Source organism: Fulvivirga lutea (genome assembly GCF_017068455.1).
In the GTDB taxonomy this organism is placed as follows: Bacteria; Bacteroidota; Bacteroidia; order Cytophagales; family Cyclobacteriaceae; genus Fulvivirga; species Fulvivirga lutea.
This window is the reverse complement of record NZ_CP070608.1, coordinates 2,097,301-2,154,971: the sequence shown is the minus strand read 5'-3', so window position 1 is coordinate 2,154,971 and position 57,671 is coordinate 2,097,301. Positions and strand designations below refer to the sequence as shown.

The 57,671-nt window shown below is 37.0% G+C and carries 44 protein-coding genes; 17 read left to right on the top strand and 27 right to left on the bottom strand.

Features of this window, described 5'->3' with window-relative positions; genetic code table 11:
• Positions 1-44: 44 nt before the first annotated feature.
• Positions 45-398: a DUF2116 family Zn-ribbon domain-containing protein gene (locus JR347_RS09745; RefSeq protein WP_205720415.1), complete on the top strand. Its 354-nt coding sequence runs from the start codon at positions 45-47 to the stop codon at positions 396-398.
• Between the two features lie 70 nt (positions 399-468).
• On the opposite strand, the gene JR347_RS09740 is transcribed toward JR347_RS09745, so the two are convergent.
• Together JR347_RS09740 and JR347_RS09735 are read right to left on the bottom strand one after the other, a co-directional pair.
• Positions 469-1,869, bottom strand: coding sequence for a sigma-54-dependent transcriptional regulator (locus tag JR347_RS09740; RefSeq protein ID WP_205720414.1), 1,401 nt, complete (start codon positions 1,867-1,869; stop codon positions 469-471).
• 111 nt (positions 1,870-1,980) lie between these two features.
• A complete protein-coding gene (locus JR347_RS09735; protein WP_205720413.1) occupies positions 1,981-2,436 on the bottom strand; it encodes a DUF2383 domain-containing protein in 456 nt (151 codons plus the stop codon).
• Between the two features lie 331 nt (positions 2,437-2,767).
• Here JR347_RS09735 and JR347_RS09730 point away from each other — a divergent pair, with 331 nt between their 5' ends.
• From JR347_RS09730 to JR347_RS09715, 4 genes are all read left to right on the top strand, one after another.
• Positions 2,768-3,607, top strand: a complete 840-nt coding sequence (locus tag JR347_RS09730; protein ID WP_205720412.1) for a universal stress protein — start codon at positions 2,768-2,770, stop codon at positions 3,605-3,607.
• Between the two features lie 22 nt (positions 3,608-3,629).
• A complete protein-coding gene (locus JR347_RS09725) occupies positions 3,630-3,926 on the top strand; it encodes a GNAT family N-acetyltransferase (protein WP_205720411.1) in 297 nt (98 codons plus the stop codon).
• A gap of 16 nt (positions 3,927-3,942) precedes the next feature.
• Entirely contained in the window at positions 3,943-4,419 is a 477-nt protein-coding gene (locus tag JR347_RS09720) for an MgtC/SapB family protein (protein ID WP_235689629.1), read from the top strand.
• A gap of 280 nt (positions 4,420-4,699) precedes the next feature.
• Positions 4,700-5,854, top strand: coding sequence for a baeRF7 domain-containing protein (locus JR347_RS09715; protein WP_205720410.1), 1,155 nt, complete (start codon positions 4,700-4,702; stop codon positions 5,852-5,854).
• Between the two features lie 256 nt (positions 5,855-6,110).
• On the opposite strand, the gene JR347_RS09710 is transcribed toward JR347_RS09715, so the two are convergent.
• The 6 genes from JR347_RS09710 to JR347_RS09685 all read right to left on the bottom strand — a co-directional run bounded on the left by JR347_RS09710 (position 6,111) and on the right by JR347_RS09685 (position 8,848).
• A complete protein-coding gene (locus JR347_RS09710) occupies positions 6,111-6,482 on the bottom strand; it encodes a SpoIIAA family protein (RefSeq protein ID WP_205720409.1) in 372 nt (123 codons plus the stop codon).
• An 11-nt stretch (positions 6,483-6,493) separates the two neighbouring features.
• Positions 6,494-6,886, bottom strand: coding sequence for a hypothetical protein (locus tag JR347_RS09705; protein ID WP_205720408.1), 393 nt, complete (start codon positions 6,884-6,886; stop codon positions 6,494-6,496).
• Between the two features lie 174 nt (positions 6,887-7,060).
• The gene (locus tag JR347_RS09700; protein WP_205720407.1) at positions 7,061-7,558 is read right to left on the bottom strand and encodes a DCC1-like thiol-disulfide oxidoreductase family protein; all 498 of its coding nucleotides are present in this window, start codon (positions 7,556-7,558) and stop codon (positions 7,061-7,063) included.
• Between the two features lie 11 nt (positions 7,559-7,569).
• Positions 7,570-8,109 carry a YceI family protein gene (locus tag JR347_RS09695; protein WP_205720406.1) on the bottom strand — a complete coding sequence of 180 codons (540 nt, stop codon included), beginning with the start codon at positions 8,107-8,109 and terminating at the stop codon, positions 7,570-7,572.
• A 41-nt stretch (positions 8,110-8,150) separates the two neighbouring features.
• Complete coding sequence (locus tag JR347_RS09690; RefSeq protein WP_205720405.1) at positions 8,151-8,453, bottom strand: hypothetical protein; 303 nt, start codon at positions 8,451-8,453, stop codon at positions 8,151-8,153.
• Positions 8,454-8,473: 20 nt separating this feature from the next.
• Positions 8,474-8,848 carry an arsenate reductase family protein gene (locus JR347_RS09685; protein WP_205720404.1) on the bottom strand — a complete coding sequence of 125 codons (375 nt, stop codon included), beginning with the start codon at positions 8,846-8,848 and terminating at the stop codon, positions 8,474-8,476.
• A gap of 329 nt (positions 8,849-9,177) precedes the next feature.
• Between JR347_RS09685 and JR347_RS09680 the strand changes: the two genes are divergently transcribed.
• The 3 genes from JR347_RS09680 (at position 9,178) to JR347_RS09670 (ending at position 15,956) form a co-directional block, all read left to right on the top strand.
• Positions 9,178-10,017, top strand: coding sequence for a universal stress protein (locus JR347_RS09680; protein WP_205720403.1), 840 nt, complete (start codon positions 9,178-9,180; stop codon positions 10,015-10,017).
• Positions 10,018-10,317: 300 nt separating this feature from the next.
• Complete coding sequence (locus tag JR347_RS09675; protein ID WP_205720402.1) at positions 10,318-15,393, top strand: T9SS type A sorting domain-containing protein; 5,076 nt, start codon at positions 10,318-10,320, stop codon at positions 15,391-15,393.
• A 110-nt stretch (positions 15,394-15,503) separates the two neighbouring features.
• Entirely contained in the window at positions 15,504-15,956 is a 453-nt protein-coding gene (locus tag JR347_RS09670; RefSeq protein WP_205720401.1) for a hypothetical protein, read from the top strand.
• Here the strand turns inward: JR347_RS09670 and JR347_RS09665 are convergent.
• Both JR347_RS09665 and JR347_RS09660 read right to left on the bottom strand, forming a co-directional pair.
• Positions 15,953-16,156 carry a YgaP family membrane protein gene (locus tag JR347_RS09665; RefSeq protein WP_205720400.1) on the bottom strand — a complete coding sequence of 68 codons (204 nt, stop codon included), beginning with the start codon at positions 16,154-16,156 and terminating at the stop codon, positions 15,953-15,955. The two genes, JR347_RS09670 and JR347_RS09665, sit on opposite strands and share 4 nt — an antisense overlap.
• Before the next feature lie 156 nt (positions 16,157-16,312).
• Positions 16,313-18,094, bottom strand: a complete 1,782-nt coding sequence (locus tag JR347_RS09660; protein WP_205720399.1) for an OmpA family protein — start codon at positions 18,092-18,094, stop codon at positions 16,313-16,315.
• Between the two features lie 97 nt (positions 18,095-18,191).
• Here JR347_RS09660 and JR347_RS09655 point away from each other — a divergent pair, with 97 nt between their 5' ends.
• Positions 18,192-18,941 (top strand): carboxypeptidase-like regulatory domain-containing protein, encoded by a 750-nt coding sequence (locus JR347_RS09655; protein WP_205720398.1) that lies wholly within the window; start codon positions 18,192-18,194, stop codon positions 18,939-18,941.
• Between the two features lie 103 nt (positions 18,942-19,044).
• Here the strand turns inward: JR347_RS09655 and JR347_RS09650 are convergent, their stop codons facing one another.
• The gene (locus JR347_RS09650; protein WP_205720397.1) at positions 19,045-21,858 is read right to left on the bottom strand and encodes a CHAT domain-containing protein; all 2,814 of its coding nucleotides are present in this window, start codon (positions 21,856-21,858) and stop codon (positions 19,045-19,047) included.
• A gap of 97 nt (positions 21,859-21,955) precedes the next feature.
• Between JR347_RS09650 and JR347_RS09645 the strand changes: the two genes are divergently transcribed.
• Positions 21,956-22,702, top strand: a complete 747-nt coding sequence (locus tag JR347_RS09645) for a lysophospholipid acyltransferase family protein (protein WP_205720396.1) — start codon at positions 21,956-21,958, stop codon at positions 22,700-22,702.
• 45 nt (positions 22,703-22,747) lie between these two features.
• The gene (locus tag JR347_RS09640; protein WP_205720395.1) at positions 22,748-23,914 is read left to right on the top strand and encodes a glycosyltransferase family 39 protein; all 1,167 of its coding nucleotides are present in this window, start codon (positions 22,748-22,750) and stop codon (positions 23,912-23,914) included.
• A 21-nt stretch (positions 23,915-23,935) separates the two neighbouring features.
• Here the strand turns inward: JR347_RS09640 and JR347_RS09635 are convergent, their stop codons facing one another.
• Positions 23,936-27,382 carry a pyruvate carboxylase gene (locus tag JR347_RS09635; protein WP_205720394.1) on the bottom strand — a complete coding sequence of 1,149 codons (3,447 nt, stop codon included), beginning with the start codon at positions 27,380-27,382 and terminating at the stop codon, positions 23,936-23,938.
• Positions 27,383-27,498: 116 nt separating this feature from the next.
• On the opposite strand from JR347_RS09635, the gene JR347_RS09630 reads away from it, so the two are divergent.
• Both JR347_RS09630 and JR347_RS09625 read left to right on the top strand, forming a co-directional pair.
• A complete protein-coding gene (locus JR347_RS09630) occupies positions 27,499-27,951 on the top strand; it encodes a heme-binding domain-containing protein (RefSeq protein ID WP_205720393.1) in 453 nt (150 codons plus the stop codon).
• Positions 27,951-28,535, top strand: coding sequence for a hypothetical protein (locus JR347_RS09625; RefSeq protein ID WP_205720392.1), 585 nt, complete (start codon positions 27,951-27,953; stop codon positions 28,533-28,535). Before JR347_RS09630 ends, JR347_RS09625 begins: the two co-directional genes overlap by 1 nt.
• Here JR347_RS09625 and JR347_RS09620 read toward each other — a convergent pair.
• The 13 genes from JR347_RS09620 to JR347_RS09560 form a co-directional block, all read right to left on the bottom strand.
• Positions 28,532-30,037 carry a tetratricopeptide repeat protein gene (locus tag JR347_RS09620; protein ID WP_205720391.1) on the bottom strand — a complete coding sequence of 502 codons (1,506 nt, stop codon included), beginning with the start codon at positions 30,035-30,037 and terminating at the stop codon, positions 28,532-28,534. The genes JR347_RS09625 and JR347_RS09620 overlap by 4 nt on opposite strands.
• A gap of 116 nt (positions 30,038-30,153) precedes the next feature.
• Entirely contained in the window at positions 30,154-31,524 is a 1,371-nt protein-coding gene (locus tag JR347_RS09615) for a pyridoxal-phosphate dependent enzyme (protein WP_205720390.1), read from the bottom strand.
• 132 nt (positions 31,525-31,656) lie between these two features.
• The gene (gene rpsA / locus JR347_RS09610; RefSeq protein WP_205720389.1) at positions 31,657-33,759 is read right to left on the bottom strand and encodes a 30S ribosomal protein S1; all 2,103 of its coding nucleotides are present in this window, start codon (positions 33,757-33,759) and stop codon (positions 31,657-31,659) included.
• Positions 33,760-34,077: 318 nt separating this feature from the next.
• Positions 34,078-34,476, bottom strand: coding sequence for a DoxX family protein (locus tag JR347_RS09605; RefSeq protein WP_205720388.1), 399 nt, complete (start codon positions 34,474-34,476; stop codon positions 34,078-34,080).
• A gap of 23 nt (positions 34,477-34,499) precedes the next feature.
• Complete coding sequence (locus tag JR347_RS09600; RefSeq protein WP_205720387.1) at positions 34,500-35,831, bottom strand: TolC family protein; 1,332 nt, start codon at positions 35,829-35,831, stop codon at positions 34,500-34,502.
• A gap of 7 nt (positions 35,832-35,838) precedes the next feature.
• Positions 35,839-36,528 (bottom strand): ABC transporter ATP-binding protein, encoded by a 690-nt coding sequence (locus JR347_RS09595; RefSeq protein WP_205720386.1) that lies wholly within the window; start codon positions 36,526-36,528, stop codon positions 35,839-35,841.
• A gap of 149 nt (positions 36,529-36,677) precedes the next feature.
• On the bottom strand, positions 36,678-38,789 hold the full coding sequence (locus JR347_RS09590) for a tetratricopeptide repeat-containing sensor histidine kinase (protein WP_205720385.1): 2,112 nt from the start codon (positions 38,787-38,789) through the stop codon (positions 36,678-36,680).
• A 69-nt stretch (positions 38,790-38,858) separates the two neighbouring features.
• On the bottom strand, positions 38,859-41,306 hold the full coding sequence (locus JR347_RS09585) for an ABC transporter permease (protein ID WP_205720384.1): 2,448 nt from the start codon (positions 41,304-41,306) through the stop codon (positions 38,859-38,861).
• A 1-nt stretch (position 41,307) separates the two neighbouring features.
• A complete protein-coding gene (locus tag JR347_RS09580; RefSeq protein ID WP_205720383.1) occupies positions 41,308-43,704 on the bottom strand; it encodes an ABC transporter permease in 2,397 nt (798 codons plus the stop codon).
• A 10-nt stretch (positions 43,705-43,714) separates the two neighbouring features.
• A complete protein-coding gene (locus tag JR347_RS09575) occupies positions 43,715-46,108 on the bottom strand; it encodes an ABC transporter permease (RefSeq protein WP_205720382.1) in 2,394 nt (797 codons plus the stop codon).
• Positions 46,109-46,110: 2 nt separating this feature from the next.
• The gene (locus JR347_RS09570; RefSeq protein ID WP_205720381.1) at positions 46,111-48,537 is read right to left on the bottom strand and encodes an ABC transporter permease; all 2,427 of its coding nucleotides are present in this window, start codon (positions 48,535-48,537) and stop codon (positions 46,111-46,113) included.
• Between the two features lie 141 nt (positions 48,538-48,678).
• Positions 48,679-50,001: a DUF5723 family protein gene (locus JR347_RS09565; RefSeq protein WP_205720380.1), complete on the bottom strand. Its 1,323-nt coding sequence runs from the start codon at positions 49,999-50,001 to the stop codon at positions 48,679-48,681.
• A complete protein-coding gene (locus JR347_RS09560) occupies positions 49,998-51,971 on the bottom strand; it encodes a hypothetical protein (RefSeq protein ID WP_205720379.1) in 1,974 nt (657 codons plus the stop codon). The genes JR347_RS09565 and JR347_RS09560 overlap by 4 nt, the downstream gene beginning before the upstream one ends.
• 151 nt (positions 51,972-52,122) lie before the next feature.
• On the opposite strand from JR347_RS09560, the gene JR347_RS09555 reads away from it, so the two are divergent.
• From JR347_RS09555 to JR347_RS09545, 3 genes are all read left to right on the top strand, one after another.
• Positions 52,123-52,653, top strand: coding sequence for an RNA polymerase sigma factor (locus tag JR347_RS09555; RefSeq protein ID WP_205720378.1), 531 nt, complete (start codon positions 52,123-52,125; stop codon positions 52,651-52,653).
• On the top strand, positions 52,643-53,197 hold the full coding sequence (locus tag JR347_RS09550; RefSeq protein ID WP_205720377.1) for a YciI family protein: 555 nt from the start codon (positions 52,643-52,645) through the stop codon (positions 53,195-53,197). The genes JR347_RS09555 and JR347_RS09550 overlap by 11 nt, the downstream gene beginning before the upstream one ends.
• A gap of 86 nt (positions 53,198-53,283) precedes the next feature.
• Complete coding sequence (locus JR347_RS09545; protein ID WP_205720376.1) at positions 53,284-55,152, top strand: DUF885 domain-containing protein; 1,869 nt, start codon at positions 53,284-53,286, stop codon at positions 55,150-55,152.
• A 37-nt stretch (positions 55,153-55,189) separates the two neighbouring features.
• Here the strand turns inward: JR347_RS09545 and JR347_RS09540 are convergent, their stop codons facing one another.
• Together JR347_RS09540 and JR347_RS09535 are read right to left on the bottom strand one after the other, a co-directional pair.
• Positions 55,190-55,567 (bottom strand): DoxX family protein, encoded by a 378-nt coding sequence (locus tag JR347_RS09540; protein ID WP_205720375.1) that lies wholly within the window; start codon positions 55,565-55,567, stop codon positions 55,190-55,192.
• A 61-nt stretch (positions 55,568-55,628) separates the two neighbouring features.
• Positions 55,629-56,087 carry a MarR family winged helix-turn-helix transcriptional regulator gene (locus JR347_RS09535; RefSeq protein ID WP_205720374.1) on the bottom strand — a complete coding sequence of 153 codons (459 nt, stop codon included), beginning with the start codon at positions 56,085-56,087 and terminating at the stop codon, positions 55,629-55,631.
• Between the two features lie 113 nt (positions 56,088-56,200).
• Here JR347_RS09535 and JR347_RS09530 point away from each other — a divergent pair, with 113 nt between their 5' ends.
• A complete protein-coding gene (locus JR347_RS09530) occupies positions 56,201-57,562 on the top strand; it encodes a sigma-54-dependent transcriptional regulator (protein WP_205720373.1) in 1,362 nt (453 codons plus the stop codon).
• Positions 57,563-57,671: the final 109 nt, after the last annotated feature.

The window sequence follows — 57,671 nt, the reverse complement described above, 5'->3', positions numbered from 1 at the left end:
GTTTGTAAACGACTATAGTATTGATTTTCAATTAATTACATAAAATGGAAGAAAAAGAGTGTATTGAGTGCGGAACCAAAATATTTGGTAGAAATGATAAAAAATTCTGTTCTGACCAATGCAGAAATTCCTACAATAACAGACTAAATAGCGACTCTAATAACTACATAAGAAAGGTTAACAATACCTTAAGAAAAAATCGAAGGATTCTTGAAAAGCTCACCCCTAACGGCAAGAGTAAAGCTCCAAAAGCAAAGCTTCTAGAACATGGGTTCGACTTCAATTTTCACACGAATACTTATATAACTAAGGCAGGAGCAACCTATTATTTTTGTTACGAATATGGATATCTGGAATTAGAAAATGATTGGTTGGCTCTCGTAAAAAGGGATGAGTAACTTTGGAATAAACGGCTTTTAATACGTAGTATTTTTTGGGTTGTAACTACAGTTATGAACAATAATTTGATCAAGCATTTTCTACAATCTTCAAAGACTTCATTTTATTGTACAATGTTTTACGATCAATTTGTAATAATGAAGCAGTTTTGGTCTTATTATAATCGGTTTGCCGAAGTACTTCGAGTATGGCGCCTCTTTCGGCTCTTTCGGTAATCTCTCTTAAACTGATGGCTTCTGTGCCATTAGCCACCATAATACTTGTACTAAGATCATTGAATGATTTCAGTTGTGTAATTTCTGGAGGCAAGCAGGATATTTCAATTTTATCGCTTTTACAAATGAGCACGGCTCGCTTAATCATGTTTTGTAACTCCCTCAGGTTACCTGGCCAATCATACATCTTAAATTTTTCTAAAACGTCTACACTAAAGCCTGTAATGTTCTTTTTTAGTTTGGTATTTGCCAGTTTTAAAAAGTGTGCTGCAAATATTTCAATGTCTTCATTTCGTTCACGCAAAGGTGCTAAGTCAATTTTAAATTCATTCAATCGATGGTAAATATCCTCCCTGAAATTGCCTTTCTCCACCAACATCTTTAAATCTTCATTGGTGGCAACCAAAACACGAACGTTTACCCTTATTTCTTTTGAACCTCCCACAGGCCTTATAACACCTTCTTGAAGTGCTCTTAATAACTGTACCTGATTTTCATAGCTGAGATTACCTATTTCATCCAAAAACAATGTTCCTCCATGAGCACGTTCAAAACAACCTTTATGATCGGAAAGAGCTCCTGTAAAAGCTCCTTTCACATGTCCAAACAGCTCGCTACCTGCTAATTCATGGGGTAGCGTTCCACAATCAACAGCCACAAATGGCATGTTGTTTCGTTTGCTTTTCATGTGAATTCGCCTTGCCACATATTCTTTGCCTGTGCCTGTTTCCCCAGATATAATCACTGACATATCAGTAGGTGCAATAAGGTCGATGTGCTTTTCTACTAACTGCGATTGATAGCTTGAACCATTAATGTATTTGGGTACAACTTTATTTGATTTTCGATTTGAAACCTTTGGCTGTTCCAGTGCTTCTAATCGTGCCTCCAGTGCATTGTTGATAGTGTCTAAAATTTCATCGGGAAATAAAGGTTTAGTAACATAATCAAAGGCACCTTTTTTAAGAGCTTCAACGGCTAAACGAATTTCAGCATAAGCGGTAACAATAATTACCTGAATAGCAGGGTTGTAAATCTTAACCTTTTGCAATAACTCAATGCCAGTATATTTAGCCAGCTCAAAATCTGTAATTACCAGATCTATTTTTTCCTTTTTGATTAGCGAAAGAGCACTTTGAACACTATCTTCTACAAGAACATTGAATCCCTTTTTTGAGAGATACTTATTCAACTTAATGCTAATACTTTCGTCACCGTCAATGATGAGAATACTTCTGGAAGCGGGTTTGATCATTAATTCCTCCTATATTCTTCGTTAAAAACTGAAGATTTTGATTGGAAACAAAATATACTAAAAATGAATGATAATTCCCGTTTATTATTCCGGAACTCTGGCTAGCTAATACTAATATTTATATTCATAGGTATCTTTTTTCTCATTAAGCCTAATGAGTATGTCTTTAGAGTATACTAATTGATCCAGTATCATTTTCTCAACAAAATCTTGATCGTCATATTCGTTCAGCACGTTTTGATACATTGATACAAGTTCTTCCTCACGCTTAATGCAGAAATCCATCAATTCAAACTCATTGAGCCTTATTAAAATACTATTCACTTCAATACCTATTTTCTCCATTTCAACACGAAAACGATCTTTTACTCCAATAGACACATTTTCTTGACCTAATTGAGAGTTGGCAACCAATGTATCAATGAATCCATTTTTCTTATTGGCCAAAGCTGCAAAATATTCTGTCATAGGTCGATCATGAACTTTGATAGACGCTCTTTTATAAATTTCTTCAGCCATTTTTAATTTTTTAATCAGCTGCTTTATTTTCGTTTTCTTGTTATTCATAACGTCTTTTTTTAGGGCTTGCTACTTTAGGATAGTATATAAGGGTTAATTTATTGACTACTAACCCGTTACAACAGGATTGCCTTTTCTATAATATTCGCCAAAAGTTATGCCTACTATTTATTTCGCTGTTATAATAAGAAGAGAGTTAAATGTGTGCACTTCTGAGAAGTTATTTCTACGACTGCATTACTAAGATGGGTACATTTTTCTACAGGAGTTTGTGGCTAAAAGGGCAAAACACTCTAAATGATTACCAGACCTTGTTCTGCATTAGTGGTATAGTGCTTGTACTTAAAAGACTGTATAACAGAACACAATTAAACTAAATATGATTAACAATATTCTAGCACTAATCGATCTTACCGATCAATTATCATCACATTTAAAACCGACAATTCAACTTACAAAAAAGTTGAATGCGCGGTTAATTTTGCTGAAGTGCTATCCTATTTATACTGAGGAATTTACAACGGAGCAATTTGGAGGATTAACGGCACCGATTGAACCATTCGATGAAGATAAAATTCGTGAAAGCACAGAAAAGAGATTAAACGAACTTTCTGAGTTACAAGATATTGAATATCAATTATTAGTGATGCCGGGATCAGCGCATACGCTATTGTCGAATATGCCAGAAGAATTTACTCCTGACTTGCTTGTGCTAAACAGTGAAGAATCTACCGATTTGGAAGCATTTTTTGGAACAAAAGCTGAATTGCTTTCTAGAGAATCTAATTGCTCAGTATTAATAATTCCGGAAAATTATAAATACCAACCTTTAAAAAGAGTAGGGTTAGCACTTGATGAAGGTGAAACAAAAGATGAAATATCGTTAGAGGACTTACAGCCCTTTATAGTTCGCTATGAAGCTTCTGTGGAAGCATTTCATGTTACAGAAAAGAAAACTGAAGAGCTGACAACAGCCCAAAAAGATATTTATCAGTCACTGAAAGAAAAAATGCTAAATAATGATATTCATCATTTCAAATACCACACTATAATAGAAAGCGATATTACCGAAGGAATTCAAGAATTTATTGATGCTCAAAACATGGATTTACTGGTATTGCTCTACAGAGATCATGGATTTTTCAAGCGATTATTTAGCCCAGGTACTCGAAAGCAAATGATCCGAAAGGCAGGTATTCCAATGTTAATTTTAAAGTAAGTAACTATAAAAATAAAAAACTATGGTATTGAATAATCTAAATGTAGAACACAGTCAGAAAAATGAAAGATTCTTTGTGAATTTGAAAAATTCCCAGGCATACGTGCAATATGAATCTGAAAATCTGGATATACTGGATTTGAAGGAAACATACGTACCAAAGAAAGCTAGAGGAAAAGGGGTTGCTACCTCTATTGTAGAACATGTATTAGAACATGCCCAGAAAGAAAATTTACAAATAATACCTTCATGTCCTTTTGTACAGGATTATATCGATAGAAATCCTGAATATAAAGAATTGATTATAGAATCAGCGTAAATAAGCTCCTAGATTCATGGAACCGATGTTAAACCTTGTGGGTGAACTCATACATCCTGAAGAACTTGCCATTTTTGGCGATGTGGTTATTGCCACATTACTTACAATGGTAGTAGGTTATGAAAGGGAAAAGGCTGATAAAGAAGCGGGGTTACGCACCAATATGATAGTTGGTGGAGCAACCTGTCTCATTATTTTACTAAGCAAGCCAATCATCTTATTCTTGGAATCCAATTATCCAAATTCTATTAATGCCGACCCCATAAGACTATTTGAGGCAATTGTAGTAGGTATCAGTTTTTTAGGTGCCGGTACCATACTTAAAAAGAAAGATGAACATAATATTTATGGAATAACCACAGCAGCCACCCTACTCTACTCGAGCGGTATTGGCATTTGCGTGGCACTCCATCACTATCTGTTAGCTGTATTATTAACAGTTTTTATTCTTATTGTAAATTATGTAGTTCATCGCTTCTCAAAGGGCATTTAAATATAATTAAGGCTATGCTCTTCAATTGGGTAAAAGATAAACTGCACTACATCAGATTTCTAAAGTCGAGATACCTACTTATAAAGTGTGTAACAATTTCACACTTTGGGTACACAATGTAGAAATATCTTCCGCAAAAGGTAGTAGGTTAAAATGCAACTCCTGCATTATCTACCATTAGGTGCTCCTACGTGGCAATTTTCGTTTCTGGTCAATTAGAAATTATAAGGAACACTTCTTGTGATATATGACAGTGAAAGTCTAAATAAAAATGAAAATTATGAATTATATAAGTAAAGAAAGATTTAAAGAACTAGCCAATGTAAGAGCTCCACATTGCATATCAATTTACATGCCTACGGAAGTAGAACATATCGATGCTAACAAGATAATGCTTAAAAACTGCTTGAAGGAAGTAACAAGTAAGCTTGAAACATACGAACTAAAATCAAGAGAAATTTCCAAAGTTAATGAGACAATAGAGGGTTTGATTAATGATGTTGAATTTTGGAGAAATAGATCCAATGGTTTAGCACTGTATTATTATGACAACAAATTAGAGAGCTATTTTTCAGATGAAAAATTTACACAGCAAACATATGTTGGTGATCATCTGAACTTGGTGCAGCTAGTATCAGATCTCGACAAGAAAAAAGAATTTTACTTATTGGTATTAGGTGAAAATAATATCAGATTCTTCAAAGGCAGTAACGATCAACTTAATGAACATAATATACTGCCAGAAAGCCTTGAAGATGTTGTAGGTTCAGATTATGAACAAAAGGCATTGCAATATAGAAGTGGCCAAGGAGAAACCGGTGGTGGTATGTATCACGGCCAGGGTAGCGGTGGTGACTCTGAAAAGAAAAGAGAACTTAAAAAGCTATTTGAAGAAATAGATGAAAATTTGATGGCACAGGTCGAAACGTCCAGTGAAATTCCTCTTATTATAGCCAGTGAAGAACGATCTTTTCATCTATATAAAAGCGTGAATAATTACGATGGAATGTTGGATAAGCCGATCCAGGGAAATCATGAAGAAACAAAGGAAAGCGAACTCCATGAACGTAGTTTGAAAATGCTGCGCGAACAGCCCAACAATAACTTGAAAAATTTGATGAAATCTTATAATAGCTTACTCAATAAAGGTGAATCATCAAGTGACATAGATAAAATAGTGGCGGCAGCTTACAATGGCCAGATAAACACGCTTTTTGTGAAAGAAAACACTAATTTATATGGGCATTATAATCTTAAAACAGGAGAAGTGGACACTCATAAGGAAGAATCAATCAACAATGCGGATTTAGCTAATTTTTCAGCAGTTCATACGATTCTGAAAGACGGGCGCGTATTCGTTCTTGAAGGTGAAGAAATGCCAGATTCTACTTCTCCACTTAATGCTATATTTCGTTATGAGGTGGTAACTCCATAACATTTATAATTCCTTATGAAGTGGGTTAATCAGTAATTTTCGAATTATTACCGCTTGTAAAAGTTAATAAGACCTAACAGTGATGCAATATATGATTGCCCATTGTTAGGTCTTCTTTGTAACATATTCAGCTAAAGCAGACAACGATTGTTGTGCTCAATCCATTTTAAGATGGCTTTATCTCTTTTTTACATTCAGATCGTTGTCATGAATCTTTTAATGAATTGAGGTGTCCAGGTTGAGTGACAATAAATACTTATGTGCTCACCCAAGCTTTAGCCATTTCTCGTTCACCAGGCTTGAACACTTTTTCTTCAATACTAGATATTAGTTTATTTTCAATTTTGGTAGCTCTTTCGAACCAACCTATATTTGTAACAACTGCAATTTTATCTACCTTCTTTAAGTAGTCGCCCAAATGGCTTAAACCAAGTTTAAGGCTATCAAATAACACTTGAAATTCGACACCTGATAGTGATTCAATCTCAAGGTATATGTTAAAGTGACTGTCATCTTCCAGGGCGTCTAATATCTCAAGAGCACTTTCCTTGAATGATAGGTCATCTACTTTTCCTTTTACCTTGAAGCCAATAACATTATCATTTTTTAAATCTATTTTATCAATCATAGTAAAAGTTTTTAAACAGTGTATTTGGCAATAATTCCTACAATAAGAATGATAATTACAACCCAGAATAATATACCTAAAGCTATTGCCGTTCCAGGATTTCGATCTTCCTTATTGTCTTTAAGAATTATTTTGCGCTGTCTTCTTAATTGTGGCGGTGTAACTGCAGCAAGTAAGATTGCCATTATTACACCAGCAAATATTATTGGCACCCACGATACTCCATAATAAACGGGCCCTACAGGTTCCGTCCATAATGATACTACCCAAATGAATAGAAAAGTTAAAAGAAAAGACGGCCAGTATGAGCCCCAAGGGCCGTGTGTTTTAAATGCCAATCCGGAAATGGCCGTAATTAAAAGTGCAAAAACGAATAAGTATAAAATAATTGCTAATACATCCATAATTTAATTGATTTGATTTGATACATAAAGGCCAAAATAGATGCCAATTTTCTAGTGTTGAATAAAACATGTTATTACCTGTTTATTATTCATTTTATCATTTTGATGGGGAATATTTTACCCGTTAACCTTGAATTATGTAGAATTTTAAAGAGTAGAATTTTGCACACATTGTTATATAATACTCAGCGTGCTTACAACCAACCAAGTGAGTAGAAGTGTAACTATTATTAGATAGATCAGCCAATATTTCTTGAGCTTTACAGGGTTTTTACCCCAAAATAACTTTGTGAGGAAGAACATACACCTTCTATTTTTGGAGATAAATGAATAGCTGTGATCACTCATATACCTGAAAAACGATCGGTGGTTATACATCCTAATTAGTCGCGTGTTACTTTTAGAATTAGTGTAGGTGTATGCCTGATAAAAAGCTGAAGCACCGCTAAATACTGAACCATCTGTTTCAATAAATCTAACAGCCTCGCGAAATGCCCATTTAGGAAGGCCTGGTATGCTATCAGCTATTTTCTGGTAAGGTTCATGATTAATACGATCACCTGTTTGGTTTAGAAGCCAAAGCAACCAGTATTGACAAAAACCGCAGTCGCCATCCCACACCAGTAATGGTTTGGCTGGTTGAAATGGCGTGTTTTTATATTTGGTTATCAAAAATGTCTAACTTAATTGTTGAGCGACTTTTCCTTTGATATATCTGCTTTCACATATGTTTTTAAATGTATGCTTTCAATCGGCTCGCCATCATATTTTTGAGTTATCTTATCAGTAATCGCTTTGTTTACATCTGACAACTTAAAGGAGCTTTCAGCAACTATACCATTTTTTTCTATGTCAATTTTGCCTGTGGTATTTAATCCAAAGGCTTTTTCTTTCATTTTCAGTATTCCAAAAATTGTATGTTCAGCGTCTTTCTCGGTTATTTCCTTAATTTCATACTCTGCGAAAGGATATTCATCAACATTGAAAAAATCTTCAGAAGCTAAATGATTTAGGAAATCTTTCTCCTGATTTTCATTTATATCGTCATTAGAAGCCAATTTTATAGATTTAAGGTCAATTTTTAGTTTACCTACGAGTTTACCATCCAACTCAACAAAAAAATTTCCTTTTTCAAATTCAACTTCACCATTAATAGTCATCTTTTTGTTTTTTCCTGTCCAAAGTATCTTACTTCTATCTGTATCTAGCTTATATTTTTTCATGGCGTTATAGTTTAAATTTTTAATCTTAAAAAATTCTTTTTTCAGTTTACTATTGGGTTCTTAGCCTCATCACAAAGGCGATTTATTTTCGCTTTTGACTTATGAATAAGTCGTTCTGACTTTTCTATTGTTTTTTCCCAATTCTCTGATTTCAGCATAGTATTCAGGATGCTATTCTCGATAATTTCTTTTTCATTCCTAATTTTAGCAATAGCCCTGATCAAACTATTTCTTTGTATTTCTGACGCATTAACTATTCTCATTTGAAGTGAGTCCACTTTTTTATCAGCATGGTCTAATACTTCATTTAGTAGATATTGTATTTTTTGTTGCGTCTTATTCATTTGATCTTCCTTATTAAGGATTATTTATTCTTCATATCCTTTTTTATAAATTCATAGGTTGAATCCACGAATTCTGCCGTATTTTTAAATTCAGCAATGGGTGTTTTTATAATACTTGGGCTCTTCACAATTGCTTTCAGTAAATCATCCCTATCTAAATCAGCGTGTTGATACTTTTCTATATAAGTTTCAGATTTATGATTTACGAGAGAATGTATGCCTACCCCTAACTTTTCTGACAACTCTGCAAGCTGCCTTTTGGTAGGCACCTGCTTTGTTACATCATATTCTTTTACTTTGTAGTGTTTAAGGCTATTTGCGTAGGCTAATGCCTCCCGATCCTTAATAGAGGTTGGGTTATAAATAAATAGTATTTCATTGTCTTTAACCATCATGTTAGTCGATTTAGATTCTTACAGGCAAAAAGGATTACAATTAGTACCTGACTCCTACATGTATTGGCTGCTAAGACTGTACCGAGAATCTATTAAGCTACTCTAAGTAAAATAGGGTCATATGATCTGATCTACTGTGGCAAAGGATCAACACATTACCTGGCCATGTGTGAACAATCTCTACAGTATTTAAAAAGTAATTTACTATACCTTATCCAGGTCGTTATTCTGTCAATTATTATTCTGTATTACACAATCGCATGTTTATTGCGCATTAGAAGATAAGTGCGCTATAAACAGTAGTTGCATTGTACCTAAAATAAAAAACCATGATTAAAAAATTAAAATTGATTTTTGCCACAGATTTCACCGATGCAGCAGATAATGCAATGGAATACGGAATCCAATTTTCAAAAGACCTGGTAGGCGATAATGTTGAAGGTATTCTCGTACATGCCCACAAGCACTTTGTGCCTTATTCAAATACTCCTGCCATACCTGTTATAGAAAACGACAGTCTCAAGGAAGAATTAAAGGATAAGTTAGATGAAAGGGTAAATTCATTAAAAAATAGATTAGATGTTAAGCAGGTTTTTCAGCGCGGTAATGTTACTGAAGTAATAAAAAAATTAGTTGATGAGGAAGAACCCGATATGATTATTATGGGTACTCGAGAACGAGGCAGTTTCGAACGAATGACTCTTGGCACACATACTGCGGAAGTTATAAAAAAAATCAACTGTCCCGTGCTTGCTGTTCCAAAGGAGGCGCAGTACAAGGGAGTGAATAACATCACGCTTACTGCTGATAATGAATCCTTAAATGTGAACAATAAATCCTTAACACTCCTCAAAGATTTTGCCTCACGAGAAAACATAAAATTTAACGTGCTTCATGTTTTTGAAGATGGAAAGAATAAAGATTTAAAAGCTGAAATGAAAAATACCGCATTGCATAGGTATATTTCTAATATTGATCATGAACACAAACCTATTGCGGATATGGAAGCTTTTGAAGGAATTATTAAATACATTGATGAAGACCGGCCTGACCTATTAATGGCTATTCCAAGAAATAGAAACTTTCTAAAAGATCTTTTTCATAGCAGCGTTTCTACAAAACTTATCTACCACACCCAAATACCAGTTCTTTTACTCATCGATAGATAACAGATAACACATAAAACAGGCTATGAATTTAGGCCTTTTGTAATTCTGAATGCACAATTCTTCACACGAATATTTTGGCTATTGAGACCAAGGTTATTTCTCATTTTTGTTACGAATATGGATATCTGGAATTGGAACATGATTGGTATACACATGTAAAAAGGGAAGACTAATTTCTTAGATTTCTTCCTACTTTTTTGCTACTTTCGTACTAACCTACCAAAAATCAGAACTTCCTATTAACCAACAGTAGGATCGGACTATTGGTCTATAAAAAGCTATATAAATTCAACCTGTACTATGAAAAAAGTTTTACTTCTTTTATGTGCAATAACTGTATCGTTTGCACAAAATTCTTATGCTCAAAGTTGTTCCGGTGACATAACTATTCTTGAAGATGAAAATCTAACCATTTGGGAAGTTAATACCAATGGAACACAAGTATTTTCCCTTGCGGAATTTCAAGGCTCTGTGAACATTGGTGGTATTGATTATTTCCAGGATGATTTCGGTTTTGATGCCAGAGGTCTCATACTAATGGCTCATGATTTATCTGGTAATTTAATATGGTCTAGACAGATAACTGGCACCTCCTTTTTCACCACAAACCCAGCGTTAACAGCCACAGCGGACAATGTATTTATTGCTGCCACTTCTATCGAATCTAACGGTACAGTTCACGAGTTGAAAGTAGAATCTTTCTCAGGGACTGATGGTACGCCTTCCTGGTCTAACGCTTATCAGGTTGATGTAACTTCTTCGAATCTGCCATTTGGAGCCCAAGTAAATCCGTATTCCGCAGTGGAAGATGGTAACGGTAGACTAATAGTATCTGGAGCTTTTTCAGGACCTATGGTCATTGGCGCTTCAAGTTTAAATACTACTGTTGGAAGGTCAGAAACATTTGTAATGGCTTTGGACGGAGCATCCGGTAGCGAATTATGGGCTGTTCAGTCAACAGGGAGTAATGGGCGTGGAAGATCCTGGGTGGTAGATGTTGCTCCTAGTAATGAGATTGTTGTAGGTGGACATTTTACAGGTACTATTGCATTTGGAGCCGCTACACATACGGCTGCTAATAATGCGACAACTAATGCTTACCTGGCAAAATTAAATCCGGCCACAGGTGCATCAATTTGGGTGAGAGGATTTGATAATGGCTCGACTGCAAGTTTCGGTAACATTCTTGACGTAGATTTCGATGCATCTGGGAATATTGGATTTGTAGGCAACTTTAACGAGTCAATTAATATTATCGGTAATGTAATTAATGATGCAGGGCTTGGGTCACAGGCTTTAGTGGGTGCATTAGATATTAATGGAAATTATATCTGGGCAGCATCACTAGGAGGAGTTGATGCCGGAGTAGGTGCTGGAATTGAATTTGCAACCACTATTAACTATGGAGCTTCTTCAAACGTGTACTACGCAGGAGTGCAACTGTTTACAGAATCATTAAATTATAGTCCTGTGGGTGATTTAGGATTTCCTCCAACCTTCGGACATCATGTTTTTGGTTATGGTGCAGCAGATGGTTCAATAGATGCAAACCCTGCCAACAATTTATCCTATGAAAATAAGTTTGGTTACAGTAGTGATTATCTTACTGGTGTTCCTGAAAACTTAATTTTTGCAAGTTTAAATAAAAATACGGGTGCCAATATTATAATAACTGATTGGGTACCTAATAGACCGATACCTCTTGTTAATGTAACAGCAGAAGATGAGTTATTGAATCCAGGTGAAACGTTAACGGCCTTTGATCCTGGAGGAGGCGTATACACTTATCAGTGGTTTAAAGACGGATTGCCAATTACAGATTCTACGAGAAGTGAATTGGTGATTGGAAACGTATTCTTAACCAATGGATCTTACTACGTAGAGGTGGCTGGTTCAGGGGGTTGTGCTCGGGCATCTAACCCAATTTTCTTGTTAGATGGAACTACATTGGAAAGTGACTCACTGGCCTTGGTAGAGCTGTATAATACTACCAATGGGCCTGATTGGTTGGACAATACCAATTGGCTGGTGGGTAATGTAAACACGTGGTTTGGCGTTGGTGTCAATGGCGGAAGGGTTACTGATTTATTTTTAAGTAACAACAATTTAACAGGAAGTATTTCGGCATCCATTGGTGCATTATCGGCACTGGAAAATATTGATTTCTTAGGTAATAGCGTTGGTGGAACATTACCAGCCTCTTTTTGGAATATCTCAACTCTGAATAGCATTCAGTTTTGTTGTGGTAATAGCATTGCTGGTACAATTTCTCCAGCTGTTGGGCTATTGGATTTAACAGTTATTGACTTAGGTGGTAATAATTTTACCGGCAATCTTCCACCAGAATTATTTAATAACACTAATCTTCAATTTATCAACCTATGGGATGATGAAGACAACGGAATGAATCTTACAGGGAGTATCCCATCAACAATTGGAAACCTAACCTCATTAAATACTTTGGTAATTGAGGGCAATCAGCTTACAGGAGCAATCCCAGCAGAAATTGGAAATGCTATTTCTTTGCAAGAAGTTAATTTACGCAATAATCAATTATCTGGTAATTTACCTGATGAAATATGGCAATTACCTCTTATCAGGTTCATTCAAGTAGATTACAACCCAGAATTATCTGTTACGCTTCCAACAAATTTATCTTCGTTAACACAGCTACAAGTTCTTGGAATTTCTGGAACAGTTCCTATTGGTGGTCCATTTCCAACAGAATTTTATAGCCTTACTAATTTACTCGTATTAGATGTTGGTGGTCATCGCTTTACAGGGACGATAAACCCTGAAATAAATGATCTGGTTAACTTAACAGGGCTATGGTTGTTTGGTAACACTTTAACTGGGGATTTTCCTGCCATAAATAGCCTCACAAACCTTCAGGCCGGCTCCATTGCAGGTAACCAGTTCACTTCTTTTCCTGATATTTCAAGTTTACCAGTTGGCTACTTTGAAGTAAATAACAATCAATTAGACTTCAATTCTATAATACCAAATCTTGGCATAGCAGATTTTAGATATATTCCTCAAAATAGAAGAAGTCCAGATGAATATTTAGAAGTGGATGAAGGTGGTGATTTGCTTTTGATTAATTCATACACTACATCTGGCAACCAATTTACGTGGGTAAGAAACCAGCAGGATACATTAGCATTAAACGATACACAGGCTAACTACCAAATCACAGGTGCCACAAATAATGACTTAGGTGGCTATTTTGCTTATGTTACAAACTCCGCAGCACCTGACCTTACATTAACAACACCATTTTATAATGTATCGTCTTCAGTAGCACCAAAAGCATGGACAGTTGATAATAGTCCAGGTTCTGTTGCCGATTTTAAATCTTTATATGCCGCAGTTTATGGAACAAGTTCAAATGACACTTTATATGTTATGGGTTCACAGATTCCTTATAATGTTGGTGGCAAATTAATTGAAAGAACTAGGGTTATTTATGGGCCTGGGTACTTTTTAGGAAATAATCCCGAAACTCAGGCATCCATAGATACAGCTTATGTAAATCAACTTTTGTTTAAAAAAGGTGCTGAAGGAAGTGTTGTAAGCGGTTTAGACTTAAGTTCTTTGTTTTTAAATAATAACCTCTCCTACATTAATGATACCCTAACCAATGTCACTCTGTCGCATAATAGAATTGAGCAATTATCTATCATTGATGATAACAGAGATCATATAATTAGCAAAAACTTCATAGAAAAGATTTTGTTTGTTCCGGTGTTTACTTTGAACACTAGCCGTTCTTATCAAAATTTAGAATTTTCAAATAACATTATCGACACTGTAACTACCATTGTAACTAGGGCTACAGCTTCCCGCAATGTGATGGAAAATGTAGTCTTCAATAGAAACACTATTGGTCTGCTTACGGATAGCTTAGAGAATATAACACTAACCAACAATATTATTAATGTAAATGAGGCGACTTTGGTTGCTTCAGAATCTGGCACTATTGATGATTTTGCCACTGCCAATTTTGAAAACAACAGTGGTACATTGTCCATAGATAACGACTTTCAAACTACAGCTAATGCTGGAGCATTTTCAGGCGCAGATCCTTATGTGCTTTCAGGTCTTGCACCTATCCCACATATATTCGCGTTAAACGATATTGGCAGAATACGAATAAACGTAAATGCTAAAAATGAAGTGGCATCTAATATCACATTCCTAAACTACAGGTTGGGTGAAAATGGTGAATTGAAACAAAGGGGAACTGTTAGAAGGTTGCAGCCCGGAAACCCTGTAGAAGTATTATTCAGACCAAAGCTGGGAGAAATTACACCAGGCGCCACTGTAAATATGATGATATGGCCTAGAGATGCAAATGGTGTAAGAGGCGTGCCGCAAAATATTTCATTCGTAGCCGAAACTACCACTGCAAGTGGACAAATAGTAACCTCTACAGGCGATCCTGTTACGAATGGTGAAGTATTACTCTTTGAGATTAACCAGGAGGCAACTGCTTTCGACACGCTGGCTACTACACTCAATAATCAAGGTAATTTCACCTTTGGCAACATTGTAATTGGCGATTACCTGGCATTGGGTAAACCAAACAGAACATCGTTTCCTGGACAATTGCCTACCTATTTTGAGGCTACAGACTTATGGGAAGAAGCCGATACCTTATTAATTGAGGCAACTAATCCAACTTTCAATATCAGATTAATTGAAGAACCAAGGGAAGAAACAGGCCCGGGACAGGTTGCAGGTTTTGTTGAAGAAGAGTTGGATCAAGGCAATGACCCGGGAGGTAGAATTAATGCCCGAGGAAGAGTAAGCGGTGCCGGGGTTACAATGAGGAGAGCGAGAGAAACCGGAAAAGGTGAAGAAACCGTTTACGATTTGGTCGATTATGTTTTTACCAATGAAAATGGAGAGTTTTTCTTTGAGAATCTTCCTGTAGCAGACTATAGAATAAACATTCAATATCCGGGCTACCCTATGGATAATGAAACCGATGTTGACATTGTCATTGAAGCAAGTAAGAACAACGACTATAATTTGGAAGCCTTAGTAGATGAAGGGAAGATTTCAGTTAGAATTGTTTCAACGACTGGTCTATTAGATGAATTAGTAAGAAAAGTAAATGTATATCCTAACCCTGCGGTTGAAACCATTAAAATAGAATTTACGGATGCTATTCAATTTAAAGGACAAGTAAATGTGAACATTACTTCAACCACTGGTGAAAAAGTTTTTGAGGATAATTTCCGAGGTGAAGCCATTAACCAAAGTAGGTTATTGGAAATACCTACTTATATTTATGATGCCGGTACCTATATTTTAACCATTAAAAATGATAATGAGATATTAGGAACCATTAGAATTGCTTTGATTAGATAATCATAAGACACTAAAGTAAAAAGAGGTGTTGGTTAACCTGCACCTCTTTTTTTATATAATCAGAATTTCTTTCTTAAATTCGTTTGTCACAATAAGTGACGTTAGTTTAGATGAAGCAAAATTTACTTTTTAAGCTGTTTGTTCTATTTGGTTGTGCTTCTGCTTTTTCGGGCTGTGAAAGTTGTGACGAATGTTCCAATGACTTATCGGCAAGATTTCGTTTTGTTGATTCCAATCGTGAAGAAATTCTGGACGACCCTACCCTTCTTACTATTATCGATTTAAATAATAATAGCTATACTATCGACCGGGAGGTAGTAGAAGAAGACACCTTCTACGTAGCCAATTTAAGTCCAATGAATATGGAGTTTGAAAGCCCGGATACAGTACTTTTTACTTACGACAACATGCTCATTGATAGCGTAGCAATAGACTACACTTTTAGCAGTGATAGCAGATGCTGCCAAAATACACTCAAAGTAAATAGACTGAACTTCTTCAACCGTGATGAAGCACGAAGAATTAAGCCAGGCTTCTCAATATTCGATGTAATAATCGACTAACCTTTCTTTCTTGTAGACAAGCCAAAAGGTAAGTAAAGCGGGCAAAAACTGATAAAGCTTGTTGCTACAAAAATGACTGCTAGAATACCAAGAATTATAGCTACTGTACCGCTTAATACACCTGTATAATAAAGATAGCCGATTAGCAGAGCAATAATAATTCGAATTATCCGATCTGCTTTTCCCATATTAGGTTTCATAGTTTAATATATTAGTTGAAAAGTAATACCAAGCCTGCAATAATTGAAATACAAAGAATGCATACAACAATCAATTTCAAGACTTTCATAGTTCAAAAATAGATTCTAATAACTAACTGATTACCAATTGGAAATCAACCAGATAAATGATTTTCATCACTTTTTTAATACCGTAAACTCAACCCTTCTGTTAAATGCCCTACCTTCATCTGTATCATTACTTTCTAAAGGCACAGTTTCACCATAACCTTTTGCGACCAGCCGATAATCTTCAATTCCATTAGAAATAATATAGTCTACCACAGCCTGAGCCCTACCTTGTGATAAATTCAGGTTGTATTCATCTGAACCTTTACTGTCAGTATGCCCTGCAATTTCAATTTCAAGTGACCTATTTTCCTGAAGGAATTCTACAACTTTATCAAGCTCAACAAATGATTCAGATTTGAGTGTAGTCTTATCAAAATCAAAGAATATATTATTTAGTCGTACGGTCGTTCCAATTTCAATGGGTTTTAAATATAGGTCTTTTGTATAGGCTATATTCTCTTCATCAAGATGCTCCAAACTATCATTCGCATTTAAATAACCCTCAGCTTTTGCCACCATGCGATATAAACCAGTTTTAGGAAGTTCAATCTCGTAGTAACCCGCCTCGTTGGTCTTTATCTTTCTGGTCCTGTCAGCATCAGGTAAATTAAACTCTAAAGCAGCAACTAATGGATCACCTGTTTTTTCATCATAGGCAATGCCGCTTAACAGCACTTTCTTTTTAATAGGTTGCAGCATAATGTCTTTTATCACTGTAGTATCATGGGTAATCTCCCCAAGAGTAAACTCTGTTAGTCCAGGGTGATATCCATCGGCAGATACATTTATAGCAAAATCTCCATTGCCTTCTAAAAGTACCACCGAATAAGTAGCCTCTACAGACGATATGAGCGTATCAATAATTTCATCATTACGAACAATGGTCATATGCGCATCAGGGATTCCCTGTCTTGTTTTCTCATCAAGGGTCAGACCTTTCAGGCTAATGTGAATATCCTTGAGCTTTAACGAAAAAATATCCAGATTACCGCCATCAATAGTATTTCCTGATTGGGTGGTAAAAACATTATTGTGATTATCTACAGACAGGTAAGCATCATAAGCTCTGGTATTTAAAGGCCTGCCCACATTTACCGGATCAGACCAGTTCATCCAGGTATCGTCTAAACGAACTGTTTTGTAAATATCGGAGTAACCAATTCCCATATCTTTACGAGTACTGGAGAAATACATGGTTTTATCATCGGGTGCTAAAAATGGTGCAAATTCATCTCTATTGGTATTTAAATTCGATCCTAATTTTACTGGCCTCGACCATTTGTTATCCCCAAGGTTTTTGCTTAGATACAGATCATTGAATTCACTATTCTCCCGCTCACTAAAATATAGTATCATAAATTTGGCATCAGTAGACATTGTAGCGCCATAGAATTTACCTTTGTGCATATTTTTAAAATCGTCTACATCAATATCTTCCGGCTTGCTCCACGATGTACCTTCTTTATGTGTAAATGAAAACCCTTCTCTATTTTTTGAACCTCCTCCTCTTATAAAAAGTGTCTCGTTATCCGGCATAACGGTAAAAACCTGATTGGCCTGGTGTTCATTCAAAGGCTTGCCCATATGCTTGGCTTCACCCCAATGTCCGTCTTCACCCATCTCTGAATACCATATATCCTGACTCCCTTCTTTGCCATACGTATTCTCAGGGTGGTTATGTACGAAAAAGTAAAGCACTTTACCATCAGCAGAAATTACAGGTGCACCTTCGTGATATGCAGTATTGACCTTCCTGCCTAAATTCACCAACTCATAGCGTTGGCTATATTCCTGCCCATAAAGAATAACAAAAATAAAAGACAATAAAACTGTTAGAGATAATTTCATAGAGTTGGTTTTAGTTAAGTAAAGATATAAAAAACAAGAAGCTGAAGTCAAATATTCTTATGTATCCTTATCATTGCAAACACGTATGAACTTGTTGATGAGGATTTTCTTATTTCTACTCATTTTAGTGATTCCTTCGATAGCCTTCAGCCAGCAATCTAAAATTGAGTTGGTAGGAGAAATAATTGATGCTGAAACTAAAGATGCAGTGCCTTACGTGCACATAATTAACAAACACACCCAAGAAGGAGTAGCTAGTAATACGGAAGGAAGGTTTTGGATCCGTATTAACCCGGGAGATACCCTGCTGTTTTCTGCTATAGGTTTTGAGACATATCAGTTTGTAATTAATGAAAGGGTTACTACTGATAAGATGCTGGTAACCATAGCGCTTAGTCAAGCTACGTTAGAACTCGAGTCTGTGAAGGTCTTTGCCTATAAAGATGAATATGCGCTGAAGCGAGCTATTTTGGATGCGGAAGTACCCATGGAAGATGAGAAAAAAGGTATAGAGCTTCCCGGATTTTATTATGGCCCTAGAAAAGAATGGAAAAATTCTGCCTTTACCAGTCCTTTAACAGCTATTGCTGGAGTATTCAGTAAAGAAAACAAGGAACGCAAACTTCTGGCACAGGCCGAGAAAAATACACATCAATTCCAGCAATTGGAAGCTAAATACAACGAGCAAGTGGTGAAGGAAATCACGGGCCTACCTGACGACAAAATAGAGGATTTCATGGAGTTCTGTGTTATTGACCGTGGGTTCATTGAAAAGGCTACTGAATATGAAATCACAGTGGTTATCCACCAATGTCTAACTGATTTTAAAAATCAACCTGAAAAATAAAACCCTGACGGAGACCGCCAGGGCTGCAAGCAAAGAGTGAATAATTAATTTTTAATAAGAGTAAAATTGCAAGCTTCTTAGCTCTTTGTCAATACCAAAAGGCTTAATTATCTACCAAAACAAAAGAGCTCCAGTAATATGGATGTGGATATTTCTGTTTTAATGTCTTTTGAGCCTGATTAAAAGCAGACCTTTTATTCCCTGATTTCAACCAATTAGTATAAAAATTTGTCATTAGTTCCTGTGTGGCAGCATCATCTACCTTCCACAAACTCATAAGTAGCGATTGAGCTCCGGCTCCTAAAAAGGCACGCTGCAAACCATATACACCTTCGCCAGCCTTAACATCACCAACCGCTGTTTCGCAAGCACTGAGAACCACTAAATTGGTACCATTTAAATTAAGGTTAATGGCTTCATAAGCCGTGAGCACTCCATTATTGCTACCTTCCATAGGAGCTGCATTGGTTAACACGTTGCCCGCACCAGATAATAATAAACCAGACCTCAGAAGCGGGTTGTTGCGAGCACTTTCAACATTTACCCCAAATACTTTATTACCGCTGTTATCAAGGTCTTGAAGAAAATATCCATGCGTTGCTATATGCAGCAATCCTGGCTCTTTAACATTCTTCACAGCATTTTCAGTGGCTTCATCCTGCACATAGGTCTTAGTACTTACACCAGCGGCTTTTAACTTCGTACTCAAAATACTAACTTCTTTCGCAGTACCGGGAAGAGGGTTTAGTTGGTCGCTTCCAAAACTTGGATTTCCTAAAACAAATGCAGTTTTTAACGATTTTTGCCCGGATTGTGTCCCTATAAATTTTGTATTTCCAACATAGTGGATTTCATAACTATCTATAACATAACCTTGATCGGACTTTAAGCCGTTTAGGTTGATCTGGTTAAATATTCCATCAGCAGAAAAATAAACAACTTTTTTGCCTGCCGTGAGTGAATGAATGGGTTTCCAATATTGATCGTAAGAGTAACCGTCATCTAATTTTTGATGAATAGCGTTATTATAATATTTGAAGTATCTGCCTTCCAAGTGCGCTCCATTCTCGAAAACGGTGGTTAGTATCCCACCTTCTTTCCCAAAAACAATAGCTGCATATCTTATCTCCTCACCAAGGTATCTCCCAAAATACCTGTATCGAATTACTTCCACTGCACATTCATTTGATGCGAGTTTGGCCTGCACATCATTCCATTTTGTTTCAGATAGCGAATATCCTTCTTGAAATAATTTAGATTCTTGAGAGAGTTGCTTTTCAGTTCTGTTGGCTGCAATTTCTAATGAGTCCCTATTAATTTTCTGCTCTGCTAGCTCTTCCTTTGAATAAGAATAATACTGCGCTAGCATTTCTTTTTGATCGAGCCACAACTTATATCGCTCTATCAGCTCATCATCGCCACTATTTAAAATCTTGTTTTTGATTTTATTGGTTGAACTCAGCAAAAGCCCTTTAGTGGCGATGTGATAATTATAGGCGTTAATCTCTAACTCATTTAGTGAGTTTTTAGGATCAAATACAAAGGAATAGTATGCTTCAAATCGCGGTCTCAACTGGTCCCAATACTTCGTTTTTTCAGATTCGCTCATAGGTGGAAAGTAACTATTGATAAAGGTCAAAGTTTTACCCAGCGTATTATCAAAGAGGTCAGATGCCTCGTTGTAATTACCTAGCTTCCACTCCACAACGGCCAAATCTTCGAGACTCTTTGCATAATCGGGATGATCCTCGCCTAATACATCTTTATTGATACTTAACGCCTCATCTAGTAATTTTTTAGCCTCTTCAAATCGTCCAGCATAGCGATAATAGTTTCCTAAATCGCTAATTGCTGAAGCATATAGTTTATGTTCTTTTGAAAACTTGTCTTCATAAATATCAATTGCCCTTTTTAGCAAAGACTCCACCTCCCCTTCTTCGCCAGTAAGCAGATAGACTGACGCTAAGTTATTGAGCATATGTGCATAATCTGGGTGCTTTGTTCCAAACTTGCGTTCCTTGATCCTAATAAGCTCTTTGTAAATAGAAATAGCCTTTTGATAATCTCCAATCTCAGTATATAAAAGTGCCTGATTCGATAAAAACTTTTGATGGTTATTTGAATTTTCACTTTGTATGTCAGCAGAAATGGTAATCACTTGCTTCATTAACTCAGATGCGTCTTCAAACCTTCCTACCGATTGATATAGCATTGCTTTATTATTCAGAGCGATGGCCGTTTGCATACTTTCCTTACCAGAAGTAGATTCTATTACTGAAATGGCTTTCGTGATATTTGATTCTGATTCATTATAACTACCGGTTTCGTTCTGCAAAACAGCCAAGTTATTAAGCGATACTCCATAGGCCAGACTTGACTCTCCTAAGTTCTCTTTCCTTAACTCAAGGGCCTGATTTGTAAATTCGAATGCTTTAGTGAACCTACCCATGGTACTGTAAAGGAGGCCTAAGTTTGATATGGTAGTATAGTAATTGATATCATCTGTTGAACTTTCTTCATAGCTTGTTTTGGCTGAAAGCAATAAATATTCAGCCTTTTGATAATAGCCTTTGGCATACGCCAGCTCACCGGCATCTTTAAGCTTCCGCGCTTTTACTTGCTCAGAGTCATCTTCATTGCTTTTAAAGGTGCTTATCAGTTTTATAGCTTTATCCTTACCAGTATCAGCATTAATTAAGTCTGAGTTATCACTTACTGATATGGCAAAGCTGAAAGATGTAGAATCTACTTCAGCACGGGCATCGGCTAGTTTCTCACTGGCCAGGTCTTTTATCTTTTCCTGTATTACCCCGGATTCTGTAACAGACTTTGCCTTTTCCTTTAAAAATTTACCCAGTTGCGCATTAGCAGTAGATACAATGAGCAATAGTATGACGGCAGTTAGTTGTAGTTTCATAGAAATGAATTTGTACGAAGTTATTCAGAAGTATTCTCACCAAAAAATACCAGCCTAGAAATCATTATTAACCATCATTTCGTAATTTGGCCGATTCATGAACATCATAAAAACCATATTTTTAAAATTATACATGATTTGGGTGCTGATAGTCTTCACCACCTTCATGCTAATTCTTTTACCACTGATAGTACTTCCTATACTTATTCATGTGCGTGTTGGAATGGGTACCTTTTACGGTTTGAAAATATGGTCGAGGATTTTTAGCATTCTAAACTTCATACCCTATAAAATCATAGGTAAAAAGAATGTGAACCCTAAAGCATCCTACATTTACACGTGCAATCATACATCATTTCTCGATGCGCCCGGCATAGCACTTGCCATACCCAATCAGTTTAGGCCTTTGGCAAAAAAAGAGCTTTTAAAAATACCTGTTTTTGGTTTGATCGTGAGAGTAGTAACCGTGGTGGTAGACAGATCTAGCCAGGAAAGCAGAAAGGCCAGTCTACAAAAACTAAAAGACATTATTAAAAAAGGAGTTTCTATATTAATCTTCCCTGAGGGTACTCAAAATAGAACAGACCAACTTTTGCAACCATTTTATAGTGGTGCTTTTAGAACAGCTATTGAAACAGGTACTCCCATTATGCCAATGGTTGTAATTGGTGCAGGCAAGTTGATGCCTCCTGGAACAATGAAGGTTAAACCTGGCAAAATAAAGGTGGTTTTTGGAGAAGCCATTCCAGTAGATGGATACACCATGAATGAGGTAAATGATTTAAAAGATCACACATTTAAAGCAATGGAATCACTGTTGGTGCAATATTCAAATGATCATTAGTCAAAACTTTTATTCTATACCAGCCACAACTTATTTATCAATTTAATGGCGTTAAAGTTTAAGCTCAGCCAGTTAAATACACTGGCATTTCTAGCAGTTGTTTACATTGCTGTGGGTGCCTATCTACATAGTAAATATGGTGTTAAGGTAGTTAATGACTCTCCCAGATACATTGGGTATGCACAAAACCTAAATTCTGGCTTTTACATAGACCCGCTCAATATTTGGTATTTTACTTATGTAGTATTCGTTTATGTACATCAATTTTTTACAGAAAGTCTTGTTCCCATTGTAGTTAGCCAGTATCTGTTGGGGCTTGTAGCAATTTTTGCATTACACCAGGCTACAAAAAAATTGACTGGACATAATGTGGTGGCAATGATTGCATGCCTGCTTTTCATCTTTTATCCTGATAATCTATTTTGGCACTCGTACATTCTCACAGAATCAATCTACAGTTCGCTACTATGCATAAGCTTATATTTTATTATAAAATATATTGAAAATAAGAGCACAAAGAACCTCATAACTCTACTAGTTATTCTTGTTCTATGCTTTTTTGCCAAGCCAACCTCTCCGGCATTAATACTGGCGTTAATAACTCCGATAGCAATCACCTTTTACTCAAATCCTAGTTATAGAGCATTTAAACTTGTCGGCTCGGTGTTGGCTTTCTGTCTTGTACTATTCTTGGCTAATGAGATGTTAACGATGCACAGGGTAATGTTGATTTACAGTAAAGGTGATATCATATTCGCCATGCATCAAATTCCTTCAAACCCTTTTAGTCAGATGTTAATCATTGAACCACCTGCCGATTTATACATTCCTGATGAGGAAGGTCCATTGCTATATAATATGACCTCGTTCATTTTCAACAATTTCTTTTTTTGGGTGAAGTTGGTAGCGGCCAAATTTCTTGTATTTATCTCGCATGTAAGACCCTACTGGTCATGGGGACACATTGTGGCGTCAATAGTTATGATTTGGCCGAGTTACTACTTTACAGCAATTGCCATTAGGCGTAAACTGATAAACAGCACATTCTTATCAGCCCTATTCGTTTACGCCTTGATTCACTCGTTAATAGTTTCAGGTACATGGGTAGATTGGGATGCACGTTTTTTCGTGCCTCTGTATCCTGCCCTAGCTATCTTAAGTGCATTAGGTATTCATAATACGCTAATAAGGAAATGGAACTCTGTCGGTTGAAAGAAAAGTAATTAGAACTTTCTATTCCATTTCAATCACTAAATCATCTTGCTCAACCATATCACCAGCTTGCAGGTAAACTCTTGCCACTTTGCCATTAGCAGGAGCACTAATACTCGTTTCCATTTTCATAGCCTCAATCACAAACAAAGGTTGATTTTCCTTTACCTTATCACCAGCTTTCACTTTTACTTCGGCTAACCTACCTTGCAATGGTGCACCAACATGCTTATCAGTCGTGACTTTAACATTCGTGACTTTAGTCGATTTAAAGTTGGTGTCTTTTACCTGAATTACACGCGCTTGTCCATTCATTTCAAAATAAACATTGCACATTCCATCTTCATCAGGCTTGGAAGCATATAGTTTTTTGATAATGATTGCCTTGCCCTTTCCAATCTCAACAAATATCTCTTCATTATTTTTAAGCCCATAGAAGAATGCCCTGGTCGGTAAGCGCCAAAGCTCACCATACTCCTGCCATCTGGCATAAAATTCTTCAAAAACCTTTGGATACAATTTGTAGGATAAGAAGTCCAACTCATCACAGTATTCATCAAACTTCTTTTGGAACTCAGTAAATTCCTTCTTAAAGTCTACCGGCTCTAGATGAGCGTTTGGCCTATCAGTAAACGGTTTTTCGCCCTTCAGTATTATCTTCTGCAACTCTTTGGGAAATCCTTTATAGGGCTGACCTAGCTCACCCTTAAATAAACTCACTACAGATTCTGGAAACGACAAAGTGTTACCTCGCTCCAAAACATCCTGGGTGGTCAGATCATTGGAAGTTAAGTAAAGCGCCATATCTCCCACTACTTTAGAGGAAGGTGTCACTTTCACCAAATCGCCAAACAACTTATTTACTGCCGCATAATTTTCCTTGATCTTATCAAATTTATCTTCCAGCCCTAATGCTCTTGCTTGTGGTCTCAAGTTAGAGTATTGACCCCCCGGAATTTCATGTTCATATACTTCTGCCGTGCTGGCTTTCAGCCCAGACTCAAACGGATAGTACCACTCTCTAACCGTTTCCCAATAGTTAGAATATTTGTTAAGTGATTTGATATCAAAAATATTTTCGCGCTCATGACCTTGCAATGATGCCAGAAGCGAATTAAAGTTCGGCTGGGATGTGAGCCCGGACATTGAGCTCAGAGAAACATCTACTACATCTACACCAGCTTCTATGGCCTTTTGATACGTTAAACACTGAATGCCAGCCGTATCATGGGTGTGTAAATGAATAGGCAAATCAATAGCCTTTTTCAATTCTGTAATTAAAAGAGTAGCACTTGCAGGTTTTAACAGCCCAGCCATATCTTTAATGGCAATAATGTGGGCGCCTTCATCCTCCAATTGGCGTGCTAAATCCAAATAATATTGAAGATCATATTTAGCATCTGGTTTATATAAATCTCCGGTGTAGCAAATGCACGCCTCAGCTAATGCTTCAGTTCTTTCCCGCACAGTCTTAATGCTCACTTTCATAGCCTCCACCCAGTTAAGCGAGTCGAATATTCTGAAAACATCAATTCCTGTTTCCCAAGACTTCTCAATAAATTTTTCAATGAGATTATCTGGATAGGCTTTGTAACCAACTCCATTTGATCCTCTTAAGAGCATTTGCAGAAGCACATTAGGCATCGCATTTCTAAGTAGCTCAAGACGTTCCCATGGATTTTCATTTAAAAAGCGCATGCATACATCAAAAGTTGCTCCGCCCCAAACTTCCATGCTAAAGATGTTAGGGTGCGATTTTGAAAAGCCTTCGGCTACCTTCAGCATATCCAGAGTTCTAACTCGTGTTGCCAGAAGAGATTGATGTGCATCTCGGAAAGTTGTATCAGTAAATTGTATCGCTTTTTCTTCTTTGAGCCATTTTACAAAGCCCTCTCTTCCAAGCTCGTTAAGTTTATCTTTTGAGCCTTTTGGATGATGCGATAGTCTATTAAACTCGGGCACTTTGGCATTTGTAAGTACTTTACTTTTATCAATTCGCTTTACATCTGGATTGCCATTTACTGCAACATGTGCCAAATAGTTTAAAAGCTTTGTGCCACGATTATGCCTGCGCGGCATTTTGAACAATTCGGGATGATCTGCTATAAAATTAACCGTTGCTTCTCCCTTGTAAAAAGTAGGGTTAGTTATTACGTTTTCAAGAAACGCGATATTGGTTTCTACACCTCGTATTCTAAACTCGCTTAATGCTCTTGATAATCGTTCAGATGCCCCCTTGAGTGTTCGACCCCATGAAGAAACTTTCACCAGCAAGGAGTCGAAAAACGGAGATATGGTAACCCCTGAATAGCAGTTACCAGCATCCAAACGAATTCCAAAACCACTAGCGCTCCTGTAGGCTATGATGGTTCCATAGTCTGGCTTGAAGTTGTCGGAAGGATTTTCCGTAGTAACTCTACACTGTATTGCATAACCGTTGCAAGTAACATCTTCCTGACTCTTAATAAATATTCGTGGATCGGCTAGCTCATACCCTTTGGCAATGAGAATTTGAGATCGTACAATATCGATTCCCGTAACCTCTTCAGTTATCGTATGTTCTACCTGTATTCTTGGGTTTACTTCAATGAAGTAGATATTCTCGTCACGATCGACAAGAAATTCGACCGTACCAACATTGTTATAATTTACAGCCTTGGTAATAGCCAGCGCATATTGGTAGAGCTTTTCTTTTGTCTCTTTCTTTATTGAAATACACGGAGCTACTTCTACTACTTTTTGAAACCTTCGTTGTACCGAGCAATCTCTTTCAAATAAGTGAACCAGATTACCATAGTTATCACCCATTATTTGCACCTCAATGTGCTTTGGCTGATCAATGAATTTTTCAAGGAAAACGGTATCATCGCCAAAGGCATTTTTCGCTTCATTTCTTGCCTCCTCATATCCTTTTTTCAGTTCTTCGTCACTTCTTAGAACGCGCATACCTCTTCCACCACCACCTGCAGCAGCCTTTAACATGACAGGATAACCTATTTTTTTAGCTTCTTTTAAAGTAATATCAGCATTATCTAAAGCAACCTGGCTGTCTTGTATAATTGGAACATTGGCTTCTATTGCCACTAATTTTGCAGCCACCTTATCGCCCAATCGCTCCATCACTTTAGGCTCGGGGCCAACGAAAATAATTCCTTCTTCCTTGCACCTGCGCGCAAACTTTACATTCTCTGAAAGAAATCCGTATCCTGGATGTATGGCATCGACACCATTGCGTTTCGCCACAGTAATAATCTCTTCTATATCTAAATAGGGCTTTAACGGATCATTATCTTCGCCAATTTGGTAAGCTTCATCGGCTTTATAGCGATGCAGTGAGTAGCGATCTTCAAAGGTATAGATGGCAACGGTTCTAATTTTTAATTCTGAAGCCGCTCTGAAAATTCTGATTGCAATTTCACTTCGATTAGCTACGAGAAGTTTCTTTATTTCTTTTAATTTTTGACTCATTTTTATTGGTATTGAAAAAAGGAAGTTAAAAGTTAAGTCGATAAGTTTGGCTTACCAAAAAAAGTGCGAAAACAAGAACCAATTTTTCTTATATATTTACTGCGTAATTAAGACCTATGAAAACATCAAAAAAAATCTTAGCGGCTGTTGCCATCATTTTAATTGTTATTCAATTTTTTGGAATCGATAAATCCGTTGAAGCAAGTGACCCTCAAATGGACATACTCGTTTATGAGAATGCACCTACAGAAGTGAAAGACATTATGCAACGAGCGTGCTATGATTGCCATTCGTATGAAACAAAATATCCATGGTACACCAATGTAGCTCCACTATCCTGGTGGATTGGCCATCACATTGAAGAAGGAAGGGAACATATGAATTTTGCCAAATGGGGAGAATATAGTGCGGAGAGAAAAGAGCATAAAATGGATGAGCTGATTGAAGAAGTGGAAGAAGGTGAAATGCCTTTAACCAGTTATACAATAGCACACGGAGAAGCCAGATTAACGGTAGAGGAAAAAGAAGCTCTCATGAATTGGGCTAAAAAAGTAATGGAGAAATATTGATGCATTTCCCTCATAAAGGCTATACCGAGATACCACAGGAATTTCATTCATTTGATTCAAAGGGCAAGTTTGAGCATTGCATAGAATGTGATAAATACTTGCTGGGTGATGAAACGGATTACTTCATTGAAAAAGCAGTGAAAAAATATCAAGGTTTCTCTGCTCACGATGTGATTTTTGAATATGCTATTTGCCTGCAATGTGCAGAACGAATGAGAAAATCTATGTCGAAGGAATCTATGCAGAGTTTAGAAAGCTATTTCGCTCAAAATGTGAATGTTTTGAAAAGAATGGAATTAATGAGCTCTGAATCTGAAAACCCGGATGATTGGATGAATGAATGCTTGGTGACCGGCAAAAATCGTAGTGAACTGAATGAGTATCAGATATTTGCTCAGTGTAAAGGAGATAAAATGGTATTAGGGCAGATGCCTTACCTGGTAAGCGGAGAAACTTTAGAAGCTGTAGCTGCATTGCTTTCTGCAGAAACACTGGATGAACTAGATAACTTCTCGAAACGGCACTTTGGCCCTCCTCCCGGATTGGAAAAAGAATTGCCTTATCAGCGCGTACTGATTGTTTAAATGTCTTTCTGCTGTTCTTTATTTACTATTCCCTGAATCACTTTATCGAGCTGTTCCGTAGCTGCGTATAAGTGCTCCACCATATCATGGTCTTTAGCATCCATTTCCGCATGCCTGAGCAACTGAACCAGTCCTAAAATATTGGCGACTGGCGCCCTTAGTTCATGAGCATGAATAAATGCATATTCTGCCAACTCCTTATTGGTTTTTTCTAGTTCCTTGGTTCTACTTCTAATTTTCTCTTCCAGGTTTTGATTAAGGTTTTCGAGGTTATCGTTTAAGTCTCGCAACTTAATAGCCTGAGTCTGAATTTCCTGATTTTGTTTTTCTATTTGCTCGTTTTTCTGACTTAAAGATTTGTTAGCTTTCTTCTGTACAGTTCGTTGATTGTAAAATGCGTTAGCCAGCGCCAAAGTGAGTATTAACAACATGATAACTGCAATTATGAGTGTATTACGCTCACTAACTTGTGCTTCTTTGGTTTCATTATCTTTTCGGAGTATTTCATTCTCATACTCCGCTTGCATTCTTGCAATCTGTGCTGATTTTTCAATCGTATAGATACTGTCTTTCACTTGATCATGTCGATAGTAATTAAAATAAGCCCCTTCATAATCACCTTTCACTGAATCAACTTTAGAGATTAGATAAAATAAATTAGCCTTTACATCAGCAGCACTTGCCTTTTTGGAAGATGTTAATCCTTTTTCATAAAAGTGTAATGCGGAATCTAACTGAGATTGATTATAAAAGCACTTACCAAGATTAGTATAAGTATATGCCAAACCTCTGTAATCGTTTATTTCAGTTCTAAGCTCAATGGCTTTGTTAAAATACGGAACAGCCTGTTCATAATTCTTTTGAGCTAAATAGAGTGCTCCAAAACCATCAGTAGCATAAGCTAGCACACGTGTATCCTTCTGTTCTTTGGCAGCGTCTATTGCTATTTCGTACGCCTCTTTTGCCTTCTCAAAATCACCCATTAGTGTATAAACCTCACCTAAATTATTATATGAAAGTGCAGGTACATTATCACCATGCAATTTTTCTTTTAATGTAAGTGCATGCTTTAAGTAGTCAAGTGAGTTGTTGTATTGGCCTAACTTTTTATATACTTCACCTATGTTATTGAGGCAATCTGACCTTCCTTTAAGGTCATCTAACTTTTGGTATTCTTTAAGCGCATCAAGGTAATGAGCCAGTGCTTGCTCATAGTTACCAAACCCCCAATACACACCTCCCATTACTGCCAAAGACCTGGCTATACCCTGACTATATTGAATCTTAGTTGCTTTATCATAGGCAACAATTACATCGTCCTTAGCAACTATTGGATTAACATTAATGTTTTTGAAGGCGATTTCATTCAATAATTGAACTTCAATGCTATCTGTATTCGTAAGTGACAGTTGCTGTTTCAAACTATCTAACTCATAATTCTGAGCTCTTGAATTAGAAAGTAGTCCAACAAGTATGATTGAACATAATACCAATTTCCTCATAACTGCAAAGTTACAAATTATGGGAATGGATATATCACAATGTAAGTTTTTGAAAGAGAAGTACTTAACTAAAAAAAAAATGGTTCCGAAGAACCATTTTTTTAAGCCATTTTATGTTAATTACTCATCGCCTGAAGGATATCGTGATGTGTAATAATATGCACTTTGTGTGCACTATCTCTTACTAAAAGTGCACGATTTGTCTTATTTATCATGGAAGATAAAACATCCAATGTATTATCCATTGCTACAAATGGCATTGGCTCATCCATGATTTCTTCTACTTTATTAGATTTGATCTCTGGATTATCAATCAATTGTTCCAACAGCCTGGTTGTTGATACACTACCCACAAAATTATTATCATTAACGACTGGTATTTGATCTATACCTTCTTTGGTTAGTAATTTAATCGCCTCACCAACTGTCAGGTCTTTACTTACAGTGAACAACTGATCAGAGCCATTTCTTTGATCTACAATTGACTTTGCGGTACCGAAATCACTAGAATCAAGAAATCCGTGATCCTTCATCCAGTCATCATTGAATACTTTACCAAGATATCGAGTGCCATGATCATGCAGTATGATCACCATCATATCATCCTCCTTCAAATTCTCTTTGGCATATTCCAGCGCTCCATGCACTGCTGATCCCGCTGACCAACCTACAAATAATCCTTCTTCTTTCGCCAACCTTCTGGTCATTAAAGCACCATCTTTGTCGGTTACTTTTATAAACTCATCAATTACACTGAAATCAACATTTTTAGGAAGAATATCTTCTCCAATACCCTCAGTAAGATATGAATAGATTTCATTCTCATCGAAAATTCCAGTCTCCTTATATTTTTTAAATACAGAGCCATAAGAATCTATCCCTACAGTATATACATTAGGGTTCTGCTCTTTTAGATACTTGCTAACTCCACTTACTGTTCCACCAGTTCCAACGCCAACAGCATAATGGGTAATCTTGCCTTCTGTTTGTTCCCAAATTTCAGGACCAGTTGTTTCATAATGAGCTATTGCATTACCCGGGTTGTCATACTGGTTAACAAAAATTGAATTAGGCGTTTCTTCATGTTTTCTTCTTGCAACAGAATAGTAAGACCTTGGATCATCTGGAGCAACATTGGTTGGGCAAACGTGAATTTCTGCACCCAACGCTCTCAAAGCATCAATTTTCTCTTTTGACTGCTTATCGGCAAGGGTGAATATACATTTGTATCCTTTGCAACAGGCTGCCAATGCCAGCCCCATTCCTGTATTACCAGAAGTACATTCAATAATAGTTCCACCAGGTTTCAGGTCACCACGCTCTTCAGCCAATTCGATCATTTTCACAGCCATTCTGTCTTTAATTGAATGGCCAGGATTGAAATACTCCACCTTAACAAGTATAGTGCCTTTAATTCCCTTATTAACACTGTTAAGTCTAACTAATGGCGTATTGCCAATGGTTTCGATTATTGAATTGTAATACATGCGAAAATAATTTTTTGCAAAGTTAAGAAGTAGTAACCTCTTCTGATAGTAGATGATTAATTATTAAAGTAAGTTCAAAAACAAAGGCTGCCTTTTGGGGCAGCCTTTGAAGTATATGAAAATCATTGAAGATTAGTCTTCAGATTTTTCTTCTTTATCAGCTTTTTTAGCTGCTTTCTTTGGAGCTGGTTTCTTTGCATCTTCCATTTTATCTTTTAGCGCACTTAGTGCCTCAAGATCTCCAAGTGTAGATTTTTGCTCTTCTTTTTTAGCTTTTGGCGCAGATTTTTTTGCTGCAGCTTTCTTAGGAGCTTCTACTTTTTCTTCTTCAGCAGAGTACATTGCTTTATGAGAAAGAACGATACGCTTATCGTCTTTAGAGAATTCTAATACTTTGAATTCTAATGTCTCACCAGCTTCACCTTTAGAACCGTCTTCTTTTACTAAGTTTTTAGCAGAGCAGAATCCTTCAATTCCGTAAGGTAACTCAAGAGTAGCACCTTTCTCATTGATGTTCATGATAGTACACTTATGAGTAGATCCTGGAGTGAATACAGTTTCGAATGTATCCCAAGGATTCTCCTCTAAGTGCTTGTGGCTTAATGCCAATCTTCTGTTATCTACATCAAGTTCAAGAACCATTACTTCTAACTCCTCACCTACTTTTACAAATTCAGATGGGTGCTTAATTTTCTTAGTCCAAGAAAGGTCTGAAACGTGTACTAAACCATCGATACCTTCTTCAAGCTCAATAAATAAACCGAAGTTTGTTAAGTTTCTTACCACACCTTTGTGAGTAGTACCCACTGCGTATTTAGTAAGAACGTTTTGTTTAGTCCAAGGATCTTCAGTTAACTGCTTAATACCAAGAGACATTTTTCTTTCTTCTCTATCCAATGTCAATACAACAGCTTCAAGCTCATCACCAATGTTGATGAAGTCTTGAGGATTTCTCAAGTGCTGAGACCAAGACATTTCAGAAACGTGGATAAGTCCCTCTACTCCAGGCTGAAGCTCTAGGAATGCACCGTAATCTGCAACGTTTACGATTTTACCTTTTACTTTAGATCCTACGTCAATTCCTTTATCTAGTGAATCCCATGGGTGCTCAGTTAATTGCTTCATACCCAATGAAATTCTCTTCTTATCTTCATCGAAATCAAGAACAACCACTTTTACAGTATCGTCAAGGTTTAATACTTCTTCTGGGTGGTTAATTCTACCCCATGAGATATCAGTAATGTGAAGTAAACCATCAACACCACCAAGATCGATGAATACACCGAAGTTAGTCATGTTCTTGATTGTACCTTCAAGTACCTGACCTTTCTCAAGGTTTTCAAGAATTTCTGCTTTTTGTTTTTCGATGTCTTTCTCGATCAATACTTTGTGAGAAACAACAACGTTATCGTTAGTGTAGTTGATTTTCACAACTTTCACTTCCATTGCTTTACCTACAAATACATCAAAGTCTCTGATAGGCTTCACATCTATTTGAGAACCTGGTAAGAAAGCCTCTACTCCGTAGATATCTACAATCAAACCACCTTTAGTTCTTCTCTTAACGAATCCTTCAATTACTGAATCTTCGTCTAATGCTTTTTGGATATTCTCCCATGCCTGAACGATTTTAGCCTTTCTTCTGGAAAGAACTAACTGTCCGTTTGCATTTTCCTGCTCTTCGATGAAAACCTCCACTTTATCACCAACTTTCATGTCAGGAGTATCTCTGAATTCAGTCGCAGATACTAAACCATCAGACTTAAAGCCGATGTTTAATATTACGTCTCTAGAGTTGATACCTACAACAGTAGCTTCAACAACTTGCTTCTCATCGATAGTGGTTAGAGTATCTTCATAAACAGAAGCCATTTCTTCGCGCTTCGATTTTGAGTATCCCTCACCAAATCCTTTAGTTTCGAAAGCATCCCAGTCAAATTCGCCTGGAGTTTCTAGCTCTCTTTTTTCAGCAGGTTTTTTAGTTTCTTTTTTAGGAGCCGCTTTTTCAGCTTTTTCTTCTTTTGCTGGTGCTTCCTCTTTTTTAGCTTCTACTGTTTCAACTTTAGCTTCAGCCTTCTCAGCTTTTGGCTCCGCTTTAGTAGTAGCTTTCTTAGTTTCTTTTTCTGCTTTTGGCTCAGCTTTTTTAGTAGTCTTTTTAGCTGTTGTCTTTTTAGCAGTGGTTTTTTTAGCAGTTTCGTCTTTTACTTCTTCTGCTTTAGCTTTTTCTTTTGCCATGATATGAATAGTAGCTCTTGATTACATGCTGCCTTAGAGCAATCGGACAGCAAATTTTATTTTACTTTCCTTTATTAATAATTGAAATAAAGGCCCACTCACTCGAATGGGAGCGCAAAGTTAGAAATTATTTTTGGATTTTGCTATATAGTTCTAATTAATGAGTATGGAGTAGCTATTTTTTGGGGTTGGGGGTTGGGGGTTGGAAGTTGGTTTCTGGTTGTTGGTAATTGGTTGTTGGTTGTTGGTTGTTGGTTGTTGGTTGTTGGTTGTTGGTTAGTTCTGGCGCGAAGTTTTAATGTTGAGACAATACAAACTTTAACCCTGGAACTTTGAACCAATATATGGAATTTGCTTTCTATGGATTACTAAGGCAATGAATGAGCAAACGAAAACCAATAGTGCATAAATAAAAAGCTGTCCACCATCACCTTGCACTTCAATGCCCAACACTGTTAAATGAAAAAAGATGGCTCCTGAAATAATACCTAGTGACATTAATGCACCCAGCCAGATGGTTGAAGGGATTAAAAACAATACTGCAGCGATTAACTCTCCTATACCAGACCCTATGCGGCCCCACGGCTCCATACCTACTTTAGTGAATATATAAATACTCTCCTCAGCGCCTGAAAATTTAAAGAAGAGCGTTTGCAAAAGAATAATGGCTGCAATAAGTCTTACAGCCATTGATATTATTTTGGAGTATTTGTTCATGGCAGGATTGTTACCTGCTAAAGTTACGGAATATCGTCTACAGTTAGCGTACCTGTTGCATATTGAAGCAAGATGTCTTGAAATAACAATGTATAGCTAGCTTGTGCCATATCCCCTTTTGCCTGCACGTACCTTTGGTTAGCCTGTGTAAACGCCACTAAATCAGATACTCCAAGCTGATATCTCTCACTTTCCAATCTAAAGGATAGTTCAGCTGCTTCTAACTGTGCTTTAGATGCATCATAACTAACAGAAGCATCACGATAATTTTGGTAAGCATTTAAAACATCCGCTTTAACAGCAACTTTTGCATTTTCATAATCGAGTTTAGCATTATCATGATTTACTCTTGATCTTACATAGTTGGTATTATTTTGCATTCCGGTAAAAATTGGAATACTAAGTCTCAACCCATACTCTTTTCTGAGGTTAGCATCAAATTGATCTGAAAAACTTGGTATTGATGCGTCACTGTAGCGTGAATTTAAACTACCATAAGCCGATAGTGTAGGTATGAATGCAGATCTATTAATGGCCATTCCTTTTTTAGTTGAAAACACATTTTTTTCTGCTCTAAGCAAATCTCCTCTATTGCTCATGGCGGTAATATATAAGCTTTCTAAAGTATTATCATCGAGCTCTTCGCGATTAAATGACCAGCTTGGTTGTTCAATTTCAAAAGAAGTCTCAGGATCAATTAATAATGTTTGAGAGAGGGTTACCTTATCTCTCCTTAACCTAATCTGCGCTCTTAGCACTGCCAGTTCTGCTGCTTTTACAGTTGCTTCCTGATTATACTGATCTACTTTCGCTCTACTTCCGGCTTTCACCATTTCAGTAACCTGATTTAATTGTGTTTGCTGGTTTTTCAAATCTTCCTGCGCAATTCTAAGTAATTCGGAATCTAGCAAGCATTGTAGATATTGATTAGAAACATTGGTGATAACATCTTGCCTTGTTCGTGCCACCAAGTGCTGCTGTGCTTCAAGGTTCGCATCGGCCTGTCTGATGGTATTCATATTACTCATTCCATTAAACAAAACCATATTAGCATCCACAGTGCCATAGAAGTTAGAGGTCTCAGCATCATTAACAACTCTGGCCTCCTGTTCAATGAATTGGTTACCTTGCACTCTCCAAGCCTGAGCAAATGCATTCACTGATGGGGCAACTCTTGCCATACTTGAACGCTTTTGTGCCTGGTTCACATATTGTTGGTTGTTTTGTTGCTTGAGACTTACATTATTATCTAACGCAATCTTTACGGCCTCTGAGAATAAAAGAGTATTTTCTTGAGCTACTGAAAATCCAGCACTTATAAGAATTGTTGTTATTGAGATAAGTATCCTTTTCATAGTAAATTTAACTTCCTACTTTTTCTTTTCTTTCATCGGAAACGATGGCGCCATCTACAAGCCTGATGGTTCTATTACCATATTCTGCATTCTTTTCGGAATGCGTTACCTGAATAATGGTCATGCCTTCATCATTTAACTTCTTAAAAATGTCCATGATTTCTTCGCCTTGCTCGGAATGTAAATTACCTGTTGGCTCGTCTGCCAATAAAAGTTTTGGCTGGCCGATAATAGCTCTTGCCACACCTACCAACTGCTGCTGTCCACCAGAAAGTTGCTCAGGGAACAAGTCTTTCTTGGCTACCATTTGAAATCTATCTAACATTTCGGCCACCATGCTTTTTCTTTCAGAGCCTTTTACTCCTTTATAGAGCAATGGGGTTTCAATGTTTTCATACACTGTAAGTTCATCAATGAGATGATACGCCTGAAAGATGAAACCTATATGATGCTTGTGCATTTCTGATTTCTTACGCTCTTTCATTTTATGAACCGGCTCATCGTAGAAGTAATACTCTCCTTGTGATGGCTCATCCAGCATGCCAATGATGTTCATGATCGATGATTTACCTGCCCCGCTCGGCCCCATGATAGTAACAAATTCACCTTCTTTTACCTCCAGGTCTACGCCTTTTAAGATGAATGTTCTCTGAAATCTGCTATCGACATATTTGTCGACATTCTTAAGTTTTATCATTCCGACTATTTTAATTGTGAAACATTAAGCCAATAAATATGCCAACTATCAAATAAGGCATTCAAGGCCGTATTGTACGAATGTACGTAATTTATGTAGTTATGAATTGTCCGCTTATGGAATATAGTGTTTGATATCGGACACCAATTCTAAAACTGGTCGATATCGGAGACTTTCGTATTACTCTTAGTTTCTGTTTCCAGCAAAATTTCAAATTGAGTACCATTCTTATCTGACTTTACGAGCTCTATCTTGCCGTTTAACTTTCTAACAATAACTAGTACCTGATACAGACCCAGGCCATGTCCTTTAGAAGCCGCATTGGCTCTGTAAAACATATCAAATACACTTGGTTGATGTTCGATTTCAATACCTGTTCCGTTATCTGAAAATAGAAGTCTTACTCCCTCAGCACTCAATTCCAAGGCTATTGTAACCTTAAGCTTAGCATTCTCATTTCTATATTTTATCGAATTGGAAATTAGTTCATCCAATAAATTGAGCATCATTTCTTTGTCGCTCTTAAACTGTACATCGTCAGAATTGATGACCTGCATTTTAATATTCGTCAGCGCATTATCCGATTCATGCTTTTCCATTAGTTGATGCACTAACTTTTCTATTGATACCCAACGGTAGTCAATTTCTTTATTTCTTATAATATGAATGGTACTAAGCTTAGAAAGCAGTCTATCCATCAATTCTGCTGTATTTTTTAACTTATCTAACAGTTCAGGATTATCTTTATCAATTTTGAGAAGGTTATAAATACCAAGAATTTGAGCTACTGGGTTTCTCAAGTCGTGTGCTGACTTATAGACGAACAAATCAAATTCTTTTAGAAGTTTATCTAACTCTTCTGTTCTTAGTTTTACCTCTTCTTCGAGGTCTCTATTCTGACTAGCTAGTTGTTCGTTTTTTTGGCTGATCAGGGAATGCGCCCTTTCCAACTCATCTTTTTGGATGTCTATTTTAATATTGGCCTTTCTTTGCCGCTTATTACTTTGATATAGAATCACAGTTAAAATCACCATAAAAAGTATGGCTGCCGAGGAGAAGTAATAAATTAATCGATCCTTTTCCAGCTGCAGTTGCGATTGTGCTTCTTTAGATCTTAAATTCTCAATTTCCCGATTTTTAGCATCGAGATCATACTCAAACCTGAGTTTGGTTACCGCCTCGCCCATTTGGCTGTCAAACAGAGAGTCTTCGATAGCCAGCGCTTTCGATAAGTAGGAATATGCCTGATTAAAATCACCTTTGATTTCATAGCTTTCAGCGAGCATTTTATAGTCTTCTTTCGTTTCTATTGGAACACCCACTTCATGGTTGATTTTAAGGGATTGTTCATAGTTCTCGATAGCATCATCTATTCTATTGAGCTGGAGCAGTGCATTTGCTTTGTGATGGTAAGCTTTAGCTATATGGCGTTTGATACCTTCTTCTCTGGCCAGCTTTAATGATCGATCAAAATATTCTAATGACTCATTGACCAGGCCTACCTCGAGGTATAATTCTCCAATATTATAGAGCGAAGAAACTACCCCTTTTTTGTAGTTAATGGCCTCTTTTATGTCTAGTGATTGTCTCAAATAAAATAGTGCAGAATCGTACGATTTACTGTCTTTAAAATTGAGGCCCAGATTATTTAAAGCTGCCGACATACCTACACTATCGCCATCTTGTTTAAATATATCATAGGCTTTGCGCGTATAAACTCGCGAATAACTATAATCGCCAAGTAGTTTGTAGACAATGGCCAGATTGTTAAACGATGCAGCTTCATCTACAGAAGTGCCATACTGTTCGGCAATTTTTTGTGATTTAATGTAGTACTCTACAGCCAACTGTAACCTGCCGGTATTTTTGTAAACGAGGCCCAGATTATTATAAAACTTGGATACCAGCAGGGAATCTCCTATTTCCTGAGCCACTACCACCCCGGAAGTCAAATATTCATGCGCTTTTGTAAAGTTGCTTTTACTTTCGTGATATAATCCTAAAATGTTATGCGCATTAGCAAAAGGGTTCATCTGACCTGAAGCTACTGATACATCCAGTGCCTGAAGGCAATAGTCTCTGGCTTGATCGAGGTCTGAGGCATAAACTCTTTTTGCCAAATCTATGAGAATGTAGGATTTAGCAGAATCAGATTCAGCAGTTGCTAAAGCATTCTTTAAGCTATCAAGTTTATTAGCTTGTAAAAACTCGCAGTTGAAGCATAGGGAGAACCACAGAATATAGTATATCAGTTTTTTCATTCAGTACGAACTGAACAACAATATACTAATTGCTTACAAATTTTTGTAAAACAGCTAAACGAGATTTAACTACTCATCATTTAAAACTTCTGTTGGATTGGTAAATGATGCTTTAAGCGAATGATAGCCAACGGTTAGTATTGAAATACTAATAACCATACTACCTATCAATATAAAAACCCACCATTGAATATTAATACGATAAATAAATTGAGACAACCAGCTATTCATGACATACCAAGCTACCGGAGCTGCTACTAAAAAGGCAATTAAAATTAATTTGCCAAAACCGCTACCAAACTGGCTGAGAATGTCAGAAACAGATGCACCTAAGACCTTTCTTATTCCAATTTCTTTCGCTCTTTCATTGGTTACATAAGACGCCAAACCAAATAAGCCTAAACACGCAATTAAAATGGCTATGAGCGTGAATACGGCAAATAATCCACCCAACTGCTGTTCTTGTCTATACTGATTTTCGTACTCCTGATCTAAAAAGCTAAAGTCGAATGGGGCATTATCAACATAGGCATTCCACTTATTTTCTAGAAAATTGATGACTTCTGTTGGATTGACTTCATTAGTGCGAATAGATAACACTCGGGTATTACCCCAAACTCCTGAACCTGCATTTATATGATAAAATATGTAAGGAGCTATAGGCGCATGCAGCGTATAGAAGTTGAAATCTTTTACTACCCCTATCACTTTTGCCTTGCCCATATCATCGCCTCCATAGTAAATCTCCTGACCGAGCACATTCTCTTCTGTGTAACCAAACAACTCCATGGTAGATTCATTGATCACTACTGCGCGTTCGTCCGCCTTATTCCCTTTTTCAAAAAATCGACCATATTTCAAGTCAATTTTCATGGTTTCCAATTGCCTTTCATCGGCTTTCATCATGGCAATGGGCTGCTCATGCCCTGAGGCAGCATCACCAAAGATATCTTCATATGAACCTCTGCCAATAACATCCATACTCACAGAAGCATTAATAACTTGTGGGTGATTCAGTACTTCATTTTGAAATTTTTCTAAATGTGTTCCCAATTTATCAGCCCAATTAAGCACAATCACATTCTCCCTATCGTAGCCTAAATCTTTCTCCATAAAATACTGGAGTTGCTGATAGACGACAAAGGTGCATATCATTAACACTGATGAAATACTAAACTGAAGAACAACTAATGCATTTCTGAACCATTTGGCTTTATTGCCTGAACGTAATTGACCTTTTAAAACATTTACTGGTTTATAAGCCGAAATGCTAAATGCCGGGTACAAACCAGCAGTGATGCCAAGCACAATTAAAGCGAAGAATATCACTAACAAAGTGGATAAATTAGTCCAGCTAGTAGTGTAAAAAGTTGAACCAAGATAATTCTCTATACCTATTTTTAGAAACTCCGAAAGGCCTAACGCCAACAACCCTGCTAGCAGACAATTGATGATAGATTCTGAAATAAACTGCAAAACAAGCTGAGATCTCACTGAGCCGAGCACCTTTCGAATGCCTATTTCTTTTGCCCTTACCGTTGCCCGCGCTGTTGCAAGATTAATAAAATTGATTACCGCTAGAATAAGAATGAAAATAGCTGTAAATGAAAATATATACATGTACTTAGAATCACTTACAGGTCCTATGCGATTACCGATATTTGCTGAATTAAGGTAAATGTCTTTGACAGGTTGTACATAAAACAACCAATCGCCTTTGTTCGCTAAAAATTCTTCGTAGTTAATGCCCCATCGTTCTAAAACGGGAGCTGCATGTGTTGGTGCTAAATCGCTTAACTTCGCCTCCAGCTGCAACGGATCTGCTCCAGGCAATAATTTTATATACGTTACAACCTGTGTCCAAATCCAGTTATTTTCTACATCTTTAATTCGATCATTAGAGTAGATTGATAAGAGAAAATCAAAATTAAAATGAGCATTAGTGGGTTGTTTAGCTGTCACACCTGTAATAGTCAATGGAGTTCTTTCTTGACCCATCAGCAGTTCCTGACCGATTACATCAGTTTTGCCAAAATATTTGATAGCTACAGCCTCCGAGATTACAATTTTATTTTTACCAATAAGCGCACTTGCAGGGTCGCCATAAAGTAACTCAAAGTCAAAAAATGAGAAGAAATTAGAATCAGCAGCAAGAATATCTTCTTCGTAATACGATGTCATTTTCTGGTCATTCTCTAGCCTGAAAATATTGCTTCCCATCGTGTTTATCCTCAAGGCAGCTTCAATTTCAGGATAATCAGAACTAAGGACCAAAGCAAGAGGCGGAACAGTAGACCCCATAATTCCACCTTCAGGCATCCAAATGTTGGTCATGTTTACTCGATACATTCGATCAGTATCCTTATAAAACGTATCATAACTTGTTTCATGCAATACATAACTTGAGATTAACAAGCAAGAAGCAATGCCAACCGCCAATCCGGCAACATTGAGCATTGAGTAAAGCCCAGTTTTAATGAAATTTCGATACGCTATTTTTATGATATTCCTTAACATATTATTCGTCTCTTAAGCTTTGAACGGGATTAGCCATAGCAGCCTTGCCAGACTTGTAACCAGCTGTTATAATGGCAATTAGTAATGTAGCGAAGAATCCTGCTGCATAGATTAATGGACTCAATTCAATTTTATAATGAAACTCCTGAAGCAATCCATCTGTCATGTACCAGGATATTGGCAAAGCAAAAACAAAGGCCACAATTACTAATGTGAAAAACTCTTTTGAAAACAACATAAGAATGCTCACCACTGATGCGCCCAAAACTTTTCTAATTCCTATTTCTTTTGTTTTCTGATTAACCGTAAAAGCAGTCAGGCCATACAATCCAAGGCAGCCAATAAAGATTGCAATACCAGAAAAAATCGTAAAAACCACAGAAAGCCTTTGATAACCTTCATAGAACTCGGCCAGTTGCTCATCTAAAAAGCTGTAATCAAAATTATATTCAGGGTATAGCTTTTTCCACGTTTGTTCAATCTTAGTTAAAGTAGCATTTACGTTTGCCATTTTAACCTGAATGCAGGCTATTCTATAACTTGGTAATTGACTGTACACAATTACAGGTATGAGCTCATGGTTTAGTGATAGTGAATTAAAATCGTCAATCACACCGGTGATTGGTACTTTTTTACCATATATTTTCACCTCTCTTCCTACCACATCTTCGGCATTGTCCAGTCCCGCTAACCTTAACAATTCTTTGCTCACCATTATGCCTGAAATGGTATCGGAAGCACCAATGTTTTTACCTTCCAATAAAGGAATCTGGAAGACATCTATGTATTGATTATCCGCATGTTTAATCGATACATCGAATTCTCCTTCTACTCCACTAATTGAAATATTGGTTACACCAATAGAACTTGATGCCGGATTAGTACCTGCCAAACTAACCATCTCAACACCTTCAATACCTTGCAATTGAGATTTTAAAATATGCTTCTTCTGATGATCTGATCCTGGTAATTCAACATTCAAAATAGCATCGGATTTAAAGCCCAGATCTTTGTTCATTACATAGTGCATTTGATAGGCCATTACTATTGTGGCAATAATGAACACTTGAGAAATAAGGAATTGAAAAACCACTAATGCCTTTCTTAATGAAAATTTACTAGAAGAAGCAGAATTAATATTGTTCTTAAGGGCTATTGCGGGTTTAAAGCTTGACAAAACAAATGCAGGGTATAAGCCTGCAGCCAGAGTTACAGACACTAAGAGTATAACTACAAATAATAAATGATTGAGATTGCCGATTAGGTTTAAATCGAGCGATAACTCTAGGTAAGGGTTGATATAAAGTAAGAATAGCTCTGTAAGCCCTAAACTCAGTGCTACTGATATAAAAGTTAATGCGAACGACTCACCCAAAAACTGAAAAATTAATTCTGACCTAGTTCCACCCAGCGTTTTTCGAACACCAACTTCTTTTGAGCGTTTGACAGCAATGGCCGTTGAAAGATTAACGAAATTGATGCATGAAGTAATGATTAGAAAAATGGCCACCAACACTATAATTAGCAGGTCAGAATCAGTCATCGTTTCATATGAAAAATTATCATATTGAGCATTGAAATGAAGGTTGCTTAGTGGTTGCAAGCTGATCACCCGATTGTCGTGCTCCTCTGGAGTTTTGCCATAATACTTCTTTACAAAAGCATCTAACCCACTTTTTATCTGAGCTAATTGCTGCTTGTCTTTTATTAAAAGATAGCATTGATCGTTACTAGTTACACTTCGCCATCCTCGTTTTAGATGTTCCTTTTTTATTGTTTGATAAGAAAGAATCATCTCGAACGGAAAGTCTGAATTCTTTGGTGGGTTGGCAAAAACTCCTGTCACCACATAATCAGTATTTTTTTGATGCTGAATTACTTTATTCAATGGATCTGCTTCCCCAAAATACTTCTGTGCCAACCGCTCACTGATTACTACCTGATTTGCAGTGCTCAACATATTTTCTGGATTTCCTTTCAGAATATCGAGGTCGAAAATATTGAAATAGCTTTGTGTGGAATAGGCCAGGCGTAGTTCATAAGATTCATCGAAAATCTTATCAGTTGAAGGCAGATAAAATAACTGAGGGCCATATAAATCGATCACGAGCGTAATGGCATCGATACTCTCAAAATCTTCCGCAAAAGCATCAGTTAAAGGAGGCGCAACTCCCGGGTTGTAATCCCTGTTTCCACCAGCTCCATCAGATTCGGTAACTAACCTGTAGATGTTGTCATAATTCGATTGAAAGGTATCGAAGCTAACATAGTAGCTGTAAAGCAGGAATAGCACTATGGATGAAGTTATCCCTAACGACAACCCGAAAATATTGAGAAATGAGTTTACTCGATTGCGATAAACGTTTCTCAGCGTTGTTATTAAATAATTTCTTATCATGAGTTTGTTGTTATTCGTCTTTTAGTACATCTACAGGATTCACATTAGCCGCCTTAAGTGATTTGTAACTGATGGTTATTAGTGTAAAGAATAATGATACTCCTAATGCTACAGCAAAAACCTGAACACCTATGGTTATGCGAAATGCAAAATCTTCTAACCAGCTGTTCATTATATACCAACCTATTGGAGCAGCAATGACAAACGCAATGAGAGAAAGCTTTACAAAATCAGCGGATAACAGTGCAAGAATTTGGCTCACCTTCGCGCCAAGCACTTTTCTAATACCAATTTCTTTCATTTTTGAATTGACCATATAGGACATTAAGCCAAGTAATCCGATTACACCTATAAAAACAGCTACTCCTGAAAGCATACCAAAGGTTTTAGCTAACCTCTGTTCTTCTTTGTAGAAGTTCTCAATCTCATCATCCAGAAAGTAGTAATTGAAGAAATAGTCACCGAAGAAAACTTCCCACTCGTTTTGAACTTGATTAATGGTAGTTTTCCAATCTCCACCTCTTAGTTTAACAGTACCTCTAAAGTGCATAGAAGGCGCATACCATAAAGCAATTGGTCTTTGACTGTTGTGTAACGACATGGTAGCGAAGTTTTCAATTACACCAATAACTATCCCATCTTTACCCCAAACATTAAGTTTTCTACCTAGTATTTCTTCATTAGTGACACCTAAATCTTGAACCGCCTTTTCGTTCAGCAAGTAGCTTCTAATAGAATCATTGTTTGAAATATTTCTACCAGCGATTAATTTGATGCCATAGGTTGACAAATAGCTACTATCAGCTAGTTTTACCTGCATGTGGGTATTTATGGTTTCATCACCATTATTAAAGCTAGCAGTGCCGCCCCATGTATTTGTAGATGCCGTTCCAGTGTTAGAAAATGTCACCGACTCAACACCATCAATCCTGTTAATTCTCTCCCCTAATAACCCAAAATCTATATCATCGGTAGTTGGAATTCGAAATTCGACAATAGCTTCTGTATCAATACCTAAAGGTTGCTGTATAAAATATTCTACTTGTTCATGCACTACTATTACGGCAATAATCAAAAATTGAGAGACCAGAATCTGACTTACAATAAGCACTCTCCTAAGTGACAAACCACTGCCAGAAACCGTACTCATTTTATTCTTTAGTGCTTGAATTGGAGAAAATCTGGATATGATCCAGGAAGGATAAATTCCCGCCAGCAGTGTTACAACAATTAATAAAGTACTGAGCAATGCCAGCAGGTTTAGGTTATACTCTAAACCAGGAAGTCGATAGCCAATGATTTCGTCTATTCGAAATAAAATCAACTCAGCTAAACCTAAACCAATAACTATAGAAACGAGCGTTATAATGCCCGTTTCAAGTAAATAATGTATTTGAATGGAACTTTTAGAGCCGCCCAATACTTTCTTAATTCCAATTTCTTTTGATCTTTTTACTGCAAAAGCTGTATTCAGATTAATGAAATTAATGCATGCTGTAATTAGTAACAGCAAGCCAATAATCGCCATGGCCAACAACTCATGATAGGTTGCCACGCGCTCACCATAATTAAAATACCGATCGTCATGATGTATTTCTTCGAAAGGTTGCAAAGCCAGTTGTACCACGGTAGGATCTGACTCCTCCTTGCGGTCTTCAATATAGTTTACAACTTGTTTTTCGAAGGATTCTACATTGGTGCCCTCAACCAACTTTATAAAAGAGTTGACCGTGGTTGAAGATGCTGTCCAGGATTCCCATGCTCGGTTTTTTTCATCAGTAGAAAATGAAATGAGCATTTCAAAAGGTAAGTCAGTATTCAAAGGTGGATTATCAATAATGCCTGTAACCGTCAAATCGTACACATTATCAATTTTTAAAACTTTGCCCAATGCCAATGAATACTCGCCAAAATACTTTTGTGCTAAATTTTTAGATATAACAACTGTGTAAGGCTCATCCAGGGCATGTTCTTTGTCACCCAATAGGAAGTCCACATGAAAAATTTTAAAATAATCGGGCTGTACGAAGACTTGAATACGATCATCTTCTTCATACTTTACCTTGTTCCCATTCCTCATTAATGAGACGAGCCCTTGAGTATTGTTGCCATCCACCATAGTAAAATATTCTACCTGTGGATTATCATCTTTGAAATTCAGCCGCAATGGAAATGGCGTGGCCGAATCTCGTCCTATTCTACCTTCATCCACATGGTGCTGTACCAGGCGATAAATAGATTCTGTGTTGTCGTGAAATTTATCGAAGTTCAGATTGAAGTTGATGATAAGTGCAACCAAGATGACAGCACTAACTCCAATGCTAAGCCCAAGGATATTAATTAATGTATGTGCCTTATTTTTAGCTAATAATCTAACGATCAGGCGAATTGAATTTTTGACCATGATTATTCGTCTTTAAGTGCATTTACCGGATTAGAGATAGCCGCTTTGAGCGATTGATAGCCAATGGTAATAAAAGTGATAATGGCTGAAAGGATAAAACCCGCGGCAAAGAACCATACCTCCATATCTATTTGATAGGCAAAATTATTCAACCAGCCATCTAAGAAATACCATGCAATTGGCGCAGCAATTAGGAAAGCAATTATAACCAGTGAAAGAAAATCTTTAGTAAATAATATCACTAGGCTAGCTATACTTGCACCTAATACTTTTCTCACGCCTACTTCTTTATTCTTTTGTGCAACTACAAATGAAATTACTCCGAGCAAGCCAAGGCACGATATAAATATCGAGAGCATACTAAATACCACAAGTAAGTTGTAAGCACGCTGTTCAGCCTGATAGAAATCTGCAATTGCATCGTCCATAAAATCGTACTCGAATATTTCATTTGGAAATATTTCTTCAAATGTGTTCTTCATTTGCGCAATTGTTTCCCTGCTATTCTGCATACTGATTTTTACGCCAGCGTTGTAATAAAACAACCTAAAGTTTACAATGGCTGTTGGCTTAATTGCCTCATGCAAAGAACTTGTATGAAAATCTTTGACAATACCGATTATTGGGCCAGTCATACCACCCACTCCGGAAGTTACTTGTGTGCCAATTGCATCTTCAAGGTTAGCATAACCGAGCTTATTTACGGCTGTTTCATTAAGAATATAAACCAAGGCCTTTTCACCAGCATCTTCTTTGAAAATATTGGTAGCCAATTGCTCGTCAGACTCAGAGAACCATCTTCCATGTAGAAGCTCTATTCCATAAGTATCTTTATAATAGATATCAGCAGGCTTCACTTGCAATTGCATGCCTTGTTCATCAGTTTGATCGGCAGGCCAGAAAAATGTTTGGAAGCTATTGTCTGATATTGGAGCAGCCATATTAAATGAGACTTCTTTGACAGCTGGGTTTTGCAATAACCTTTCCCTAAAAGCCTGTTGTTTCTGCTCATCGTTTTCACCAATGCGAACATTTATTACAGCATCTTTCTCAAAGCCCAATGGCTTATTTAAAAAGTAATCCATTTGACTGGATATGATAATAGTTCCAATAATTAAAATCTGGGATATAATAAATTGAACTACGATCAACCCCTTTCTCATAAATAATGAACTAGCGCTTTGAGAGTGTATATTGTTTTTTAATGCCTTGATAGGGTTGAATCCAGAAACTACCATAGCGGGATATGTTCCGGCCAAGAAAGTAACTATCAAAATGGTTAGTGCTACAAAGCCTAGTACGTTATAGTCTTGCAATACATTTAAGGATAATTCGGTATTGAAATAGTTATTGAATAATGGAATTAACCGCTCAGCTATTGCCACAGCAAGAATTGCTGACACTAGCGTTACTAAGAACGTCTCTCCAAGAAACTGAACAACCAATTGAAATTTCTGTGCACCTAAAGTTTTTCTTACACCAATTTCCTTCGATTTTCTCACTGCCAAAGCAGTGGAAAGGTTAATAAAATTCACACAACCAACAAGAAGTATAAATGCACCAATTAAACCTATTGTTATCAGCGTAGTTGTATTAGTGGCATTGCTATTCCATCTTGGATCGAAATGAATTTCATTGAGTGGTTGTAGCAGGTAATTTCTTCTTCCAGCATCTTGATTTGAAAAATATTTTTTAATGACTTCTTTAAATTGAGATTCAACTGAACTTGGGTCTACTCCCTTCTTCAACTTTACAAATGCAAAGCCTTCGGCACTCATTTGCCATGAATCAATGTTGAGATCTGCAAAATATTCACTTGAAAATGATGGGTAAGACACTACATACTCAAATTCAAATTCTGTATTAGAAGGTATGTCTTCAAACAAACCAACCACTTCTAATTCAAGTAAATTATTGAGCTTTAATTTTCTGCCAATAGGATCTTTATCCTTGAACAGTCTCTGAGCTGTTGACTCTGAGAGAAAAATAAAATTCGGTTGAGATAAGCTCTTTTTAGGATCACCACTTAGAACTTTGAAATTGAATACATCAAAGAAGCTCGAATCTGCAAAAACACCATTTATAAAGCCAAATTTTTCACCATCGATAGTGGCAGTAGCATCCTCATCATTATGATATAAGGTTGCTGATTCAAATTGAGTAAAATCCGAATGAAGCGAATTTATCAATGGGTACGGTACGTTAGGTTCGTAATCCTTGCCTTCAGACCTATCAGATGCTCTCACTATACGATACAACCGATCAGAGTCATTATGAAAATTGTCATAACTCAGCTCATGGTTGATGTGAATATAAATGAGCAAACTTCCTGCAATACCGATAGTCAATCCGATGACATTGATAAGCGAAAACCACTTATCTTTTTTAACATTCCTGAGGGTGATTTTTAGATAATTTCTGAGCATCATTCCAAAATTTGAATAGTGAATGCCAAAATAGATGCCATTTAAGGCAAACTATCTCAATTTACTAAAAACAAGGAATTAAGCTCGATGTGTTGCAAAGAGTGTATCAAAAACGATACACTGTAATGTAATGAAAACGTTACATTAAAAGTAACATTGAAAAACCAAACCAAATCCCAAACCTGTACCTCGACTAGGTATAATAGCTCCTGTAAAATCATCAGCATGAATACCAAAACGGGTTTTACCAAATCTGGCGGATAACATTGCACCAATGGCCAAATTGTTAAACCCACCGTACGAGACGCTTACACCCGGATATAATCGTTTCCATAAACGTTGATTATAGCCCAAAGAGAATCTGGGTCTTCTTGTTACGCCTGGTAATTCCTGAAAGCCTTGAATATAAGTGAAGAATAAATTACCGGGATTGGCTGCTTCATTATCATATAAAAAATGATAGGCCAATTGCACCTGAAATCGCACTCCCAGTGGCATGTAAAAGCTATTACCTTCTACAACCTCATTTTCGAAAATTGCGGTAAGGCTATCAGCATAATTAGTCAGGTCGTCAAAGTCTTCACGAGACAGCCCGGAGAAAGAAACAAATCCTTTATCAGAGAATTTCTGAGTATCTGTATAGTAGGTTATTCCACCTATATCACTTAAACCGATATCCAGGCTGTATCTTTTCTTCCATTTTGCTGTGATTCCAATACTACCACCATACCCTTCTCCTTTGGTATCGGTCACTGAAAATTTCTCAGTGCCAGCTAAAAAGATGTCGTAGTTGTAATCAAAAGAAAGGTAGTCGCCTTCTGGGCCCGTTTCAAAAATTAAATAGTTATTGGGCATGTAAATGGCCGCCAACCCCTGATAGTACTTAAAGGCAGCACCAAACCTTATTTTAAGGCCATTTACAGGCTCGGCTAATTTAAAGGAAGTACCCAGAGAGAATTCCCTAAAATACCTGGCATCTAAGGACCCGGCAATATCTACAGGCTTATTTTCAAACTGTTTATTGCCCTTCCAAGCCAATTGTAGCAAGGCTTTGGGGTATCTAAAACTTGCCGACATACGCTCATTAATAGCAAAAGAGAAGGTGATGGGTCTTTTTCTGATCTTAAATTTTCTCGCTACTCCCAAGAGCATAATATCCTGACCAACACCGATGATATTATCCTTATCAAGTTCTGAAATAAAGTCGTTAAGATCTTCGTTAGTCAGTCTGCCACTAGTTTGAAAATCATTGATGTTACCATATGATAAGGACCTGTTGGCTATCCATAACTTATAGTTAAATCCAATTTGCCATTGATAATTACCCAACTCTAGTGTTGAGGGCAAAAACTTGGCACCCGACAAAGAGCCCCGATAGCCATATTGCAGCTGAAGGTTATTTTGTGCGCTAACTGTACAAATGGACAGCATTAGAAGCAATGCCAATATGATTGAACATCGCCTCATAATTCATTTGGAAGGAATACCTGGAAATCGCCATTGAGTTTGTAGAGAATAACAGTGTTGTTGAAAATTTTCACTCGCTCCTGAGAAGTAGTATTTAAAACAAACTCGGGCTGAATGTATCTTGCCCTTTTAATATTTTCCAGTTTTTCTTTACCTACATTAATTTCATAATTAATCCGAAAGGGGGTATCTACTCTGCCTTCACTATTCAATTCCCCTGGGCTTATTAATCGCTTTTCTAGAAATACTGAATCTACCCGTTGATATAGACTATCCATAAAATAGGCCTGTAGCAAAAATTCTAGAGGGAAGTAATTCTCTACTTTATTAGTTAGTACGCCTTCAATAAACTCAGCATACTCCGTATCAATTTCTATATCAAAATCCAGCGTATCAGTAATTGTTAAATCTTTAGATTGTAGATCAAGGGGCATTTCAATTTGAATATTCCCTTTTACCTGGCTGGTGTCTATTACAAACTGGTTATAATCAACATTTTCTGTTCCAATAAAAATGGGAAATGAATAGTCTACTTGTTTTGGAAGCAAGCTAATAAATTCCCCAAAAGAGGGTTCATTCGCACCACCTATTACTAGTTGAGATTGTTGCTTCTCTCCCACTGAAGTTGCTCCATTAATAATGAAATCGGTTAAAGACTCCCTCATATTTACTTCCACTCCCGGAAATAGCCTATTGTTTCTAGCACGCACATAAAGCTCCTGATTGTCTAAAAACCCCACAGTAACACCTAATTCATTGCTAATATTTACAATCACTTTCGGGTCATTAAAAGAGATTGAGCCACTTGAAACCTGATCAAAAAAATCAATTTCAGCAAAGCCTTCCAGCAGGTCTTGGTAATAGCCTAAATAACCAAATACAGAATGAATGCTAAGATTTTGTAAGCTGATTGCACCAGTTACTCTGGATTCGAAATCTATTGTAATGGGTGAGGCCGAACCGGGAGAAGAGACATTTACATTTAGCACAATGCTATTGGCATTAAATAATCCGTTCGAAGTTAAGTCGGCAGTGGTGTTGGCAAAATCTACCTGAGTATTTGCAGAGTTTTCTAATTGTATAGCGGGCATTAATATACCATTAGGATTTCGTATATGTGGGAACTCAAATTCAATGGTTATTGGTAAAGAATTTCCATAGCTAACGTTCAGACTAAGAAGGCCTGAATTGGTTACCAACTCAGTAATTTGAGCGTTGTTGGGCAATTCAAATTCAAAAGTTTGATCGGTAATATCAAAATTGAATGCAGGTACCGTAAGTGTTGCCTCTCGAAATGCTATGTCTTCAATTGAAAAACTTAAAGACAGTTGATCAGTTGGCAGTACATCAACATTTGAAGCTCCATTAGTGGACAAGTTTTGTAATTCAATCATTAAATTACCCTCTACAATTTTATTGTTGAGTGAAACAGGCGTGGGTAAAGTGTAAACCTGACCTGGGAGAATATCGGTTATAACAGGAAGTGTTGCTACCTCACTATTATCAGAAGCATTTTTTAGAATCACTGCCGCGCCTGATTTAATAGTAACAGGCAATCCATTTTCTAATGAAAAATTTATGAAACCCGACTCAAACTCAGCTTCAATAAAAACATCAGTAATATCAATAGGTAACTGCAGTTCAGGAAAATCAATTGGTGGAATAGAAATAATAGTGCCCGCTTCTAAACCAAGATCTTGCAAACCTATCGTTCCTCCAAAATCAAAGTCTGGAATTGTATTGGGTATGCCGGGCAAATCGATATCAAATGTTTGATCAGGAATCTCAAACAACTCCAGCAATCTCACCGAGTCTTCACTACTTATATACACCAGTGTTAAAGCTCCAATACTGTCTTCTCTTAAAAATAACGAATCGGAAAGAGTAACATCTTCTATATTGAAGGCCGCATTCACTAATGGGAAAAGAAATTCCGCCTCCCATGCAGGCACCTCTATATCGTCAGGCATACAACCCTGTATTAAGATTATTGAGAATAATATATTTCTTAATTGTTTGATAGCCTTTCCCCGTTTGTCAATCATTGTAATACTAAATAAAAAGCAAGAGATCATACAACCATTTACTATCTTACTTACTCTAATGATCAAATTGTAGGATTTGAATTCAACCGACAAAGAACTAGTAGAAAGCTTTTTAAAGGACAGGTCTAGTGAAAGTTTTAACAGGCTTTATGAGTACTGCAACCCTGCCTTGTATCGTGTGGCTTATTTCCTGTCAAAAGGAAATGATAGCTACCTGCATGACCTGATTCAAGAAACCTGGGTAGTAATAATTCAGAGCCTCGAAAAGTTTGAAGGAAGGTCAAGACTTTCTACCTGGATGACGCGCATATTGATCAATAAGAACTATGACCATTTACGAAAATTTAAAGTAAATGACGACATAGGTGAATTACAATTTGAAAACTCTACCGAAACCAATACTTCTGTTTCCATGGATTTAGAGGAAGCGATAAAGGCGCTGCCGCAAGGTTTTCGAATGGTATTATTATTACATGACCTGGAAGGATATAAACATCGTGAAATTGCCGACATACTTCACATCAATGAAGGCACAAGCAAAAGTCAGCTCTTCCAAGCCAGAAAAAGAATGAGGGAATTAATGAAAGACTATCAGTATGAAAAATGATAATCTCACTCCGAAAGAAATTCAGGCATTGGAGAATTTAAAGGCCGGCATAAAAACGCCTGAACGCTTGAAAAACAAGGTGACTGATCGACTCATTCAGCTAGAATTAATTAAAAAAGAAACGAAAATGAAACAAATACATATTTATTGGGCCGCAGCAACAATAACTGCCTTAGTGTGCGGACTATTTATCGGAACAACATTTCAGGACTCAACTACACCGCCAACAGACATGAATCAATACGCCCTTTTCTTATACGAAAATGAATCATTCGCAGCCGCCAATATGAGTGATCTTGTTGAGGAATACACCAACTGGGCAATTAAAATGAGTGAAAAAGGCAAGTTAAGTGGTGCAGAAAAGTTGGCCGATAACGGCAAGTGGTTAGGCAACCAGAGTACCAGAAATTCGAATAGTGCCTTATCAGGGTACTTTATCATTCTGGCCAATGATTTTGATGAGGCACTTGCCATCGCAGAAAAACACCCACATGTAGGTTACGGAGGTGGTGTGGAAGTGAGGCCGATTGAAAGACTAGATTAGATAAATACCCAAATGCCGGTTTAATTTCCGGCATTTTTTTTCAGGATGATTTTATTTAAATTCGTTACTCATCAAAAATCATCGACATGCCTAAAAAAACTGGCTTGTTGTCCTGGCTTAAACGTATTGTTTTATTTTGCCTTATTCTAGGCATCATTTGGGTTGTTAATCTTATCTGGTTCAAACCATTTAATATTCGGCATTTCTATGAACGAGTATTTATAAATTTTGCACTGGACAACCCGGAGATCATTACACAATTAGGTGTGCCCGTTCTCTATGATCTAACAAAAGATGAACTTACTGATGTTTCGGACGAGGCACTTCGAGAGCAAATGAAAGTGTATGAAGATAGTTATGAAACGCTTTCAAGCTATGATTACGAATCACTCCCCAAAGAAGAACAGTTAAACTACGATATACTCAAGTGGTATATAGAGCAAGAAATCAAAAGGAAAGAGTTTTTCTACAATGATTATCCTGTAAATCAGATGTTTGGTGTCCAGGCAGAGCTTCCTGAAATCTTAACAGACTATCACCGGCTAGAGAGCAAAGATGATCTGGATGCTTATATCAGCCGACTGTCAAAATTCAACACAAAATTTAATCAGGTAATTGAAGGATTAAAAATCAGGGAAGAGCAAGGCGTGATTCCTCCCAATTACATCATTGATAAAATCATTGGTCAACTCGATAGTTTTTTGGGTAGAGATTCTTTGGCAATAGAAAAAGAGGCTTCTATTGATGCAGTGAGAGGTAACGTGCTATACAGTATCGCTAAAGAAAAGCTTTCATCAATAGAAGATTTAAATGACTCCGAAAAGGAAGAATACCTCCAAAAGATAGAAGATGCTGTAAGAAATGATGCATTCAGTGCTTACAGCCAGCTTAAGGACTATTTTGTACAGCTTAAAACCAAATCGGACAGTTCAGCAGGCGTGTGGAAGTTTGATAATGGGGAGGAATATTATAAATACCTCGTAGGATTTCATACCACCACCTCACTAAGTCCGGAAGAAATTCATTCCATCGGTCTGAAAGAAGTAAAACGAATAGCATCAGAAATGAGGGCAATCCTGAATCAGGAAGGGTACCAGGACACGACTAAAACGCTGGGCGAAATTATTTTAGAATTAAATAATGAGGAGCGCTTTCTATATCCTGATAGCGATGAAGGAAGAAATCAGATTATAGCAGATTATACGGCCATAATAGAACATATCGAGCAAAACCTTGGAGATGCATTTAATACACGACCTAAAGCAGATTTGGAAGTGAAACGTATTAAAGAATATCGTGAAGATGGTCAGGCACTCGCCTATTATGGAAGACCAGCTGTGGATGGTTCCCGTGGTGGTGTATTTTACATTAATCTGGCTGAAGTAGAGAATATTCCTAAATATGGGATGAAAACACTGGCGTATCATGAAGGCATTCCGGGGCACCATTTTCAGATAGCCATACAAACTGAGCTGGAAGGATTACCCACGTTTAGAAATGTAATTCCATTTACAGCTTATACAGAAGGCTGGGCACTATATACAGAATTACTCGCGTATGAACTTGGTTTTTATGAAAATGATCCATTCGGTAATTTGGGAAGATTACAGGGTGATATTTTCAGAGCTGTGAGGTTAGTGGTGGACACTGGTATTCATAGCAAAAGATGGACACGAGAGCAAGCCATCAACTACATGGTAAATTACACCGGTATGCCTATTTCGGACGTAACAGCAGAAATAGAACGCTACATTGTATTACCTGGTCAGGCTTGTGCATATAAAATAGGAATGATGAAAATTCTAGAATTACGCGAAAAAGCAAAGGCCGAACTTGGTTCTGCCTTTGATCTTGGAGAATTTCATGACGTTGTACTCACCAATGGCGCTGTGCCTTTGGCAATACTAGAACGGTTGGTAAATAATTATATCGAAGACAAAAAAGGACTTAATTGAATGAATTAAGTCCCGCCTGTTATCAATAACCTTACATTTACGATTTAATCATAGGCATGTACTTTTCTCTATTTTCATAGATTACATAAAGGTTAATTGCCAGAATAATAATTGCCACAGGCATGGTAGACGGCTCTAAAACAGCATGGAATAAAAATATACCTACTACCACAGGGAACAATACAATGGCTCCTAATGCTCTATACTTCGGAAGAATAAATAGAATACCACCAACAATTTCTGCAACGGCCACCAGTGGAAACACCCAGCCACTTTCCATAAAGGCAGTCATTAAATTCATTGCAGGTTCAGGCATCTCAGGCCAGGGCATATAATTCAGAAACTTATTTAACCCGGAGTTAATCATCATTAAACCAAACAAAAGGCTAATGGCAAATACAATTTTACTTTTCATAATTTTATTTGTTATTACTTTATTTGTTGTAACAAACTTAAATATAAAAAATATAGTTCTTTTAACTCTTATTTTCTTTTCGCATCTTATCCAACAACTTACTCAATTCCTCCGCTTCATTATCACTAATAGATTTAATAGAAGCGATTCTTTCCATCAATTCACTATCGATTTTCTTTGTAAGCACAACTCCTTTTTCAGTAAGTTTTATTAACATCTCTCTCCTATTCTCAGCATTTAACTCACGTACCGCCAAATCGCGTTCCACGAGCTTATCAACCAATCTTGTCAAATCAGGCCCCTTATCCATCATTACCTCTTTAATGGCCTTCGGACTTAACGGCTTAGGGTTACTCCCCAGTAATATTCTCATTACATTAAAGTGCTGACCCTGTAGTTTATATGCTTTAAAAATTGGATTAATCTGAGCATCTACCCATTTGTAGGTCACATAAAGGTTGGTGATGCTTTTGTGAAATGAGTTGTTGAATTTCACATTTAATTCCTGCTCTATACTCATGTAAATAATTTGCTTTTGTTAAAGCTAATAACATTCATTCAAAGCTAAAATAGTGTATCGAAATCGATACACTATTGTTGCTTAATACTAAGTATACCTTCATCTTTGATCTAATGAAGACCCAAGCCAATATACTTATTGTTGATGATGATCGGGATGTTCTCGAAACAGCCCGCATGTTTCTGAAGCAGGAGTTCTCAAGTGTGGATATTGAAGAAAACCCTGAAAAGATTCCCGGCTATTTCGAAATCAAAGATTATGATGTCATTCTCCTTGATATGAACTTCAAAAAGGGTGTGAATGATGGCGAAGAAGGTTTTCATTACCTCTCAAAAATTCTGGAACTCGACCCTGAAGCGATAGTCATTCTCATTACAGCCTATGGTGAAGTCGATTTAGCGGTAAAAGCCATGAAAATGGGGGCAGCAGATTTTATTCTGAAGCCATGGAAAAATCAGAAGCTATTAGGCACTATTCTCTCCGCCATACAGCACAGAAAGTCCAAAAAAGAAATTACCCGATTAAAAGCTGTACAACAGCAAAACGACCCATTCAAAAATTTAATTGGAACATCTGCCGCCATTGAAAAGGTGAAAGACCTTATAAGCAAAGTGGCCATAACCGATGCCAATGTACTTATTTTAGGCGAAAATGGTACCGGTAAGGAACTGGTGGCAAGAGCTTTACACGACCTTTCCAAAAGAAGTAACGAATCGTTTATCAATGTCGATTTAGGAGCTATCACCGAATCACTCTTTGAATCGGAGCTTTTTGGGCATGTAAAAGGTGCATTTACTGATGCCAAAGCCGATAAAATGGGTCGCTTTGAAATGGCTCAAAATGGTACGCTTTTTCTTGATGAACTCGGCAACCTCTCGTTACCTCTGCAAGCCAAATTACTAACGGCCTTACAAACACAGAGAATCAATAAAGTGGGTTCTGCCAAAGAAATAAGTGTTGACTTCAGGCTTTTATCAGCTACTAACATGAATCTCAACCAAATGGTGAATGAAGGTACTTTCAGGCAAGACCTTTTATATAGAATCAACACGGTAGCCATTGAACTTCCGCCATTAAGGGAAAGAAAAGAAGATATTCCGATACTACTTGATCACTTCATTCAAATATTCTGCAAAAAATATCAGAAGCCGTTGATATCGGTAGATGAGCAGGTTATTGAAAAGTTAAAAGTATACCCTTGGCCCGGCAACGTTCGCGAATTGCAGCATGCCACCGAAAGAGCGATTATTCTGTCAGAAGAGAAGACTATTTATAATGCAGATCAATTTATTTCCAGTTCTGCTGCTTCAAGCTCACACACAGCTGAGGATGCCGTTACCCTGGATGAAATGGAGAAAGTATTTATCAAGAAAACGCTGGATGAAAACGCGGGTAATGTTACTAACACCGCTAAGCAACTCGGTTTAACACGCACAGCATTGTATCGTAGGTTGAATAAGTATGGGTTGGGGTAGCATGAGCAGTGAGCAAAGAACTGATCTCGAATCGTCATTGCGATGAAGTAGCGCAGCGAATGAAGAAGCAATCTTTGAATTAGAAGACTGCCGCGTCCTATCGAGGACA

Excerpts from the sequence above, each read along its gene's own strand:
- JR347_RS09745 (WP_205720415.1), top strand. The coding sequence starts at position 45 with ATGGAAGAAAAAGAGTGTATTGAGTGCGGAACCAAAATATTTGGTAGA.
- JR347_RS09740 (WP_205720414.1), bottom strand. The coding sequence starts at position 1,869 with ATGATCAAACCCGCTTCCAGAAGTATTCTCATCATTGACGGTGACGAA.
- JR347_RS09735 (WP_205720413.1), bottom strand. The coding sequence starts at position 2,436 with ATGAATAACAAGAAAACGAAAATAAAGCAGCTGATTAAAAAATTAAAA.
- JR347_RS09730 (WP_205720412.1), top strand. The coding sequence starts at position 2,768 with ATGATTAACAATATTCTAGCACTAATCGATCTTACCGATCAATTATCA.
- JR347_RS09725 (WP_205720411.1), top strand. The coding sequence starts at position 3,630 with ATGGTATTGAATAATCTAAATGTAGAACACAGTCAGAAAAATGAAAGA.
- JR347_RS09720 (WP_235689629.1), top strand. The coding sequence starts at position 3,943 with ATGGAACCGATGTTAAACCTTGTGGGTGAACTCATACATCCTGAAGAA.
- JR347_RS09715 (WP_205720410.1), top strand. The coding sequence starts at position 4,700 with ATGAATTATATAAGTAAAGAAAGATTTAAAGAACTAGCCAATGTAAGA.
- JR347_RS09710 (WP_205720409.1), bottom strand. The coding sequence starts at position 6,482 with ATGATTGATAAAATAGATTTAAAAAATGATAATGTTATTGGCTTCAAG.
- JR347_RS09705 (WP_205720408.1), bottom strand. The coding sequence starts at position 6,886 with ATGGATGTATTAGCAATTATTTTATACTTATTCGTTTTTGCACTTTTA.
- JR347_RS09695 (WP_205720406.1), bottom strand. The coding sequence starts at position 8,109 with ATGAAAAAATATAAGCTAGATACAGATAGAAGTAAGATACTTTGGACA.
- JR347_RS09690 (WP_205720405.1), bottom strand. The coding sequence starts at position 8,453 with ATGAATAAGACGCAACAAAAAATACAATATCTACTAAATGAAGTATTA.
- JR347_RS09685 (WP_205720404.1), bottom strand. The coding sequence starts at position 8,848 with ATGATGGTTAAAGACAATGAAATACTATTTATTTATAACCCAACCTCT.
- JR347_RS09680 (WP_205720403.1), top strand. The coding sequence starts at position 9,178 with ATGATTAAAAAATTAAAATTGATTTTTGCCACAGATTTCACCGATGCA.
- JR347_RS09675 (WP_205720402.1), top strand. The coding sequence starts at position 10,318 with ATGAAAAAAGTTTTACTTCTTTTATGTGCAATAACTGTATCGTTTGCA.
- JR347_RS09670 (WP_205720401.1), top strand. The coding sequence starts at position 15,504 with ATGAAGCAAAATTTACTTTTTAAGCTGTTTGTTCTATTTGGTTGTGCT.
- JR347_RS09665 (WP_205720400.1), bottom strand. The coding sequence starts at position 16,156 with ATGAAACCTAATATGGGAAAAGCAGATCGGATAATTCGAATTATTATT.
- JR347_RS09660 (WP_205720399.1), bottom strand. The coding sequence starts at position 18,094 with ATGAAATTATCTCTAACAGTTTTATTGTCTTTTATTTTTGTTATTCTT.
- JR347_RS09655 (WP_205720398.1), top strand. The coding sequence starts at position 18,192 with ATGAGGATTTTCTTATTTCTACTCATTTTAGTGATTCCTTCGATAGCC.
- JR347_RS09650 (WP_205720397.1), bottom strand. The coding sequence starts at position 21,858 with ATGAAACTACAACTAACTGCCGTCATACTATTGCTCATTGTATCTACT.
- JR347_RS09645 (WP_205720396.1), top strand. The coding sequence starts at position 21,956 with ATGAACATCATAAAAACCATATTTTTAAAATTATACATGATTTGGGTG.
- JR347_RS09640 (WP_205720395.1), top strand. The coding sequence starts at position 22,748 with ATGGCGTTAAAGTTTAAGCTCAGCCAGTTAAATACACTGGCATTTCTA.
- JR347_RS09635 (WP_205720394.1), bottom strand. The coding sequence starts at position 27,382 with ATGAGTCAAAAATTAAAAGAAATAAAGAAACTTCTCGTAGCTAATCGA.
- JR347_RS09630 (WP_205720393.1), top strand. The coding sequence starts at position 27,499 with ATGAAAACATCAAAAAAAATCTTAGCGGCTGTTGCCATCATTTTAATT.
- JR347_RS09625 (WP_205720392.1), top strand. The coding sequence starts at position 27,951 with ATGCATTTCCCTCATAAAGGCTATACCGAGATACCACAGGAATTTCAT.
- JR347_RS09620 (WP_205720391.1), bottom strand. The coding sequence starts at position 30,037 with ATGAGGAAATTGGTATTATGTTCAATCATACTTGTTGGACTACTTTCT.
- JR347_RS09615 (WP_205720390.1), bottom strand. The coding sequence starts at position 31,524 with ATGTATTACAATTCAATAATCGAAACCATTGGCAATACGCCATTAGTT.
- rpsA (WP_205720389.1), bottom strand. The coding sequence starts at position 33,759 with ATGGCAAAAGAAAAAGCTAAAGCAGAAGAAGTAAAAGACGAAACTGCT.
- JR347_RS09605 (WP_205720388.1), bottom strand. The coding sequence starts at position 34,476 with ATGAACAAATACTCCAAAATAATATCAATGGCTGTAAGACTTATTGCA.
- JR347_RS09600 (WP_205720387.1), bottom strand. The coding sequence starts at position 35,831 with ATGAAAAGGATACTTATCTCAATAACAACAATTCTTATAAGTGCTGGA.
- JR347_RS09595 (WP_205720386.1), bottom strand. The coding sequence starts at position 36,528 with ATGATAAAACTTAAGAATGTCGACAAATATGTCGATAGCAGATTTCAG.
- JR347_RS09590 (WP_205720385.1), bottom strand. The coding sequence starts at position 38,789 with ATGAAAAAACTGATATACTATATTCTGTGGTTCTCCCTATGCTTCAAC.
- JR347_RS09585 (WP_205720384.1), bottom strand. The coding sequence starts at position 41,306 with ATGTTAAGGAATATCATAAAAATAGCGTATCGAAATTTCATTAAAACT.
- JR347_RS09580 (WP_205720383.1), bottom strand. The coding sequence starts at position 43,704 with ATGATAAGAAATTATTTAATAACAACGCTGAGAAACGTTTATCGCAAT.
- JR347_RS09575 (WP_205720382.1), bottom strand. The coding sequence starts at position 46,108 with ATGGTCAAAAATTCAATTCGCCTGATCGTTAGATTATTAGCTAAAAAT.
- JR347_RS09570 (WP_205720381.1), bottom strand. The coding sequence starts at position 48,537 with ATGATGCTCAGAAATTATCTAAAAATCACCCTCAGGAATGTTAAAAAA.
- JR347_RS09565 (WP_205720380.1), bottom strand. The coding sequence starts at position 50,001 with ATGAGGCGATGTTCAATCATATTGGCATTGCTTCTAATGCTGTCCATT.
- JR347_RS09560 (WP_205720379.1), bottom strand. The coding sequence starts at position 51,971 with ATGCCTGACGATATAGAGGTGCCTGCATGGGAGGCGGAATTTCTTTTC.
- JR347_RS09550 (WP_205720377.1), top strand. The coding sequence starts at position 52,643 with ATGAAAAATGATAATCTCACTCCGAAAGAAATTCAGGCATTGGAGAAT.
- JR347_RS09545 (WP_205720376.1), top strand. The coding sequence starts at position 53,284 with ATGCCTAAAAAAACTGGCTTGTTGTCCTGGCTTAAACGTATTGTTTTA.
- JR347_RS09540 (WP_205720375.1), bottom strand. The coding sequence starts at position 55,567 with ATGAAAAGTAAAATTGTATTTGCCATTAGCCTTTTGTTTGGTTTAATG.
- JR347_RS09535 (WP_205720374.1), bottom strand. The coding sequence starts at position 56,087 with ATGAGTATAGAGCAGGAATTAAATGTGAAATTCAACAACTCATTTCAC.
- JR347_RS09530 (WP_205720373.1), top strand. The coding sequence starts at position 56,201 with ATGAAGACCCAAGCCAATATACTTATTGTTGATGATGATCGGGATGTT.